At 62.4% G+C, this 57,671-nt stretch carries 51 protein-coding genes and 1 tRNA gene (2 of these 52 cut by a window edge); 18 read left to right on the forward strand and 34 right to left on the reverse strand.

Going from position 1 to position 57,671, the window contains the following annotated elements; genetic code table 11:
* Both carB and ABR989_RS08610 read left to right on the forward strand, forming a co-directional pair.
* Positions 1-2,711, forward strand: the 3' portion of a protein-coding gene (carB, locus tag ABR989_RS08605) for a carbamoyl-phosphate synthase large subunit (protein WP_428127576.1). Its footprint begins 496 nt before the window's first position; the window shows 2,711 of its 3,207 coding nt (coding positions 497-3,207); the start codon falls outside the window, past its left edge; its stop codon occupies positions 2,709-2,711.
* On the forward strand, positions 2,708-4,798 hold the full coding sequence (locus ABR989_RS08610; RefSeq protein WP_428127578.1) for an ATP-dependent DNA helicase RecG: 2,091 nt from the start codon (positions 2,708-2,710) through the stop codon (positions 4,796-4,798). Before carB ends, ABR989_RS08610 begins: the two co-directional genes overlap by 4 nt.
* Positions 4,799-4,807: 9 nt before the next feature.
* On the opposite strand, the gene ABR989_RS08615 is transcribed toward ABR989_RS08610, so the two are convergent.
* Together ABR989_RS08615 and ABR989_RS08620 are read right to left on the reverse strand one after the other, a co-directional pair.
* Positions 4,808-6,148 carry a hypothetical protein gene (locus ABR989_RS08615; protein ID WP_428127580.1) on the reverse strand — a complete coding sequence of 447 codons (1,341 nt, stop codon included), beginning with the start codon at positions 6,146-6,148 and terminating at the stop codon, positions 4,808-4,810.
* Complete coding sequence (locus tag ABR989_RS08620) at positions 6,145-6,786, reverse strand: septal ring lytic transglycosylase RlpA family protein (RefSeq protein WP_428127582.1); 642 nt, start codon at positions 6,784-6,786, stop codon at positions 6,145-6,147. Before ABR989_RS08620 ends, ABR989_RS08615 begins: the two co-directional genes overlap by 4 nt.
* 201 nt (positions 6,787-6,987) lie before the next feature.
* On the opposite strand from ABR989_RS08620, the gene ABR989_RS08625 reads away from it, so the two are divergent.
* From ABR989_RS08625 to ABR989_RS08640, 4 genes are all read left to right on the forward strand, one after another.
* Complete coding sequence (locus ABR989_RS08625) at positions 6,988-8,148, forward strand: deoxyguanosinetriphosphate triphosphohydrolase (RefSeq protein ID WP_428127583.1); 1,161 nt, start codon at positions 6,988-6,990, stop codon at positions 8,146-8,148.
* A complete protein-coding gene (locus tag ABR989_RS08630) occupies positions 8,135-8,776 on the forward strand; it encodes a tetratricopeptide repeat protein (RefSeq protein WP_428127584.1) in 642 nt (213 codons plus the stop codon). Before ABR989_RS08625 ends, ABR989_RS08630 begins: the two co-directional genes overlap by 14 nt.
* 53 nt (positions 8,777-8,829) lie before the next feature.
* A complete protein-coding gene (locus tag ABR989_RS08635) occupies positions 8,830-9,153 on the forward strand; it encodes an EthD domain-containing protein (RefSeq protein ID WP_428127723.1) in 324 nt (107 codons plus the stop codon).
* Positions 9,154-9,223: 70 nt separating this feature from the next.
* Positions 9,224-10,198 carry a DsbA family protein gene (locus tag ABR989_RS08640; RefSeq protein WP_428127586.1) on the forward strand — a complete coding sequence of 325 codons (975 nt, stop codon included), beginning with the start codon at positions 9,224-9,226 and terminating at the stop codon, positions 10,196-10,198.
* On the opposite strand, the gene ABR989_RS08645 is transcribed toward ABR989_RS08640, so the two are convergent.
* From ABR989_RS08645 to ABR989_RS08660, 4 genes are all read right to left on the reverse strand, one after another.
* Positions 10,195-10,932, reverse strand: coding sequence for a tetratricopeptide repeat protein (locus ABR989_RS08645; RefSeq protein ID WP_428127587.1), 738 nt, complete (start codon positions 10,930-10,932; stop codon positions 10,195-10,197). The genes ABR989_RS08640 and ABR989_RS08645 overlap by 4 nt on opposite strands.
* A gap of 58 nt (positions 10,933-10,990) precedes the next feature.
* On the reverse strand, positions 10,991-11,524 hold the full coding sequence (locus tag ABR989_RS08650; protein ID WP_428127589.1) for a bifunctional nuclease family protein: 534 nt from the start codon (positions 11,522-11,524) through the stop codon (positions 10,991-10,993).
* Positions 11,525-11,664: 140 nt separating this feature from the next.
* A complete protein-coding gene (locus tag ABR989_RS08655; protein WP_428127591.1) occupies positions 11,665-13,077 on the reverse strand; it encodes a vWA domain-containing protein in 1,413 nt (470 codons plus the stop codon).
* A gap of 46 nt (positions 13,078-13,123) precedes the next feature.
* A complete protein-coding gene (locus ABR989_RS08660) occupies positions 13,124-14,083 on the reverse strand; it encodes an AAA family ATPase (RefSeq protein ID WP_428127593.1) in 960 nt (319 codons plus the stop codon).
* Between the two features lie 343 nt (positions 14,084-14,426).
* On the opposite strand from ABR989_RS08660, the gene ABR989_RS08665 reads away from it, so the two are divergent.
* Both ABR989_RS08665 and ABR989_RS08670 read left to right on the forward strand, forming a co-directional pair.
* Positions 14,427-15,524 (forward strand): Gfo/Idh/MocA family protein, encoded by a 1,098-nt coding sequence (locus ABR989_RS08665; protein ID WP_428127595.1) that lies wholly within the window; start codon positions 14,427-14,429, stop codon positions 15,522-15,524.
* A gap of 14 nt (positions 15,525-15,538) precedes the next feature.
* On the forward strand, positions 15,539-16,657 hold the full coding sequence (locus ABR989_RS08670; protein WP_428127597.1) for a Gfo/Idh/MocA family protein: 1,119 nt from the start codon (positions 15,539-15,541) through the stop codon (positions 16,655-16,657).
* An 83-nt stretch (positions 16,658-16,740) separates the two neighbouring features.
* Here the strand turns inward: ABR989_RS08670 and ABR989_RS08675 are convergent, their stop codons facing one another.
* Positions 16,741-17,979 (reverse strand): acyl-CoA dehydrogenase family protein, encoded by a 1,239-nt coding sequence (locus ABR989_RS08675; RefSeq protein ID WP_428127599.1) that lies wholly within the window; start codon positions 17,977-17,979, stop codon positions 16,741-16,743.
* A 333-nt stretch (positions 17,980-18,312) separates the two neighbouring features.
* Between ABR989_RS08675 and ABR989_RS08680 the strand changes: the two genes are divergently transcribed.
* Positions 18,313-19,116 carry an NRDE family protein gene (locus tag ABR989_RS08680; protein ID WP_428127600.1) on the forward strand — a complete coding sequence of 268 codons (804 nt, stop codon included), beginning with the start codon at positions 18,313-18,315 and terminating at the stop codon, positions 19,114-19,116.
* Here ABR989_RS08680 and ABR989_RS08685 read toward each other — a convergent pair.
* Complete coding sequence (locus ABR989_RS08685) at positions 19,101-19,286, reverse strand: hypothetical protein (RefSeq protein WP_428127601.1); 186 nt, start codon at positions 19,284-19,286, stop codon at positions 19,101-19,103. The genes ABR989_RS08680 and ABR989_RS08685 overlap by 16 nt on opposite strands.
* A 137-nt stretch (positions 19,287-19,423) precedes the next feature.
* Between ABR989_RS08685 and ABR989_RS08690 the strand changes: the two genes are divergently transcribed.
* Positions 19,424-20,488: a foldase protein PrsA gene (locus tag ABR989_RS08690; protein WP_428127602.1), complete on the forward strand. Its 1,065-nt coding sequence runs from the start codon at positions 19,424-19,426 to the stop codon at positions 20,486-20,488.
* A 58-nt stretch (positions 20,489-20,546) separates the two neighbouring features.
* On the opposite strand, the gene ABR989_RS08695 is transcribed toward ABR989_RS08690, so the two are convergent.
* From ABR989_RS08695 to ABR989_RS08730, 8 genes are all read right to left on the reverse strand, one after another.
* Positions 20,547-21,281, reverse strand: a complete 735-nt coding sequence (locus ABR989_RS08695) for an SDR family NAD(P)-dependent oxidoreductase (RefSeq protein ID WP_428127604.1) — start codon at positions 21,279-21,281, stop codon at positions 20,547-20,549.
* 51 nt (positions 21,282-21,332) lie between these two features.
* Positions 21,333-22,610 (reverse strand): UDP-3-O-acyl-N-acetylglucosamine deacetylase, encoded by a 1,278-nt coding sequence (gene lpxC / locus ABR989_RS08700; RefSeq protein WP_428127605.1) that lies wholly within the window; start codon positions 22,608-22,610, stop codon positions 21,333-21,335.
* Between the two features lie 51 nt (positions 22,611-22,661).
* A complete protein-coding gene (locus ABR989_RS08705) occupies positions 22,662-24,890 on the reverse strand; it encodes a sensor histidine kinase (protein ID WP_428127607.1) in 2,229 nt (742 codons plus the stop codon).
* A gap of 4 nt (positions 24,891-24,894) precedes the next feature.
* The gene (locus ABR989_RS08710; RefSeq protein WP_428127608.1) at positions 24,895-25,107 is read right to left on the reverse strand and encodes a DUF2905 domain-containing protein; all 213 of its coding nucleotides are present in this window, start codon (positions 25,105-25,107) and stop codon (positions 24,895-24,897) included.
* A 78-nt stretch (positions 25,108-25,185) separates the two neighbouring features.
* On the reverse strand, positions 25,186-27,303 hold the full coding sequence (gene fusA / locus ABR989_RS08715) for an elongation factor G (RefSeq protein ID WP_428127610.1): 2,118 nt from the start codon (positions 27,301-27,303) through the stop codon (positions 25,186-25,188).
* A gap of 100 nt (positions 27,304-27,403) precedes the next feature.
* Entirely contained in the window at positions 27,404-28,201 is a 798-nt protein-coding gene (locus ABR989_RS08720) for a biotin--[acetyl-CoA-carboxylase] ligase (protein WP_428127612.1), read from the reverse strand.
* A 59-nt stretch (positions 28,202-28,260) separates the two neighbouring features.
* Positions 28,261-29,109 carry a carboxylating nicotinate-nucleotide diphosphorylase gene (gene nadC / locus ABR989_RS08725; RefSeq protein ID WP_428127613.1) on the reverse strand — a complete coding sequence of 283 codons (849 nt, stop codon included), beginning with the start codon at positions 29,107-29,109 and terminating at the stop codon, positions 28,261-28,263.
* Positions 29,110-29,121: 12 nt separating this feature from the next.
* Entirely contained in the window at positions 29,122-31,788 is a 2,667-nt protein-coding gene (locus tag ABR989_RS08730) for a valine--tRNA ligase (protein ID WP_428127614.1), read from the reverse strand.
* A 243-nt stretch (positions 31,789-32,031) separates the two neighbouring features.
* Between ABR989_RS08730 and ABR989_RS08735 the strand changes: the two genes are divergently transcribed.
* Positions 32,032-32,289 carry a hypothetical protein gene (locus ABR989_RS08735; protein WP_428127616.1) on the forward strand — a complete coding sequence of 86 codons (258 nt, stop codon included), beginning with the start codon at positions 32,032-32,034 and terminating at the stop codon, positions 32,287-32,289.
* A 59-nt stretch (positions 32,290-32,348) separates the two neighbouring features.
* Here ABR989_RS08735 and ABR989_RS08740 read toward each other — a convergent pair.
* Positions 32,349-32,434, reverse strand: a tRNA-Leu gene (locus ABR989_RS08740).
* 125 nt (positions 32,435-32,559) lie between these two features.
* Between ABR989_RS08740 and ABR989_RS08745 the strand changes: the two genes are divergently transcribed.
* Both ABR989_RS08745 and ABR989_RS08750 read left to right on the forward strand, forming a co-directional pair.
* Positions 32,560-33,279, forward strand: a complete 720-nt coding sequence (locus tag ABR989_RS08745) for a class I SAM-dependent methyltransferase (protein WP_428127618.1) — start codon at positions 32,560-32,562, stop codon at positions 33,277-33,279.
* A gap of 6 nt (positions 33,280-33,285) precedes the next feature.
* Positions 33,286-34,143, forward strand: coding sequence for a glycosyltransferase family 2 protein (locus tag ABR989_RS08750; RefSeq protein ID WP_428127619.1), 858 nt, complete (start codon positions 33,286-33,288; stop codon positions 34,141-34,143).
* A gap of 16 nt (positions 34,144-34,159) precedes the next feature.
* On the opposite strand, the gene ABR989_RS08755 is transcribed toward ABR989_RS08750, so the two are convergent.
* Positions 34,160-35,284, reverse strand: a complete 1,125-nt coding sequence (locus ABR989_RS08755; protein WP_428127620.1) for a glycosyltransferase family 4 protein — start codon at positions 35,282-35,284, stop codon at positions 34,160-34,162.
* A 110-nt stretch (positions 35,285-35,394) separates the two neighbouring features.
* On the opposite strand from ABR989_RS08755, the gene ABR989_RS08760 reads away from it, so the two are divergent.
* Positions 35,395-36,780, forward strand: coding sequence for a zinc-ribbon domain-containing protein (locus ABR989_RS08760; protein WP_428127622.1), 1,386 nt, complete (start codon positions 35,395-35,397; stop codon positions 36,778-36,780).
* Positions 36,781-36,795: 15 nt separating this feature from the next.
* On the opposite strand, the gene gcvH is transcribed toward ABR989_RS08760, so the two are convergent.
* The gene (gene gcvH, locus ABR989_RS08765) at positions 36,796-37,185 is read right to left on the reverse strand and encodes a glycine cleavage system protein GcvH (protein ID WP_428127623.1); all 390 of its coding nucleotides are present in this window, start codon (positions 37,183-37,185) and stop codon (positions 36,796-36,798) included.
* A gap of 279 nt (positions 37,186-37,464) precedes the next feature.
* On the opposite strand from gcvH, the gene ald reads away from it, so the two are divergent.
* Entirely contained in the window at positions 37,465-38,571 is a 1,107-nt protein-coding gene (gene ald / locus ABR989_RS08770) for an alanine dehydrogenase (RefSeq protein ID WP_428127625.1), read from the forward strand.
* Between the two features lie 120 nt (positions 38,572-38,691).
* Here the strand turns inward: ald and ABR989_RS08775 are convergent, their stop codons facing one another.
* The 7 genes from ABR989_RS08775 to ABR989_RS08805 all read right to left on the reverse strand — a co-directional run bounded on the left by ABR989_RS08775 (position 38,692) and on the right by ABR989_RS08805 (position 46,310).
* Positions 38,692-39,486: a hypothetical protein gene (locus tag ABR989_RS08775; protein WP_428127626.1), complete on the reverse strand. Its 795-nt coding sequence runs from the start codon at positions 39,484-39,486 to the stop codon at positions 38,692-38,694.
* Positions 39,483-41,276, reverse strand: coding sequence for an aspartate--tRNA ligase (aspS, locus tag ABR989_RS08780; RefSeq protein WP_428127628.1), 1,794 nt, complete (start codon positions 41,274-41,276; stop codon positions 39,483-39,485). The genes ABR989_RS08775 and aspS overlap by 4 nt, the downstream gene beginning before the upstream one ends.
* A 65-nt stretch (positions 41,277-41,341) precedes the next feature.
* Positions 41,342-42,598 carry a histidine--tRNA ligase gene (hisS, locus tag ABR989_RS08785; protein WP_428127629.1) on the reverse strand — a complete coding sequence of 419 codons (1,257 nt, stop codon included), beginning with the start codon at positions 42,596-42,598 and terminating at the stop codon, positions 41,342-41,344.
* Positions 42,599-42,621: 23 nt separating this feature from the next.
* Complete coding sequence (locus ABR989_RS08790) at positions 42,622-43,524, reverse strand: polysaccharide deacetylase family protein (protein WP_428127631.1); 903 nt, start codon at positions 43,522-43,524, stop codon at positions 42,622-42,624.
* Positions 43,525-43,643: 119 nt separating this feature from the next.
* Positions 43,644-44,807 (reverse strand): thiolase family protein, encoded by a 1,164-nt coding sequence (locus ABR989_RS08795; RefSeq protein WP_428127632.1) that lies wholly within the window; start codon positions 44,805-44,807, stop codon positions 43,644-43,646.
* A 73-nt stretch (positions 44,808-44,880) separates the two neighbouring features.
* Positions 44,881-45,321 (reverse strand): Zn-ribbon domain-containing OB-fold protein, encoded by a 441-nt coding sequence (locus ABR989_RS08800; RefSeq protein WP_428127633.1) that lies wholly within the window; start codon positions 45,319-45,321, stop codon positions 44,881-44,883.
* A 209-nt stretch (positions 45,322-45,530) separates the two neighbouring features.
* A complete protein-coding gene (locus ABR989_RS08805) occupies positions 45,531-46,310 on the reverse strand; it encodes an enoyl-CoA hydratase/isomerase family protein (protein ID WP_428127635.1) in 780 nt (259 codons plus the stop codon).
* Positions 46,311-46,467: 157 nt separating this feature from the next.
* Here ABR989_RS08805 and ABR989_RS08810 point away from each other — a divergent pair, with 157 nt between their 5' ends.
* A complete protein-coding gene (locus tag ABR989_RS08810) occupies positions 46,468-46,947 on the forward strand; it encodes a hypothetical protein (protein ID WP_428127637.1) in 480 nt (159 codons plus the stop codon).
* 10 nt (positions 46,948-46,957) lie between these two features.
* Here the strand turns inward: ABR989_RS08810 and ABR989_RS08815 are convergent, their stop codons facing one another.
* The 8 genes from ABR989_RS08815 to ABR989_RS08850 all read right to left on the reverse strand — a co-directional run bounded on the left by ABR989_RS08815 (position 46,958) and on the right by ABR989_RS08850 (position 55,255).
* The gene (locus ABR989_RS08815; protein ID WP_428127639.1) at positions 46,958-47,725 is read right to left on the reverse strand and encodes a class I SAM-dependent methyltransferase; all 768 of its coding nucleotides are present in this window, start codon (positions 47,723-47,725) and stop codon (positions 46,958-46,960) included.
* Positions 47,726-47,752: 27 nt separating this feature from the next.
* Positions 47,753-47,944 carry a hypothetical protein gene (locus ABR989_RS08820; RefSeq protein ID WP_428127640.1) on the reverse strand — a complete coding sequence of 64 codons (192 nt, stop codon included), beginning with the start codon at positions 47,942-47,944 and terminating at the stop codon, positions 47,753-47,755.
* Positions 47,945-47,970: 26 nt separating this feature from the next.
* On the reverse strand, positions 47,971-48,924 hold the full coding sequence (gene glpX, locus ABR989_RS08825; protein WP_428127642.1) for a class II fructose-bisphosphatase: 954 nt from the start codon (positions 48,922-48,924) through the stop codon (positions 47,971-47,973).
* Positions 48,925-48,937: 13 nt separating this feature from the next.
* On the reverse strand, positions 48,938-50,167 hold the full coding sequence (locus ABR989_RS08830; protein ID WP_428127644.1) for a cofactor-independent phosphoglycerate mutase: 1,230 nt from the start codon (positions 50,165-50,167) through the stop codon (positions 48,938-48,940).
* Between the two features lie 32 nt (positions 50,168-50,199).
* The gene (gene thrC / locus ABR989_RS08835; RefSeq protein WP_428127646.1) at positions 50,200-51,303 is read right to left on the reverse strand and encodes a threonine synthase; all 1,104 of its coding nucleotides are present in this window, start codon (positions 51,301-51,303) and stop codon (positions 50,200-50,202) included.
* Positions 51,304-51,306: 3 nt separating this feature from the next.
* The gene (locus ABR989_RS08840) at positions 51,307-52,629 is read right to left on the reverse strand and encodes a homoserine dehydrogenase (RefSeq protein WP_428127648.1); all 1,323 of its coding nucleotides are present in this window, start codon (positions 52,627-52,629) and stop codon (positions 51,307-51,309) included.
* Between the two features lie 14 nt (positions 52,630-52,643).
* On the reverse strand, positions 52,644-53,873 hold the full coding sequence (gene alaC / locus ABR989_RS08845) for an alanine transaminase (protein ID WP_428127725.1): 1,230 nt from the start codon (positions 53,871-53,873) through the stop codon (positions 52,644-52,646).
* A gap of 128 nt (positions 53,874-54,001) precedes the next feature.
* The gene (locus tag ABR989_RS08850; protein WP_428127649.1) at positions 54,002-55,255 is read right to left on the reverse strand and encodes an MFS transporter; all 1,254 of its coding nucleotides are present in this window, start codon (positions 55,253-55,255) and stop codon (positions 54,002-54,004) included.
* A gap of 290 nt (positions 55,256-55,545) precedes the next feature.
* Between ABR989_RS08850 and ABR989_RS08855 the strand changes: the two genes are divergently transcribed.
* Together ABR989_RS08855 and ABR989_RS08860 are read left to right on the forward strand one after the other, a co-directional pair.
* The gene (locus ABR989_RS08855) at positions 55,546-56,970 is read left to right on the forward strand and encodes an ABC1 kinase family protein (RefSeq protein ID WP_428127651.1); all 1,425 of its coding nucleotides are present in this window, start codon (positions 55,546-55,548) and stop codon (positions 56,968-56,970) included.
* A 117-nt stretch (positions 56,971-57,087) separates the two neighbouring features.
* Positions 57,088-57,671, forward strand: the 5' portion of a protein-coding gene (locus ABR989_RS08860) for an acyl-CoA dehydrogenase family protein (RefSeq protein ID WP_428127653.1). It continues 595 nt past the right edge of the window; the window shows 584 of its 1,179 coding nt (coding positions 1-584); the start codon lies at positions 57,088-57,090; its stop codon lies beyond the right edge, outside the window.

A 57,671-nucleotide genomic window follows, 5' to 3' on the forward strand; every position in this document is an offset into this window, starting at 1 on the left:
TGATCATCCGGCCGTCGCGAACGCTGGGCGGAACGGGAGGTTCGATCGCGCGCGAACTCGACGACTATCGCGCCAAGGTGGCGTACGGACTCGAACAATCGCCGAGCCACGAAGTGCTGATCGAGCAATCGGTCGAAGGGTGGAAGGAATTCGAGCTCGAAGTAATGCGCGACATGGCGGACAACGTCGTGATCATCTGCTCGATCGAGAATCTGGATCCGATGGGCGTGCACACGGGCGATTCGATAACGGTCGCACCCGCGCAGACGCTGACCGACAAGGAATACCAGATCATGCGCGACGCGGCGATTCGAATCATCCGCGAAATCGGCGTCGATACGGGCGGATCGAACATCCAGTTTGCGATCGAACCGGGCACGGGACGGATGGTCGTGATCGAGATGAACCCGCGCGTGTCGCGGAGTTCGGCGCTGGCGTCGAAGGCAACGGGATTTCCAATCGCAAAGATCGCGGCGCGGCTGGCAGTGGGCTACCGCCTTGACGAGATTCCCAACGATATCACGCGCATGACGCCGTCGTGTTTCGAGCCGACGATCGACTATGTGGTGACCAAGATTCCGCGCTTCACGTTCGAGAAGTTTCGCGGCGCGGCCGACGAGCTGGGGCCGCAAATGAAGTCGGTCGGCGAGGCGATGGCGATAGGGCGGACCTTCAAGGAGTCGCTGCAGAAGGCGCTCCGCTCGCTCGAAATCGGATCGCACGGGCTGGAGAGCGGCCTCTCAAAGCCGCCGAACGCTCTTGCGACGGCGCAAATCCGCGCTCAAGTCGCGACCGCGAGCAGCCATCGCTTGTACCATCTGGCGGACGCTTTACGGCTGGGGATAACGCGGGCGGAAGTTTACCAGTTGACCAAAATCGACCCGTGGTTTATCGACGCAGTCGCGGAACTGGTGGCGGAGGAAAAGCGCGTCGCGCGCGAGCCGCTCGGCGCATCGTACTTCCGGGAGTTCAAGCCGATGGGATTTTCCGATCGGCGGATCGCGGAACTGCGCGGGGTCGATGAGGCGGCGGTGGCGTCGGCGCGGCGCGAAGCGGGAGTGACCCCGGTTTTCAAATCGGTGGACACCTGCGGCGCGGAATTCGAGGCGTTCACGCCCTACCTCTACTCGACTTACGAAGGCGAGGACGAGGCGCCGCCCACCGCGCGCAAAAAGGTGATCATCCTGGGCGGCGGGCCGAACCGGATAGGGCAGGGCATCGAGTTCGACTACTGCTGCGTGCACGCGAGCATGGCGCTCAAAGAGGGCGGCTTCGAAACGATCATGGTGAACTGCAACCCCGAGACGGTTTCGACCGATTATGACATCTCGGATCGCCTGTACTTCGAGCCGCTGACGTTCGAGGACGTGATGGCGATTGCGGAGCGCGAGAAGCCGGTCGGCGTAATCGTGCAGTTCGGCGGGCAGACGCCGCTCAAGCTCGCCGTGCCGCTGGAGCGGGCGGGCGTGCCGATTCTCGGGACGAGTCCCGACGCGATAGACCGCGCGGAGGATCGCGAGCGATTCAACGCGATGGTCGCGCGGCTCGGGCTGCGCCAGCCCGACGGAGTGTTGGCACGCGGGCTGGAGGATGCGATCGCGGGCGCATCCAAGGTCGGATACCCGGTACTGATCCGGCCGTCGTACGTGCTGGGCGGACGCGCGATGGAGGTGATCCCGAACGAAGAGGAGTTGCGCCGATACGTGACGCAGGCTCTGCAAGCCTCCGAGCGCCATCCGCTGTTGATCGATCGCTACCTGCAAGGCGCTATCGAAGTGGATGTGGACGCGATCGCCGACGGCGAGACGGTCGTGGTCGGCGGAATAATGGAGCACGTCGAGCACGCCGGGATTCATTCGGGCGACAGCGCGTGCGCGATCCCACCGACGACGCTGAGCGCCGCAATCCAGCAGGAGCTGATCGCGCAAACCGAAATGCTGGCGCGCGAACTCGGCGTGATCGGGCTGATCAATATTCAGTACGCGATCTATTGCGGCGAAGTTTTTATCCTGGAAGTCAATCCGCGCGCGTCGCGCACGATCCCGTTCGTCAGCAAAGCGATCGGCGTGCCTCTGGCGAAGTATGCCGCGCTCGTGATGGCCGGGAAGAAGCTCAGCGAGATTGGGTTCACGACGCAACGCGTGCCGACCCACGTCGCGGTCAAGGAGTCGGTGTTTCCGTTCGGGAGATTCCCGGGCGTCGATACGATTCTGGGACCGGAGATGAAATCGACCGGCGAAGTGATGGGAATCGACACGACCTTCGCGATGGCGTTTGCCAAGGCGGAGCTGGCGGCGGGGTCGAATCTACCGGATGGCGGGTTGGTGTTCATCAGCGTCCGCGACGAAGACAAGCGACACCTCGAGCCGATAGCGCGCGGGCTGGTTGTGATGGGATTCGATCTGATCGCGACGCGCGGGACCGCGAATCATATTCGAAATCTCGGGCTCAAGTGCGAACGCGTCAACAAGGTGCTCGAAGGCAGCCCGCATATAGTGGATGTGATGAAGGATGGGCGCGTCGCGATGGTCGTCAACACGCCGGACGCGAGCGGCACGAAGGATTCGTTCTCGATTCGGCGCACCGCGCTGGAACTTCGCCTGCCGTATTTCACGACGATGGCGGGAGCGAAGGCGGCGGTCGAAGGAATCTTCGCGCTCAAGCACGAACCCTTCGAGGTGCGCGCGCTGCAGGATTACCATCACGCGTGAAACGTGCGCTTGGAATCGGGAGCCCCGTTGCGGCGATGCCGGGGATCGGCCCGAAGCGCGCGGCGGCTCTGGAAGCGCGCGGGATCGCGACCGCGGGCGACCTCATCTTTCATCTGCCGGCGCGTTACCAGGACTGGCGCGAGCGCACGCCGGCTGAAGATCTGCGCGCCGGGAGCATCGTCGTCGTCGAAGGCGACCTTGGCAAGATTTCCGAGCGGCCGATGCGCGGTTCGCGGTGGCGCCGGCTCGCGTCGGGATGGCTCAACGTGGGCGGGAGGCAGATTCGGGTCGTATGGTTCAACCTGCCCGCTTACATGCGCGGCTATCTTCCGGGCGGCGAGCGCGTGTTGGTCCGCGGGCGAGTGGCGGCGGGACTCGACGGCGGAATCGAGATAGTCCAACCGGAGTTGCATCCGCTGTCGGATGGCGAGCCGAAAGGAATCCGTCCGGTTTACCGTATCCCTTCGATTGTAGGGCAACGGCTGTTCGCGAGCCTGGTGGCGCGCGCGCTCGGCGAGACGGGCGACTCGATCCGCGGATCGATCCCCGACGAAGTGCGCGGCGAAGTGCCGACGGTTCGCGACGCGCTCAGCTACATTCACGATCCGCCGCCCGATGCCGACTTCGACGCCCTGGCGAACGGAGAATCGCGCGGCCATCTGGCGCTCGCATTCGATGAACTGTTCGCGTTCGAGTTGGCGCTTTCGATTGAACGCATCCGCAGCGCGCGCCGCGCCGGAATAGCGCTCGATGGATCGCGCGATCTCAGTCAGCGGATGACGGATGAGCTGCCGTTCAAGCTGACGGGATCGCAGTCGCGTGCGATAGAGGAAATCGGCGCCGATCTGGCGCGGCCGAATCAGATGAACCGGATGCTGATGGGCGATGTCGGCAGCGGCAAGACGATTGTTGCGTTCTGGGCAATGATCCGGGCGGTCGAATGCGGGCATCAGGCGGCGATGATGGCGCCGACGGAACTGCTCGCCGAGCAGCACTGGCGCGGCTTCGCGCGCGTGTGCGGGCGGCTGGGCATAAAGAGCGCGATCCTCACGGGGAGCGTGACGGGTGCGGCGCGTAACAAGACTTTGCGCGGGCTTTCAAGCGGCGAAATCGGCGTCGTGTTCGGAACGCATGCGCTGATACAGGAGCGGGTGCTAATGCGCAGACTCGCGCTCGGCGTGATCGACGAGCAGCATCGATTCGGCGTTTTCGATCGCGCGAAGATGAAAGCATTGGGGCCGAAGGCAAATCTGCTGATGATGACGGCGACGCCGATTCCGAGAAGCCTGGCGATGAGCCTGTTCGCGAATCTCGACGTATCGTTTCTCGACGAGCTGCCGGCGGGGCGCACGCCGATCGCGACCGAGATTTACACTGAGGACGATATCGCGCGCGTGCATGAGGAGCTGCGCGCCGAGATAGGCGGCGGCGGACGCGCGTACTACGTCGTACCGTTCATCGATGGCGACGAAGACGAAGCCAAGTCGGTATCCGCCACGGCGGCGCGCCTTAAGAAGGACGCTATCCCCGGCGCGAGAGTCGGCACGATGCACGGCAGGATGGTGACTGCGGAAAAAGATCGCGCGATGCGTGAATTTCGCGACGGCGCGATCGACGTCCTGGTCTGCACGACGGTGGTCGAAGTGGGAATCGACGTGCCCGAGGCGACCATAATCGTGGTGGTCGCGGCGGAACGTTACGGCCTTGCGCAATTGCATCAGCTGCGCGGCAGGGTGGGGCGCGGCGAGAAGCCGTCGCGATGCTGCCTGGTGGCGTCGAGCGACGCGGACGAACCGGCGCTGGAGCGCCTGGCGGTCATGCGCGAAAGCATGACCGGCGCGGAGGTCGCGGAGGCCGACTTGCGGCTGCGCGGTCCGGGCGATTTGCTCGGCGCGCGGCAGACCGGGGCGCTGCCGCTGCGCTTCGTTCATCTAATTCGCGACCATCGCACGATCGAACGCGCGCGCAAGATGGCTGACGACTGGATCCGGCGCGATCCGTCGCTGGCGAGCCGCGAATCGGAAGGCGCGCGGGCGGCGGTCAAGAAAATGCTGGCGCTCGGGTTCAGTCTCGGCGACGTAGGGTAGGGCGGCGCCCTATTGAGCGGCGGACCTAGCGGAGGGTTCGATGCGCGCGGTTACGCCGCCTGATTCGATCGCGCTGGCGTTCCAAATGGCAGGCGCGAGAGTGTCGAAATAGTTCGCGCCCTGTCCGATCACGACCAGCACCGCCTTGGAGCGGGTATCGATGCGATGCGGGGTGGAGTCGCCCAGCAAGCGATCGAGCAAGGTCTGATAGACGGCGGCGAAGTGGCGGGCAGTCTGCTGGTCGCTGAACGCGAGCATCCAGATCACGTTCACGCCGCGGCTCTCTTGCAGGATGATCATGCGGTCCGCGATCCATCGCGAGGCGAGTCCGACTTCGATGGATTGTTTGCCCAGATTGCGCTCCAGGATGACGCGCAGGAGCAGCTCGCCGTAGGTATCGTCGTCGGCTTTTTTCCAGCCGCTCATGATCCGGTCGTAGCCGGCGAGCTCGATTCGCGGCTGGGGCGCGGCGCTGTCGAAGTAGAGCGCGGGATGCAGAATCTGGTGGCTCGACTGCGGCGGGTTGCGATAGAGCGCATCAACGCCAGGCCATCCACCGCGGCGATAAGCCGCGGCGACGAAGCGGACGCCCTCGGAATACTGGAACAACAGCGGAGCGCTGAGGCCCTCGGGCGTGCCGGGCGCCTCGGCGGCGAGCGCTTGCGGGAGGTTCTTGAGATTGTCGGCGAGGGCGTCGGCGGTGCTGTTGTCCATCCGGCCCAGCGCGTAGGCGAACCCGGCAATGGTCGCATCGCCTTCTGCGACGGACTTTAGCGCGAGCGCGCGATCGTCGTCGTCCTTCACTTTGTCGAGGCTCGATTCGAGATCGAAATTCTGATCCTGGAGCGCATGCGTCAGTTCATGCGCGAGCAGCATCTCGCCAACGACGTCGCGCTGAATCATGAACTGAGCCGCGCTGTTCCAGGTGCCAATATCGGCGCCGCCTTCGACCAGAACCATTTCCTTGCCATGCGGATCGTAAAAGCCCGCCACCTGGCTCTTGAGCAGCTTGAGCGACTCGGCCTTGAGATCGATACGCGAGGGAAAGAGGCCGGTGAGCGCGCCCGCGACGGCGTCGACCTGGATCTGGTTGTCGGTGTAGTCGCGCATCAGGTCGGCCTCCATCATGGCCTCGGCCTCGTCCGGGGATTTGACGACGAGCGGAACCGGTTGCTTGAAGCGAAGCTGGCGAAGATCCTGTATGCCGGTCTCGATCTTTTCGGCCTGCTGTGAATTAATCCGGCCGCCGTTGACGAGCGAGTAGGCGCATCCCCAGAGAAAGATCAGGGTGGTGACAGCGCAGATTGGCCACCAGAGCCGTCGTGCGAAGTAGGTGGCGCGGCTGGTCATTCGGTGACGATCACGACTGGAAGTCCAAAACGGGCGGAATCGGATGCGCGCGCCTCGGCTGCGGAGCGAGTCGCGAATGCGCCCATACGTACACGGTAGTAGCGGCGATGGTCGGCATCAAGCCGATCGACATGAACGTCGGCGTAGTAGGCGGCCAATTTGCTTCGCAGCTGCTCGGCGTTCCGTTGCTCGGAAAATGAACCTACCTGGACGAAATAGCGCAGCGGCGCGCCAACTTCGCGAGAGCCGGCCGGCTTGCTGATCAGCGAAATACGAACCCGCGCGGTACCGTGGTTGAGCATACCGATAATGCGCGCCGCCTTTTCCGAGAGATCGATCTTGCGGCCCTTCAGGAACGGTCCACGGTCCGTAATCGTCACTTCGACGGAAAGGCCGTTGTCGAGATTCGTGACCATCACGCGGCTACCCAACGGAAACGCGATGGAGGCCGCGGTAAGTTCCTTCTGGTCGTAAATCGAGCCGGCCGAGGTTTTGTGACCGTGGAATCCCGGCCCGTACCATGAGGCCATCCCGACTACCTGGGGCGTCGGAGTTGGCTGCGGTACAGCAGGCGCGGGGGGAGGACTCGGGACTTGGGCGGGACGGGAAAGCGAGCAGGCGGCGAAAAGCGCGCTCATTGCGATCGTCAGAGCGATCCGGCGGATGGCGCCGTGGTTTCGAATGCCAGACACGTCAACAACCCTCGTCTGATTATAAGAACCCGGCATGCGCGGCATAAGACCGCACCATGTTGACCGATGTCGACTGAGACGCTTCGAGAGCCGTCGATAGCGTGGTAGCATCTCGGATGTTTAACGCAACCGCTGGATAAGGGCGCGATGCTGCGGACGAGGCAGGACCTGGAGGAAATAGAGTCGCACACGCTGGCGCCGTATGCGATGGCGTCGCGGGCCAGTCGCGGCCGTCGCTTTGCCGAACCCGAACATCGGATTCGCACTGTCTTTGCGCGCGACCGCGATCGCGTTATCCATTCGGCCGCGTTTCGCCGCCTCGAATATAAAACCCAGGTCTTTGTTAATCACGAGGGCGATTACTACCGCACACGGCTGACGCATACGCTCGAGGCCGCGCAAATTGCGCGCACAGTAGCGCGGGCGCTGGGTCTCAACGAGGAACTTGCGGAGGCGGTAGCTCTGGCGCACGACCTGGGGCATACGCCGTTCGGCCACGCCGGCGAGAAAGTGCTCAACGAGCTGATGACACCGTACGGCGGCTTCGATCACAACGCGCAGAGCTTGCGCACCGTGGACTGGATCGAGATCCGGTACCCGAATTTTCGCGGACTCAATCTGAGCTTCGAGGTCCGGGAGGGAATCATCAAGCATTCGCACTTCCAGGATCGTCCGGAAGCGCAAGAGTTTGACGCGAGCACATACCCATGCCTCGAAGCGCAAATCGTCGATCTGGCGGACGAAATCGCATACCTGGCGCACGACGTTGACGACGGGTTGAAGGCGCAGATGCTGACGGTCGACGAGCTTAATCAGTCGGCGCTGTTCAGAGAATCGGCGGCGGCGGCGCGCGACGCGGATCCCCGGGCCGAGATTCGCGTGATCCGCTATCAGACGGTCATCAGGATGATTGACGCGATGTCCACCGATTTGATGATCAACCTCGCCGGCGAGCTGGAGCGCAACAAGATCCGCAGCGTCGAGGACGTGCGCAACGCGGGGATGGCGCTGGCGTGTTTCGGCGCCGCGATGGGCGCGAAGGTCGGGGAAATCAAGCAGGTCATGCGCGATCGCCTGTATCGGCATTACAGGGTCAGCCGAATGACCGAGAAAGCGGGCAGGGTGGTGGCGCGGCTTTTCGAAACCTACATGACCGAGCCGTGCCAGATGCCCGAGCACGTGGTCGCGCGCGCGGAGCGCTACGGCGAGCCGATTTCGCGTGCGGTGGCGGACTACATAGCCGGCATGACGGACCGCTTCGCGCTCGACGAATATCGCAAACTCTTCGATCCCAATGAGCGCGTCTGACGGACAGAAGCCGCCGAGAAGGATGCACGCGCGGCGATCGCTCGTGATCCGGCGAAACGATCACATCGGCGACCCCGTGGGGCTGGCATTCCTCGAGTCGCCGGAAACCAACGGCGATGCGGTTCTCGAGCGGCTGCGCGAATACCTGGGCGACAAGCTGAAACTCGTCAAGGCGGAAGTATCGCACGGCGAGATCACCGTGGAAGTCGAATCGCGGGGATGGGCCGAGGAGGGCGCGCGGATGGCCACCGCCGCGCGCGACCTATATCAGAAGGGAGCGAGGCGCGCGGCGCTGTCGATGTATCGCGATGCGCTCGAACTCGACCCGCTGAACGCGGAGGCGATTTTGAGACTCGGCTTTGCGCTTGCCGAGCAGGAAAAATTTGCGGAAGCGTTCGCCGCGCTCAAGCGCGCGCGTGAGTTTGGCGCCGACGGCGTCGAGCTGCTGATCGCGATGGGGCGATGCGCGGCGGGCTTGGAGCGAGGCGCCAATGCGGTTGCGTACTACGAAGAAGCGTTGAAGATAGAACCGCGCAATTTCGTAGCGCGCAGGGCGTTGCACGCGCTGGGCCGCAAACCCGCAACGCCAGGGAAGGAATCTGGCGCTGTACGGAGCGGTCGCGATTAGCTAGAACTGTGCCAAATTCGCTTTTCACTGTTCACTAGGAGCATTCATTGGCAATGGTCAAGATCGTCTATTGCATCAGCAAGCTGCCGGGTATGAGCAACGAGGAATTTCATCGTTACTGGCGCGACATCCACGGTCCGATCGCGGGCATGATTCCAGGCTGCCGCAAGTACGTTCAGAGCCACACGATTCATCGCGCGCTCGGGGGGCGCGAGCCTTCGTTCGACGGCGTCGCGGAGTTGTGGTTCGATGATTGGAAGGCGCTGGAGACTGCGATGGCGAGCAAGGAAGTCGCAGCCGCGCTCGAAGACGAACGCAAGTTCATCGATCATTCGCGCACGGCGTTTTTCATCGCCGAAGAGCATCACGTAATCTGAGCCGGATAAATGCTCGAAACGGGGAGCGTTGGAGTACTTAATGATTTCAGGCGTTTTTCGATTTTCAGGCATGTATCGTAGTTTACATAATACTTCTTATGCGAAGCTGCGCTACGGCAGAAAGATAGTAGCCATAGCCGCGTTCGTTGGCGCCGTGCTGTTGTCCGGCGTCGGGAGCTCGGTGCTCGCACAGAACGGGCGGGCGGCCTCCCCTGCCGGCGCCGCCGCGTTCGCCACAGATCCCGCACGCGACGCCGTGTTGAAGAGCTATCTGCAGAAGCACTTCAAGATTCCCAATCCCGCACTAATCGAGCTGGGCCCTGCTTTCAGGACGCGGTTTGACGGACTGCTCGCACGGCAACTGGTCGTGAGCAATGAGCAGGGACAGAGGGTCACCACCACGCTGTTTTTCGACAAAAATGAGGACAAGGCGATCATCGGCCAGTTTATCGACGTCGGTACGGAGCCGTGGGGACGGGTTAATATGGGCGCCGTGAGCCTGGACGATCGGCCGATGCTGGGACCGGCAGACGCTCCGGTGACGATCGTTGAGTTTGCCGACTTCGAATGCCCGTTCTGCGCACACGCGTTCAGCATGCTCGAGACCCTGGTCAACACGACATACAAGGGCAAGGTGAAGGCAATTTACAAAAATTACCCGCTCAACGCGCATCTGTGGGCGATCAAGGCCGCGGAAGCGGCCGAGTGCGCGCGGCTGCAGAACCCGGCGGCGTTTTGGGACTTCGCACGCTACTTCTACACCAACCAGGGTTCGATCAACCCGGAGAATCTGCAGCAGCATGTGGACAAGCTGGTCAACTCTCAGAAGCTCGACCGGCCTTCACTGAAGGCGTGCATGGACAATCCGCAGACCGAGGCTCGCGTGAAGCAGGATCAGCTTGACGGCAACTCGGTTCAAGTCACGTCGACGCCGACCTTTTTCGTCAACGGAATACCGGTAGTGGGATTGCCCGACGGGAAAATCCTGGAATTCGTGATCGACTCGGAGCTCGGGGAGAAGCCGCCGTCGGCCAGCGCGCACTAGTGAACGGCGACAGGTTGCGGGCCAGCCGCCGCTGCTGAAGGCGGCGGCAGCTCGGCGGGTGCACCGAGCAGCGCCAGCGATTCCATTACGTCTTGGCGCTGCTGCGCGAACGGATGGGCGGCGAGGAAGCCGCGATAGGCGGCGATCGCGCCCTGCTTGTCGCCCGATTTCGCGAGCATCCGCGCCACGCCCAGCTCCGCCCTCGCCTGCTCCGGCCCCGGATCGGCCGCGGCCTGTTGATAGGCGCCTGCCGCTTTCTTCCAATCCGCCATTCGCTCGTAAACCACCGCGAGGTTCGTCAGCGCGAGACTGCGGAACAGCGGGTCACGCTCTTCGGCGAGAAATGCAACGAGCGAATCGCGCGCGTCCGCGAGGTCGCCATCGGCCAGATATGCGCTCGCCATGTAAAACCGCGCCAGGCGTCCAAGCCGGCGGCCCGGCTCTTCATCGGCGAGCTGCTTGAACTGCGTTTCGGCGGGGTTGTTCTGGCCGGCTTTGAGCGCGGTGATCGCGTCATAGAACCGGGCCGACGCAATATTGTCGCGATGGCGCTCGTAGTAGTACACGCCAACGGCGATCGCTCCGATAAGCACAACGACTGCGGTTGAGATCAGCACCTGGGTGAGATTGTTGACCAGGAAATCGCGCGCGCTATCGACCAGCGTCGTGAGCTCGTCGGGCGCCCTGAGTTCCTTTTGGGTTATTTTTTTCCGGCGATGGGTAGTCGGCGGCATCGAATGCTCCAGCGGGCGCCGCCCGGCAGAGGATCAGAGGAGTTTAGCGCGCTCGCGGCTACATCTTGTATTTGAAATCCTCGGGCGACATCCGCTCGAGAATCTCGGACCATTTGTCGCGCGACACACCGGCGAGGTTCTGATCCGAAGTCTGCTGTTCGCCCTGGGATTCGTGGAGCTCGCTGGAAGCTTCGAGCACTTTCTTGGCCACATAGATGGGCGACTTGGTGCGCAGGGCCAGGGCGATGGCGTCGCTCGGCCGCGAATCCATTTCGAGCGCCTTACCGTCGCGCGTCTTGACCCGAATCCGCGCGAAGTAGGTGTTTTCGCGCAACTCCGTGATCTCGGCCGACTCGACTGTCGCGCCGAGATCGGCCAGCAGATTGCGCAGCAGGTCGTGCGTCATCGGGCGTTGCGGCTTGATCCCTTCGAGCTCGGTGGCCATCGCGGTGGCCTCGAGCGGACCGACCCAGATATGCAGGTTGAGCTTGTTGTCGGGATCCTTCAGGACGACGATGGGCATCTTGGTCGAAGGGTCGAGCGTGATCCCGCCTACAATCATCAAAATGAAGTCTTCCCTGTGACCGGCCATAGACGGGCTCACCAACTGTTTCTCCTCAAGCGCGCGCGGCTTCAAGTCGAAATCCCGCGCATCGCCTGGAGAAAATATCTTGGCCCAAAGACGCCGTGTGGTCAACCGAACAAGCCGCGCAGCTGCGAGGATCGAGTCCCTCAGCCTGCGACCAAGCGATCGACCACCCGATAAAGCTGGTTGAGATTGCGGCACTCTTCCACCAGGTCGCAGTGCGCGGCGTAGCGATCCATTTCGCTGTCGCCGAAGCCCCAGGTATTGCGGCTTTCAGGATTAAGCCAGATCACTTTTTTGGCGCGCTGGCGGATTTCACGCAAGCACCAATCGTGCGGCAGATTGTAATTGTTGCGCGCGTCGCCGAGCACGATGACGGTGGTGCGCTTGTTGACGGCGCCCAGATGATCGGTGACGAAGTTGCGGAACGCATAGCCGAAATTCGAGTGGGCATACACGTTGATGATATCGCCCGTGAGCGCGACGTCGAGCGCCTCCTTGGCGTCATTGTTGCGAAAGCACTCGGTTACTTCTCCGATGTCGGCGACGAAGATGAAGCTGCGCACGCGCGAATAGAGATCCTGCAGCGAGTAAACGAACTGCAGCATGAAGCGCGACGCGTTGCGCACCGAATCCGAAACGTCGCACAGGATTACGACCTGCGGTTTCTCTTTCTTGCGCTTCTCGAAGCGGAGCTTGAACGGAACGCCGCCGTATTTGAGGTTCTGGCGAAGGGTGCGCTTGATGTCGAAGCGGCCCTTCTTGGAACGCTTGCGGCGCACGGTGATCACGTTTTTGAGGCGCTGCGCGAGGCGCGTCACCGCCTCGTTCATTTTCTTGAGTTCTTCTTCGGTCAGGTAATAGAAACTCTTCTCGCCGATCTGGTTGAGGCGCTGATCTTCCTTCTGCTTGATGTCGCGTTTCTCGCGCTCCATCCGGACGTAGCGGCGGATGATGTCGTCGAGCGCCTTGAGGCGGCGCTCGAGATATTCTTCCATTTTTGCCTTGAGCTCGGAGCCGATGTCCATCTTCTCGAGCTGCTCGCGCAGTTCCTTGATCTCGGCTTCGATCTTATCGAGGCCGAGCTGGCGAGCGAGCGCGCGCGCAAAGTAGTTCTCCTCGATCGTGCGCTCGATCCCATTGAGCTTGACGGCGCGCGAGGCCTCGCGGATTTTACGCTCCATCTCGCCCGAGTTGTTCTGCAGCAATTGCCTGGCAAGCTCGGAGAGATTCTTGCCTTCTTTCTGAAGCATCTTCTCGACTTGATCGAGGAATTTCTGAAATTCCTGATCCGACATCGAGAGCGCGTTCTGCACGGCCTGGCTCGCCTGCTTGATAATCTCGCCGAGGCCGGAAAAGTAGATATCGAACAGTTCTTCGAACACGGGCAATTCGCTGGCCCGCTTGACCATCGTGGCCCGTAGCGCGGCGCGAAACGCATCGCGCTCGCTCAGTCCGGTGACTTCGGAAGCGCTGAATGCGTCGAGCGTTTCCGCCAGTGAGACGCGCACGCCGTTCTCGCGCAACAGGTTGGCAAATTCTACCAGCTTCTCTTGCATCGTTGCGCCGTGCCCTACCCTGCTGCTCGTTCAAGCCGCCGCGCGTTCAGTTTAGTAGATCCTTGTCGCTGCCGGCCTCGGTGCCGCGACGCGCGCGCACGCGCCGCACGTAGTCCTTGAGTTCTTCCTGCGCTTTGCGCACATCGCCCTCGTACTTGACGATGGTATCGAGCGTCTCGGTGACGAGTTCCTGATCGAGACTGTTCACGTTGAGGAGCGTCAGGGCCTTGACCCAATCGAGCGTTTCGCTGATGCCGGGCGTTTTCTTGAGATCGAGTTTGCGCAGCGATTGCACGACGGTGACGACTTCCTCGGCGAGCTTGGTCGCCGCCTCGGGGACCTTGAGCTTGACGATCGCAAGCTCCTGCACGCGATCGGGAAAGTCGATGTACAGATGCAAGCATCGCCGCTTGAGCGCGTCGGACATTTCGCGCGCGTTGTTCGAAGTCAGCACGACCAGCGGAATGTGCTTGGCCTTGAGCGTGCCGAGTTCGGGCACGGTCACCTGAAAGTCGGAAAGCAATTCGAGCAGAAACGCTTCGAACTCGGCATCGGCCTTGTCGATCTCGTCGATCAGCAGGACCGACGGCTGCTCGCTGGAAATAGCCTTGAGCAGAGGCCGCGGCAGCACGAAGCGCTCGGAGAAAAAGACTTCGTCCTGCGCGGCGATTCGATCGACCGCCTCGGTCAAGCTCTTGGCGCCGACCAGCACTTCGCTGATTTTGTCTTTGAGAATCTGGGTATAGAGGAGCTGCTTTGCGTACTCCCATTCGTAAAGCGCCTTGCCCTCGTCGAGGCCTTCGTAACACTGAAGACGGATCATATCGAAGCCGAGCGATGCGGCCAGCACCTTGGCCAGGTCGGTCTTGCCGACGCCGGCGGGACCTTCGACCAGGACGGGCTTGCGCAGTTCAGTTGCCAGGTAGATGACGGTGGCGATTCGCCGGCTGGCGATATAATTGTTCTTGGCGAATCGCTCGATTACGTCCTCGATCGATGAAAACATCCATCCTCCTCGACGCCGGAAGCTGAAGGGGCGAACTCCGCGCGAATTAGATTAAATATCATGGCCGGTTGACGCGAGGAAACCCACTGGAGTTGGCGGGTAGCGGCGCCCTCGCCTGCCCTTGATCACTCATCGCTCCACCTCCACACCATCCACCCATCAACTTCATTCTACCCATATCGTTCGACTTGTGCAGAGGTTCCCTGGCAGGCGAACCCCCCTTGCCGGCGCCGCCGAAGCAGAGTGGATCAAAACGGCGCCTAAAACCTTGCCGAGGGAGGCCGCTTGGTTTATAAAGCGGGCTGAAACCAGATAGGCAGAACGGAGATCCGTCTTACACCTCATGATAAGCTGGGGGATCCTGGGAACCGGTTACGCGGCCGGACGGTTTGCCGATGGACTTAAGTCAGTCCGCGGTGCGCGACTGATGGCTGTAGGTTCGCGCAGGCAGAGCTCTGCCCGCCAATTTGCCGGTTTGCTTGCCGTGCCCAGAGCTTATGCTTCGTACAGTGAACTTATACGGGACAAGGACATCGACGTAGTATACATCGCGACGCCCAACAGCAGCCATCGGGACCTAAGTCTTTATTGTCTGAATGCGGGAAAGGCGGTTTTGTGCGAGAAACCCTTTACTTTGAACCACGCACAAGCTCGTGAGGTCGTAGATCTGGCGCGTCGCAAGCACTTGTTTTGCATGGAGGCGATGTGGACGCGGTTTTTGCCCGTGATGCGCGACGTCAGAAAGCTGATCGATAATCGCGACATTGGCGACGTGCAATTGCTGATCGCTGGAATAGGTCACGCCGTACACGCCGACGCGCAAAGCCGGTTCTTCAATCGCGCTCTGGGTGGCGGTGCGCTGCTCGATCTGGGCGTTTATGGTATATCTTTGGCTTGCCATTTGCTCGGCGAACCGAGCAGGGTCACGGGACGCGCGATCCTCGGACCAACGGGCGTAGACGAGCAGTGTTCAGTCATCCTTGAGTACGCGAAGGGCCAACTGGCGGCGATAACCGCCAGCTTGCGTACTCAAGGTCCTAACGAGGCGGTGGTGATGGGGACGAATGGGCGGTTGCGAATCCACGAGCCCTTGATCTGTCCATACCGGATTTCCTTGGAGAAACTCCAGGGGCAAACTGTACAGTCGCCCTCGGCGCCGCGCTGGAGGAGCATAATTAGCCGATCGGCCGTACTTAGAAGGCTTTGGCTGGCGCTCAACGCGGTCGGACGTGTGAAAACTACGGTCCGTTCGTTCCGCGGCAATGGCTACAACTACGAGGCGCAGGAGGTGGTTCGCTGCCTTGAAAGCGGAAAGACCGAAAGCGAACTCATGCCGCTGGATGGGACTATCGGGGTCATGAAGATTCTGGATGATGCTCGGCAACAATGGGGCCTTTCATACCCCGGTGAGCATTGCCAGATGAGTCCTAACGTCAATTAGGAGGCCTTCAACGCGTGACACGCATCGCACTCGTGGGTTGCGGTTACGTCGCGGATTATTACGTCGGAACGCTGCGCGCTCATCCGGAGCTTAAGATTGCGGGAGTTACCGACCGCATTCCCGAACGCGCGTCCCGGTTCGCGGCCTACTATAAGTTGCCCGTCTACCCTTCGCTTGAAGCGGTGTTGAATGACGAGTCGGTGCAGATAGTCGTTAACCTCACCAATCCGCAAAACCATTACGCGGTATCGCGGGCCTGCTTGGAAGCAGGCAAGCACGTTTATTCTGAAAAGCCGCTGTCGACGCTTTTCGGCGAAGCGGAGGATTTAGTAAAACTTGCGGAGCGGCAGCGGCTTTACCTCGCTTCGGCGCCGTGCGGCATATTGAGCGAGACTGCCCAGTCGATCGCCAAAGCGCTGCGGCAAGGAAGGATCGGACGCCCCTTGCTGGCTTACGCGGAACTCGACGATGGCTTCTTGCCCCGCAAACGCTACCGGAATTGGCGCAGCGACTCGGGCAGTCCATGGCCCTGGCAGGATGAGTTTCAGGTCGGCTGCACATTGGAACATGCCGGCTACTATCTCTCGTGGCTGGTCGCCTTTTTCGGCCCCGCGGAGACCGTCACCGCGTTTTCTACCAGCCGCTTGCCGGAGCATCAGGCCCCGGATTTTTCGGTCGCATGCATTCGTTTCGTCTCCGGAGCGGTGGCCCGTCTGACCTGTAGTATTCTAGCTCCCAAAAATCACGGCTTCACGATTATCGGCGACACGGGCATTCTCTGGACCGACGAGTGCTGGGACTATTTACGTCCGATACGTATTCAGAAGTACGGCCTTTTCTACCGCGTTACGGAAAAGTATCCCAGTCTCAGACATTTCCCACTAATTGGCGGAAGAAGGTATCCACTAACGAAAAGTGGGGTAAATAATCGCTATCGGCGGACGCATGGGATGGACTTTGCCCGCGGCATCGCGGAATTGGCGGCCGCGATCACAGAGGGCAGGACGTGCCGCCTATCGCCGCGCTTTTCGTTGCACGTTAACGAACTTGTGCTTGCGATCCAAAATTCCGACGAGGGCGGTGAAACCTATCGCGTTGCCTCAACCTTTGACCCGAGTGATTTGCTGAATTGAGTCATATCAGCGCCTTGGCATGGGTAGCGATACAGTTGCGGTTGTTAACAATACTGCAGCACTGCCAGCGCCGGCGTCCGCAGTCAGTTTCCGAAGTCCCAGCTCTCCCCAGCGTGATACCGTGCCAGCACGTTCTTCGCGATCAGGATCCTGTGGACCTCGTCCGGGCCGTCCGCGAGCCGCAGCGTCCTCGCCCCCTGGTACATGGCGGCGAGCGGCAGATCGCCCGAGACGCCCGCCGCGCCCCACACCTGGATCGCGCGGTCCACCACCCGCTCGTAGGCCGCCGGGACGAAGACCTTGATCGCCGAGATGTCCGTGCGCGGGTCGGCGCGGCTGTCCATGCGCTCGGCGCAGTGGATGGTCATCAAGCGCGCCGCCTGGATGTCGATGTAGGAGTCGGCGATGAACCCTTGAATGAACTGCTTGGTCTCGAGCTTGCCGCCGTGCACCTCGCGCATCGTGGCCCGCTCGACCATCAAGTCGAAGGCCCGCCACATCTGCCCGACCGAGTTCATGCAGTGATAGACGCGCCCCGCCCCGAGACGATCCTGTGCGGCCTGATGGCCCGAGCCTGCCTGGCCCAACTGGTTAGCGAGCGGCACGCGCACGTCGTCGTAGGTGATCTCGCAGTGGTCGCTCGGCCTGCCCCAGATCTCGATGCCGCGCACGATGCGAACGCCCGGCGTGTCCTTGGGCACGATAATCTGCGTCATGCGGCCGTTGTCGTCGCCTTTCCCTCCCGTGCGGCACATGACGATCAGGAAGTCGGCGCGAAACCCGTTTGAGGTGAACCATTTGTGCCCGTTGATCACCCACTGGTCGCCGTCGCGGCGTGCGGTGGTCTTGATCGACCGCGGATCCGAGCCGGCTGAGTCGGGCTCGGTCATGGAGAAGCCGGACTCCATCTTGCCCTCGGTGAGCGGCACCAGCCACTTGCGCTTCTGCTCCTCCGTGCCGTACTTGAGCAGGATTTGCTGGTTGCCCGAGTTGGGCGCGACCACGCCGAAGAGCGCCGCCGCTCCCATACTGTAGGCCAGCACCTCGTTCATGTACGCATGCTCGAGGAAGCCGAGACCGGCGCCACCATACTCCGGCGGAAGATGCGGCGCCCAAAGGCCCGCCTGCTTCACCTTCTCCTTGATCGACTCCCGCAGCTCCCGAGCGCCGCGCCGCTCCTCCGCCGTCGCGCCGTCCCGCCACCCCGCCCAGAGCTCCCGCTCGTTGGGCAGGATATTGCGGTTGACGATCTGCGCCGTGAGCGCGCGGATCTCGTTGATCCGGGGGTCGAGCGTCGGGATGGGTTTCACGTTCATCTGCATGGTGGCCTCCTCTGTCGGCTCAAGCGTAGCGCGGCGCCACCGCGGTCAAAACTTGTCCCGCTCCCCTTGGGGTCAAAGGCCACACTTCACAAGCCTTGTTAGCCGGAATTTCCATTCTAAAAACCTGATTTAGACTCGCACCGGCGCCAGGCGGTTTGCAAACGCGAAGTTCGAGGCGGGGTTTGAGTCCTCGTCTTACGGTCAACCCGGTGTCGTTACTGCCGACATGTGTGTGTACTGTTCTGTATACATTAGCATACAGCAGGGGGTGATCGGGTTGATCGCGAGAATGGCCCTTGTGCGGAGGGGCGGCCGGCTGCCAATTTTGTATGGATGTGCACGCTGGCGATTTATTTTCAGGCGACAACGAAACGCGAATTTCCGGTGGTGATCGCCGCGAATCGCGATGAATTCCTCGACCGCCCCGGATGCGAGCCGACTACCCTGCTCGAGAAGCCGCACGTAGTCGGCGGCAAAGATCTCAGGGCGGGAGGCACGTGGCTCGGAATCAACGAGTATGGAATTGTTGCCGGGCTGCTGAATCGGCGCGCCGACAATGGCGCCAATCCGCAGGCGCGATCGCGCGGGCTGCTATGCCTGGACGCTCTTCGGCGCCGGACCGCGGCGGAAGCGGCAGCGTTCGCCGCCCATGAGCGCGGCTCCGACTACAATCCATTCAACCTCCTGATGGTCTCGCGGACCGAGGGGTTCGTCGCATACAACCGCGGCGCCTCGATCGAAGTTGTCGCACTCAAGCCGGGCCTGCATCTGCTGACCAATCTCGATGTGGACGATTTCGAATGTCCGAAAATAAGCGCGTCGTACGGCAAGTTCGCAGAACTCGGCAATCGCGCCGATTTCCAGCGCGATCCGATCGGACAGCGTGCCGCGCTCGGAGCGTTGCTGGCCGATCACAATACGCAGCTCGATCCGCGAATCGGCGCCGCCGCGGGCGGACGGCCCAATGCGCTCTGTTTGCATCTCGATAATTACGGCACTCGGTCGTCGAGTTTGATCTTCATGCGTGGCGATACGCCTGAAATCGCGCACTACTTCGCGCCGGGGCCGCCGTGCCGAACGGCCTACGGTCCCGCAATTGTCCCGCGCGCTCCGGGTGTGGCTCAGGGGCCAAAGTAAGCGGCGATGCCCGCCAGCACGAAGCATCCGATCGCGATTAGCGCAGAGGCGAGAAAAATCGACGCAAGAAACGGCGCCTCGAACAGAAAAAACAGGATGAAGCCCGCGGCTATCGCGACGACGCTCGCGACTATCGCGAAGACCATGCTCACCGTGCGCAATTGCCCCATCGCGAATCTCCCCGCAGGCTGCCGCCGTGAATCAAAAATATTCCCTTGACGCCGAGGCGCACCCGAGTATACGCCGTGGGTTCGTCGAAGAGGTTGCCGATCCCGCAGGATGGGACCGACTTGGGGGTTCTGAATTGATGCACATTTGCCATCCATTCTCGCGCCGAAAACCGATTGCCTGTCTGATTGTCGCGATCGGCATCGCTTTCGTTGTTGCAACCGCGCGTCCAATCCACGCGCAACTGGGGCAGTCAGGGCTCGAATGGCAGCAACGCTTCCTCGGCATCATTCCGCTGGTCAAGCCCGATCCGAAAGACCCGGTGGTGGTGACAGTCAACGGCGCTCCGATTACGGCGGCGGAAATCGCCGACTACGCGAAGACCGAAGCGCGGATGATCAACGCAACCAGTACCGAGGAATCCAAGGCGGTGTTTCGCGATGCGGGCGAAAATCTAATCAACCGGCAACTGCTGCTGCAGGAGGCGGAGAAACGCAAGATCGCGATTCCCGACGCCGAAGTGGCCAATCGCGCGCGTGAGTTCCAGATTGGAGGGGCGGAAGGCCAGACCGTCCCCCAGAACGGCGCGCCGGATGCGCAGTTGATGAACGCGGTGCGGGGATCGATGCTGATCGAGAAAATGCTCGACGACGAATTCCGGGCGGGTCACGTGCAGCCCACCGACGCGCAGATCAAGCAATACTACGGAGAGCATCGCGACCTGTTCGTCAAGGAGCCCGGCGAAGTGCAGATCGCGCATATCGCCGTGAAGATCCCGCCCAACGCGACCGACGCGCAGAAGAAAGCTGCGGCCGAAAAAATAATCAAGTTGTACAAGCAAGCGCTCAAGAGCAAGGACTTCGCCGCGCTCGCAAAGCAAAACTCCGAGGACACCGAATCCGCGGCCAAGGGCGGCGAGCTGGGCTACTTTCGGCCCGGGCAGTTGCCACCGGTGGTGGACAAGATGGTGTTCGCAACGCCGGTCGGGCAGCTGACGCAAATCCTCGAGTCGAATCTCGGCTACAGCTTTATCAAAGTGACTTCGCGGCGCGGCGAAACGATTGCGCCGCTGGCCGAGGTGAAGGCGAAAATCGCGATGTTCATCCTCGACGAAAATGAGGATGCGGTGGTAAAGGCGCTCATCAAGAAGATCGCCAAAGGCGCCAGGATCGAGTTCAAGAACCCGCCCGCGCGGAGCAGCTAACGTCCCGGCAGGGTGTTCGAGTGAACTTTCATTTTTTTCCTCCCAATGCGCTATTTCTCTAGGCGAGGAGGCGGCCGCCGTCCAGTGCCAGTGTCGCGCCGGTGGCGAAGTCGGTGGCCTCGCAAAAGAAGATCACGGCGCGTGCGACGTCCTCCGGCGAGCCCATCTTTTTTGTGAGCGTCCGACTGACCAGCCGCTCTACTTCGCGCTTGCTGTATTCATCGGGCGGCGCCACCATGCCCAGCGCGATGCAGTTCACTTGAACCTCGGGCGCAAGTTCTTTGGCGAGCGCCCGCGTCAGCCCAATCAGCCCGCACTTGGACACCGAGTACGGCAGGTAGTCCTTGTACGGGCGCGTCCCGGCCCAATCGCCGATGTTGACGATTTTTCCGGCGCCCTTCCGGCGCATCGCAGCGCCCGCGAACTTCGACAGAAAGAACGGCGCCTTCAGGTTGGTATCGAGGGTTGCGTCCCAGTCGCGCTCGGTGATTTGCGTGAGCGGTTTGCGCGCGAAGACCGAGGCCGAGTTGACCAGGATGTCGATTCGGCCGAACGCGTCGAGCACGCCGGCGATCATCTTCTCGATTTCGGCGACGTTCTCGAGATTGGCGCGAAATGCCCGGGCCTTGCCGCGCATCCCCGCGATCTCAGCGACAACTGCGTCCGCCTCGGCGTGCGAGCTGCGATAGTGAACTGCGACCGAAGCGCCGTGGTCGGCAAATTTTATCGCGATCGCGCGTCCGACGCGGCGGCCCGCGCCGGTTACCAGGGCAACTTTTCCCTTGAGGTCCATGCGGGAGATTCGCGCGATCAACTCAATCCGGCGCGGCTATTCGCGCCCGGCTCAGCTCAGAAGCGACGCGTGAATCGCCTTGACCAGCGCCAGGTTGTCGGAATGCCCGGTCTTCGACGCGGTGACATGAGCATGCAATGGATGCCCGAGCAGATAGAGATCGCCAATCAGATCGAGGACCTTATGCCGCGCGAATTCGTCGGGGAAGCGGAGCGTGGTGTTCACGACTTTGTCGTCATCGACGAGGATTGCGTTGTCCAAGCGGGCGCCGCTGCCGAGGCCCAACTCCGCGAGCCTGCGAAATTCCCATACGAAGCCGAAGGTGCGCGCCGGCGCAATTTCGCGGCTGTATGCGTCGGGCGAAGTAAGTTCGAAGTGCAACTGCTGAATGCCGATCGGTTTCGGGTAATCGAGCGTGTAGTCGATTATCAGATGGTCAGCGGGCGCGGCCTTTATAAACTCGAGGCCCTCGCCTTCCTCTCCGATGATTATCTTGCGTTCGATTCCGATCGGTTCGACGGTCGCGTCCTGCTCGGTGAGTCCCGCTTCTCCAATCTGTTTGCAGAACTCGAGCGCCGAGCCGTCGAGCGCGGGTACTTCGTCGTCAGTCTTGATGAGGAGGTTGGTGATTCCAAACGCGTGCAGCGCCGACAGCAGATGTTCGACGGTACGGACCGAGCGGCCGCCGCTGGTTAGCGTGGTGTTGTAGCCGGTGTCGGTGACGTTCTCGAAGCGGACCGGAATAGCAGTCTCGTCGGCGAGCGATGTGAACACGATTCCGAATCCTGGCGGCGCGGGATGCAGTATGACGCCGGTCTTGAGCCCGGTGTGAAGCCCCTGCCCGCCCATCACGATCGATCGCGCGATGGTTCGCTGCGGGATCGCGCCGGCGCGGATTGCCTTGCGGCCGGCGGCGCGGAGCTGCGCGCTCAGGCCGCGCGGGTTGGACGGGTCCGCGCCGGCGGAGTCACCCTCCAGCGCCCGCGCGATTGAAGCGAGCAATCCGCTGACCGAGAACGGCTTCTGAATGAAATCGGCGGCGCCGAGTTTGGTCGCCGCGACCGCGCTCTGGATATTGGCGTGGCCTGAAATCATGATCACCGGCACGCGGGGCTGTTCGGATTTGATCCGCCGCAGCAACTCGATGCCGTCCATATCGGGCATCCACACGTCGAGCAGAACGATCGCAGGACTCTCTCGCGCAATCAGGTCCATCACACCCGGCGCGTGGCCGGTATCGACGACCCGAAAGCCCTCGTCGCTCAAGATTCCACGCAAGGCAGACCGAATCCGCTCCTCGTCATCGACCACCAACACGGTCTCATTCACGTCAAATTGTCTCCGGAAATCGCGTTTCGTTGTAGCGCGGTGAGGGTCGCATCAGCCGGTCGCCTTTGCGAATTGTAGGTCTTTTACAGGAAACTCGAGCACGAATCTACTTCCTCGCGGCGGGTTATCGGTCACGCGGACGAAGCCGTGATGGTCGGTCACGACTGCGGAAACAATCGCGAGGCCGAGACCGGTGCCGCCCTTTTTGCCCGAATAGTAGGGCTCGAAAATGCGCGTGCGCAGGCGTGGATCGATGCCCGGGCCGTTGTCTGCAACTTCGAGAGTTACGATTGAACTGTCGGGCCGCCGATGGCTGCGCACCTCTATCAATGGATTAGCGCCGTTATGACTGATGGCGGTCACTGCGGCGACCGCGTTGTCGAGCAGGTTGACCAGCGCGCGCTTCAACGCTTCGCGATCGATCAGGATGAGCGGAATCGCGGGGTCGAGCGCGAGCGCGAACTCGACGTTGGGATGCGCCGCGCGGAAATTCGCGACGGTCTCACCGGCGAGCGCGTTGATGTCACCGGGAACCGGGTTCAGATGCGGCATCCGCGCGAACGCCGAAAATTCATTGACCAGCCGCTTGAGATCCTCGACTTCGCCGATGATGGTTCGCGTGCATTCCTCGACCAGCGTCGATTCGATTCCCGGACGCGCGCCGAGCTGGCGCCGAAGCCGTTCGGCTGAAAGCTGGATGGGCGTCAACGGATTCTTGATTTCGTGCGCGATTCGGCGCGCGACTTCGCGCCACGCCTCCATCCGCTCGACCTTCGCTATCTGGCTGACGTCCTCGAAGAACAGCACCGTTCCGGCCGGCTCGTCGGGGGTCTCGCCCAGCGGACTGGCGGTCATCATCAGCTCCGTCTCGCCGCCTGCGACTTCGAGCTTGACCGTCGAGCGGGCCTCCCGGGGGCGCGTGGCGAAGGCGAACACGTCGTCGAGCACGCGGGCCAGCGCGGGCGGGAACGCTCCCTGGTAGTTGCGCCCGATAACGGCGGCGGCGCTCAGATCGAGCAGCCGCTCGGCGCACGGGTTGATCGTGGTGATGACGCCGTCATGGTCCAGCCCGACGACGCCCGCCGACACGTTGCGCAGCAGAGTCTCCGTGTACTGGCGCCGGCGCTCGAGTTCGGCGGCGGAAGCGCGCAGATCGGCAGTCATCTGGTTGAAGGAATCGACCAGATGCCCGATCTCGTCGTCGCCCACGGCGGGGATGCGGAAATTGAGATCGCCGCCGGCGATCGCTTGCGTCCCGCGTGCCAGCGACTTGATCGGGCCGGTGATTCCGCGCGAAAGAAATATTCCGAACCAGCTCGCCAGCGTTACCACCACCAGCCCGATCAGCGCCAGCGTCAGCATGTAGCTGTTTATGATGGGCTGGCGAAGAATTCGCAGCTGGAAGTAGTCTTCGGATACGCGCGAAATGTTGGTCGCGCGCGTCGCCAGGCTCCGCGGCAGATAGTAGTCGACCAGTACCGCGCCGAGCACGGTGTCGGTTTCGCTCGAGACGTAAATCGGCGCAGAGCCGCGGATTACGTCGGCGCCGCCGAGCCGGTCGGTGCGGGTGAGCGCCTGTCCCTTCAGCGTTTGCGAGATGATCGGAGAATCGGGCGACGCGCCGATGCCGGTGGGGGTTTTGGGACTGATGTTGATCAGCAGCAGTTTCCGATCGGCGGAGAACACCTCGATAGTGCCAAGGTTGTATTCCTGCTGGCGCTTGGCGATGAACGCTTTGAGGTTGTCGCGCTTTTGCGGAGCGAGCAGGCCCTGAGCCGAGATCTCCCCCGCCAGCACGCGGGCGAAATGCGACGCGTTGTTCGCCGAGTTCAGATAGTAGGTCTTCGCGATCTCCAGCGAGTCATTGAGAATTTGTTCGTACTCGGGATTGAACCAGCTGTTGATGTCGGCGTGCAGGAACACCCCCGACACGTAAAGCAGGAACGCGCTCGGGATCAGCGCGACTGCGATGAATCCCGCGACCAGCCGGACCTGGAATTTCGAACCAATCAATCCGCGCCGGCGCTCGAAGATGACCTTGGCGAGATTGCGTCCGACCAGGAACAGCATCAATCCGAGCAGTAAAAAGCTCAGGTTGAAGAGCGAGATAACCGCCAGATTGGACACCAGCGAGGTGTGACGCGTGAGCGGCGGCAGCTCGGTCTGCGCCAGCACGAACGCGACCAGAGTCACGCCCGCAACGCCGACCGCGATCAGCTCGCGACGGCGCCGCTTGCGCTCTGCAAGCCGATGCGGGCTTACGGATTTTTTCGCTGCCAATTCGTCAACGCCTCATCAGCCAAAACAGCAAGCTCACGGCGATGCTGATAAGAACGCAGGTGGCGAGCGGGAAATAGAAGCTGAAGTTGCCGCGACGGATGTAGATGTCGCCGGGCAGCCTGCCCATATACGGCACCGACGACAATCCCCACAGCGCCAGTCCTACGGCCACGATCGCGATACCGGCGAAGACCAGGCTTTTTCCTATCTGCGCCATCGCAGTGCTGACTCAGCACTGATTGTACTAGACGGGTGGCCCTTGCAATACCCGGCCGCCCTGCCCCGCTGCGAGGCGCTATGCGTGGGCGTGCGCGTGCGATTTGGCGCCGGCCGCCTCGCGCGCCGCGAGCGTCTCCTTGATGATTTTCTCCGCAACCGGACCCGGCGCCTCCTCGTAATGCGAGAAGTGCTGCTCGAACGAGCCGCGGCCCGACGTGATCGAGCGCAGGTCGGGCGCGTACTTCAGCACCTCCGCCATCGGCACCTGCGCCTTGATCACCTGGCCATTGCCCTTGCTGTCCATCCCGAGCACCTTGCCGCGGCGCGAGTTCAGATCGCCGATTACGTCGCCCATGCATTCATCGGGACACGCAACTTCGAGCGCGACGATCGGTTCGAGAATGATCGGTTTGGCTTTTTCCAGCGCCGCCTTGAAGCCCATCGAGGCTGCAATCTGAAACGCCATGTCCGACGAATCCACATCGTGATAGCTGCCGTCAAATACAGTGACCTTGAGGTCCACCATCGGATAGCCGGCCAGATGTCCTTCGACCAGCGTGTTGCGCACGCCCTTTTCGACCGACGGAATGAAGTTGCGCGGGATCACGCCGCCCACGATGCTGTCCACGAACTCGAAGCCCTTGCCGCGCGGCATCGGCTCGATCTTGAGCCAGCAATCGCCGTATTGCCCGCGGCCGCCGGATTGACGCTTGTACTTGCCTTGCGATTCGGCGCGTCCCTTGATGGTTTCCTTGTAAGGAACCTTGGGCGCCTGAAGCTCGACGTCCACATTGAATTTTCTGCGCAGCTTCTCGACCGTGATTTCGATATGCATCTGGCCGGTGCCCGACAAAATGATGTCGTGGGTTTGCGGATCGCGATGCATTTCCAGCGCGAGGTCCTCCTCGATCAGCTTCTGCAGCGCCGCCGACGACTTCTCCTCATCGCCTTTGCTCTTTGGACGAATTGCGAAAGACATCACGGCCGCCGGACGCGTCAGCGGCGGCATCACGAGCACCTGCGCTTTCTCGTCGCATAGAGTGTCGCCGGTGGTGGTGTCCTTCAGCTTGGCGACGGCGACGATTTCGCCCGCGATCGCGCCGGCGATCGGAGACTGCTTCTTGCCTTCCAGGCGCAGCAACTGGCCGAAGCGCTCCTTCGATTCTCTTGTCGAGTTGAACACAGCCGCGTCGGTCTGAGCGCGCCCCGAAACGATGCGGAAGATCGAGAGCTTGCCGGCGAACGGATCGATTATCGTCTTGAACACCAGCGCGGCGAACGGCGCCGCCGGATCGGCGGGACGGCTTACCGGCTCGCCGGTCGCGGGATTCTGGCATTCCACCGGCGGACGTTCGTTGGGCGCGGGCAGAAACGTCGTCACTGCGTCGAGCAGCGGCCCGATTCCGATATTCTTTGCCCCCGATCCGCAGAAGACCGGCGTGATCTTGCGCCCGACCACGGCCGCGTGCAGCGCCGCGCGAACTTCAGCGTCGTCGAGAGTCCCTTTGTCCAGATATTTTTCCAGCAGCGCGTCGTCGGTCTCGGCTACCGCCTCGAACAACGCGGTGCGCGCCGCTTCCGCGCGGGCCTTGAGCTCGGCCGACAATTCCTCTTCCTTGAATTTGCCGCTGGTGTCGGCGTAGGTGAGCGCCTTCATCGCCAGCACGTCGACCACGCCCGTGAAGCCGAGCTCTTCGCCAATCGGGATCGTCAGCGCGACGGCGCGCGCGCCGAGAACCTTTTCGAGGTCCTTCATCGCGGCGTCGAAGCTGGTGCGCTCGCGATCGAGCCGTGACACGAACGCGATCCGCGGCAGTTTCAGCTCCTCGGTCGCGGCCCAGATTTTTTCCGATTCAACCTTGGTGTCGACGCCCGGACTTATCAGCATCACCACCCCGTCCACCGCGCGCAAAGTCGTGATCGTTTCGGGCAGGAAAGCGGCGTAGCCGGGCGTGTCGGCGAGAATTACTTCGGTTTTTTTCCAGTTGAGATGATTAAACGCGGAACTGATCGAAATGTGATGCTTGGTTTCTTCGGGTTCGAAGTCCATCGCCGCCGAGCCGTCGTCGGGCCGCCCCAATCGCGGCGTCGCGCCGGCCGTGAACAGCATCGCATCGGCCGCCTGCGTCTTGCCGGTCCCGCCCTGCCCCACGATTGCGATAGTTCTAAGCCGTCCGATTTCCTCAACAGCCATAGAGAGCACCTCTCAGCCTGCCCGGCGGGACCAGCGCCAATTCCAAGGCGCCGCGCCCCCGCTCGATGCAGTTTTTTATTTTGCGTTAATCACATACGGCCTACTCGTAGGCCCCCTCCACGCTCACCTCACCCGCGACGATTCTCTCGACCCGGTCTCCGATGTCTAGCAGCAGTGCACCTCTCCCGTCGATTCCCTTTACCACTCCCGACTGGCGCCGCCCGCCGTCCACGATTGCGACGCGCTTGCCGGTCAGCGCCGAGTAGCGTTCCCACGCGGGACGAACCGACTCGAAGCCGCGGGTCAGGGTTTCCATATAGCGGGAGTCGAGCAGATTAAAAAGCGAATCGGCGATCGCAATCCGGTCGCATGGATGCCCGGTCGCGATACGCATCGAGGTCGCCTTGTCGCGCAGCTCCGGCGGGAGGTCGTCTGCCGCGAGATTGATATTGATTCCGATGCCCAGCAGCACGCAGTCGAGGTTCTGGAGCGCGTCGGTCACAGCCTCCGCGATTATGCCGCCCGCCTTGCGCCCGCCGAGCCATACGTCGTTGGGCCATTTGAGCGCAACGATCCCCGGCGCCTCGCGCTCGAGCGCCTCCGCCGCCGCGACTCCGGCCACCAGGCTCAGGCGTGGCACGTCGGCCAGTGGAATCGGCGGCCGAATGATTATCGTCGTGTACAGATTGACGCCGGCCGGCGAATGCCATGTGCGGCCCATCCGGCCCCGCCCCGCGCTCTGACGCTCCGCGATCACCGCGGTGCCCTGCTCGGCGCCACCCGCGGCCAGCTCCCGCGCAGCTTCCTGGGTGGAGTCGATTTCGTCGAAATAATGTATTCGCCAGCCGATCCGGCCGGGCGCGCCGCGTTCGATTGCAAGATATGGATTCTGAGGCATTACTTTAAGTTTTTTCAGCGAATCCGCAGCCGCGTAGCGTCGGACGGGGAGCCCGCCAATCAGATCGCATCGATTCTCATGCTGATATCCGGAAATCGGGCCGAATGAGTCAGCGCACCGACGGAGATTAAGTCGGCGCCCGCTTCCGCAATCGCGCGAACAGTCGCGAGTGTCACGCCGCCGGAGACTTCGAGCTGGACTTTCGGTCCCGCGAGCGCGCGCGCTTTGCGGACGTTGTCGAGCGTCATGTTGTCGAGCAGGATCGCATCTGCGCCGGCCTTAAGTGCTTCTTCAACTTGCGCGAGCGTCTCGCATTCGATCTCGATCTTGAGCGTGTGCGGCGCCATCCGGCGAGCACCCTCAATAGCTTTCGTCACTGTGCCCGCCGCCGCGATATGGTTTTCCTTGATCAGCACGCCGCTGTCCAGGCCAATGCGATGGTTATGCCCGCCGCCGACGCGGACCGCGTACTTCTCGACGACGCGCAGGCCCGGATGAGTCTTGCGCGTGTCGATGATCTTCGCGTGCGTGCCCGCGATCGCATCGACGAACGCCCGCGTCGTGGTCGCAATTCCCGAGAGCAGCTGCACGAAGTTGAGCGCAGTGCGCTCGCCGATCAGCAGTCCCGCGAGCTTGCCCTCGATTTCCGCGAGAATACCACCCGCTTTCAGTTCGGCGCCTTCGGGCGCAAGCGCAACCATTCGCGGCTCGGCGCCTGCAAGCCGCATCACGGGCTCAATCAGGATACCGCCGGCGAGAATCATCCGCGGTTCTTTGACCGTGATTCGTGCGCGGCCCATCTTGCCCGGCGCGACGGTCGCAGCCGTTGTGATATCGCCCTGCCCCACGTCCTCGGCAAGCGCCCGCTTGATGAGTTCGGTCAGGTCGAGTTGGCGCAGGAGTTCCATGCCATTTAATTCTCAGTCGCCGGCGCCGAGTTCCTGAAGTTGGATGTCAAGAAGGTTTTTCTGACTATTCAATTCCTCGATTTTTAGCAGGGTTTCGGCTTTAGCTTCGTCCTTCGCGTGCAGCCAGAAGTTCCGATCTTCCCTCCGAATAATATGGCGATCCAAGTGGTGGACCACCTCGTTGCGCTTCTTCAGCAAGGTTTCCCGTAACACCTGTAGATCGAAGTTTGCTGGATGTGAGACCCATACTCGCGCGCGTGGCAATTGCTTTGGGAAAAACCCGGGGATCATTTGCGTCGACTCATCGGCCGCTTCGAGTTCGTTCAACTTTGCGAGTGTTTTTGCAAAACCCTTCCATGATACGAACAGGATCTGGTCTTGTAAGCCAATCGCCTTCCACTTCGCTTGAGCCCGCTGCCCCGGTTGCCATCCGAGCAGCGAGCGCAGCGAGTTGATGGCCTCGGTCGCCTCGATGCAGTGATTCATCGCGGTTTCTTCCGCCGCCGAAAGCGGATTCGTCACCGACGCCTCCGGATACTTCGCGATCGGCAGATGCGCTGCGAGATTCGGCTCGTCCAGATATGGCCGAATCACCTGCCAGATTTCCTCCGACACGAACGGCATGAACGGATGGATCAAGCGCAGCATCTTGTCGAATACGTTGACCAGCACCCATCGCGCGGCCGCCTGCCGTTCGCCGCCGGCCTTGAGCGGCTCCTTGGACAGCTCGATGTACCAATCGCAGAACTCGTGCCAGATGAACTGGTACAGCTTCATCGCAGCGACGTTGAATTCGTAAACGTCGATCGACCGGGTGACTTCGCGAATCGTGTCGTCGAGTCGCGACAGAATCCATCGCTCGGCCAATCCCAGCTTTGCGGTTTCGATGCGCGGGAGCGGTTGCGGCGCGCCATCGAGATTCATCATCACAAAGCGCGCCGCGTTCCAAATCTTGTTCGCGAACGCCCGCGACGCCGCGAATCTGTCGTGCGACAGGATTACATCGCGTCCTTGCGCGGCCAACTGCGCCAGCGTGAAGCGGACCGCGTCCGCCCCGTACTGTTCCATCAAATCGAGCGGGTCAACCACGTTGCCCTTCGACTTGGTCATCTTCTTGCCAAGTTCGTCGCGCACCAGCGGCGTGATGTACACGTCCTTGAACGGCGCCTTGTCCGTCAGCTCCAGTCCGAACATCATCATGCGCGCGACCCAGAAAAAAATGATGTCGAATCCCGTCAACAGCAGGCTGGTCGGGTAGTACTTCTCAAAGTCGGGCGTGTCGTCCGGCCATCCGAGCGTGGACATCGGCCACAGGCCCGAGCTGAACCAGGTGTCGAGCACGTCGTCGTCCTGGATGATGTCGGAGCCGTCGCACTCGGGGCATCGCGACGGCCGCTCGGCCGCGACAACCAGATGGTCGCATCGCGCGCATCGATAGGCGGGAATCCGATGGCCCCACCATAGCTGGCGCGAGATACACCAGTCGTGGATGTTCTCCAGCCAGTTGAAAAACGTGTTCTCCCAGAACTTCGGATGAAAGGTCGTGTCGCCCTTGCGCACCGCTTCGATCGCGCGATCGGCCATCTCCCGCATCCGCATGAACCATTGCTCGGAAAGCATCGGCTCGACGATCGTGTCGCATCGCGAGCACACGCCGACTGCGTGCGAATGCGGCTCGATCTTTTCGAGCAGCCCGGCGTGCTCGAGGTCCTTGACGATTTGCTTGCGCGCATCCTCGCGCGCGAGGCCGCGATATGCGCCCGCGTTTTCATTCATCCGCGCCATCCCGTCGAGCACCGCAATCTGGTCGAGGTCGTGACGCTTGCCCAGTTCGAAGTCGATCGGGTCGTGGGCGGGTGTAACTTTCAAGGCGCCGGTGCCGAATTCGCGATCGATCGCGGCGTCGGCAATGATCTTTATCTCGCGGCCCATCAGCGGCAGACGAATTGTCTTGCCGACGTAAGATCGGTAGCGCTCGTCGCCGGGATTCACGGCGACCGCGGTGTCACCAAGCATCGTTTCGGGCCGCGTCGTTGCGATCGTAATCGCACCCGTGCCGTCGGCAAGCGGGTAGCGAATGTACCAAAGGCTGCCCTGAACGTCTTTGTGATCGACTTCGAGATCGGACAGCGCCGTTTCGCATCGCGGGCACCAGTTGATGAGCCGCTTGGCGCGGTAGATGAGACCCTTGTTGTAAAGATCGACGAAGACTTTCGTCACGGCGCGCGAAAGACCCGGGTCCAGCGTGAAGCGCTCGCGGCTCCAGTCGCATGACGCGCCCAGCCTGCGCAACTGGTTCAGGATTCGATCGCCGTAAGTCGCGCGCCATTGCCAGACGCGATCGACGAACGCATCCCGGCCGAGCAGATGACGGTTTTGGCCATCCTTCGCAAGGTCCTTCTCGACCGCGTTTTGCGTCGCGATTCCGGCGTGATCGGTGCCGGGCAGCCACAGCGTGTTGTAACCCTGCATCCGGCGCGCGCGCACGATGATGTCCTGCAGCGAGACGTTGAGCGCGTGGCCGAGATGGAGCTGACCCGTGATGTTCGGCGGTGGAATCACGACCGAGAAGACTTTGCCCTCGCGCGCGGGATCGGCCTTGAAGTAGCCCAGCTCGATCCACTTCTGAAACCATCTTTCTTCAGCAGACTTCGAATCAAATGTCTTGGGCAAATCCACCGTGAGTATCCTGATGCCGCCGATCCTCCGATATTTTCCGCGATCCCGGAATCGCTCCGTCGAAAAAAGGGCGCGGCGCGCCCTTCGCTCAAATCATATTGTCCTCGCTGTCACCTCTCAAGCGCGCTGCTTTGAGGGCAAGGCGTCCCGTTCGATCAAATGGCTTGTAAAAGCGAGGGGGTTAATAATATCGTGCGCATGCCCGTGGGGATGGGTGAATTCGACTCCGGAGGGGAAATTTCTATGGCTGACGCGTTTCGCAAACTGGCTATGGCAGCCGCGCTTGGAACATTGCTTCTTGCGGGCGGAATGTCGGGTTGCAGCTCGATCTCCACTGACCGCGCCGATTGCAACGTCGTGAAGTTGCAGACGGAATCGGGCCGTTCCGATGCTGAGATCGCGTCGGCCATCGGCGCCAGCGTCAAAGATGTCGCAAAATGCCACGGACCTGAAAAGTCGGGCAACAAGACCTCGAATGACGCGATCCCTTCGGCCTATTGAGCCGCACCGCGACCGAGAGGCGCCAGTGAAAAGTGAAAAGTGAAAAGTGAAAAGCGGATTGGTGCGAGAGAGGGGACTTGAACCCCTACGAGCTTGCGCTCACAAGGTCCTGAGCCTTGCGCGTCTGCCATTCCGCCACTCTCGCGAGCGAGACCAAGAGTATAGCGTTTAACCGGCTGATGATTCCAATTCAAGACGGGATTCCAATATTCGCGCGGCGTCTTGAGCGCGCAGCCCCAGTGAAAAAGTGAAACACAATCTGCGGTTGCGATGAGTGACCGGGTGCGCGGCGCGATCGCGCTTGCCCCGGCGCCGGCGCCGTCATCGCTCGCGCTGGACTTGAGTGCGGGCGACGGCCTTTCGAGCCGTCTCCTTGCGGAGCGCGGATGGCGGGTAGTATCGACCGAGTATCGAACCCGCAAACCCGGCTGGGTGGCGGTCAACCTCAATCACGATCTCCCGTTTCGCCCGGCGCGCTTCGACCTGGTGATGATGCTCGAAGTGATCGAGCATCTCGCCGACATCCCGCACGCGCTCGGTGAAATAGCGCGCGTGATGCGGCCCGGCGCGGTCGCGATCGTCACCACGCCCAATCGCCTGAACGTCAGCTCGCGAATACATTACTTGCTGAGCGGCTATTACAAGGGACGGCGTGCGCCGTTGGCGTACCGCTATCGCGTCGCGGACGGCCGCAACTGGCACGTGATGGGCCTCAACGACCTGCATTGGATCGCATGGGGGGCGGGACTTCGGATGGAGGCGCTCGGGCGCAGCCGGCGCAAGTTGCGATCGCGAATCTTTGCGCCGATTCTGTGGCCGTTGATCGCGGGCTTCTCGTGGATGCTCTATGGGCGGGGCGCAAAAGAACCGGCACAGCGCAGAATCAATCGTGAGCTGCTGGGGTTCATGACCAGCGCGAGTCTGCTGATGGACGAAAATATCATCATGCGATTTCGCAAGGTGGATGGCTCCGATTCGCGTCAAGATTGAAGAGCATTGAAGACGTCTGTCATCGTCGCGACTCACGGCAGGCCCGCATCGATTCGGCGGCTGCTCGCAAGCCTCGCGCCCGAACTCGCGACTGGTTCGCGCGAGATAATCGTCGCCGAAAATGGCACGCCGGCGCCGATCGAGCTGTCGCTCGAAGGCGTGGCGCTCAAGCATCTGCACGAGCCTCGCGCCGGAAAATGCCGCATTCAGAATCGCGCAATCGCGCAGGCGGCCAGCGAAAGCGAAAGCGAAATCCTCGTCTTCCTCGACGACGATCTGATCGTCGCGCCGGGCTATCTCGAAGCGGTCGAGCAGTTCTTTGACACCCATCGCGAGTTCGCCGCGATGAAGGGGCGGATCCTCCCGGCCGAAGATCCCGAAAAAAAGGTCGGGCCGGTGGCGGTGTACCTCGACCTGCCGATCGCCGATCATGGCGAAGAAATAATCGAAGTGCGCGGAGTGCTCGGCGCGAATATGGCTTTTCGTGCAGAGGTGCTTAAACAAGTGGGATCGTTCGACGAGCGCCTCGGTCCGGGCGCGGGCGGGCACGAGGAGGAAACCGAGATGTCGCAGCGAATCCGGCGCGCGGGCTTTCGAATCGGATACGCGCCAAAGGCGCTTGTCTATCACGAAGTTGACGCCGCACGCGCCAATCGCGAACGATTCATCAGAATTGCGCGCGAGCGCGGCCGGTGCCGGATGCTGCATGAGAAGCATTCCAGCCTGGACGTGATCCTGAAGAATGTGATCGCGCTGACGCGGCTGCGGATTGCGCAGTTGACGGGCGCCGCCATCCCGAGAATCGCGCGCGAGGAACGCAGACTCGCAATCGCGCGCGGAATGTTCGACGGTCTCGGCGGCTAGAAACGCGCCGCGCGCCCTACCCTGTCGATTCAATCAGCGCGTTCAATTCGTTTGCGTAGCGCGTCCAGGTAAAGTTTTCGGCCGTCTCGCGGGCCTCACCGCCAAGACTTGCGGGCGCGTCAAACAAGGCGCCGAGACGAAGCGCGACCTCGCCCACATCGTCGGGATTGTCGACTCGAAACCCGCGCATCGAGGGCGGGATCAACTCCGCAACGCCCGAGAACACGCTGGTCATCACGGGCAATCCACTGGCCATCGCTTCCATTACGACGTTGCCGAACGGTTCGAACAGCGACGGCATCGCAAACGCGTCCGCCGCGTGAAAGATCGCCTCGACGTTGGGTTGTGGACCCGCGAAGACTACTCGAGCGCCGACGTTGAGGGCGCGAGCGCGGTGCGCGAATTTGTCGGCCGCTCGATCGGCGCCGACCACCAACAGAAACGCGCCGCCCGCGACCAGCGGCCATGCTTCGATGAGGAATCCCAATCCCTTGCGCGCGAAGCCGTTGCCGACAAAGACGACCATCCGGGCACTGGCCGGAACTGCAAACTTCCGGCGGATAGCCGCGCGCTCGGACGGATCGGCGCCGGGCCGGAAGCGATCGAGGTCGACGCCATTGTAGATCGTGACCGTTTTTTCAGGCGCGAGGCGGAATTCCCGAATCAGATCGTCGCGAACGAAATTCGACACCGCAATCGCGCGCCTCAGCCCGGGACTTCGGAAGGCCTGGCGCTCGACGAGCATCTGGACCTGATGATACGGACTGATACGCATCGCAGACGCGCCGAGCGCGCCGCGCCATCTTCGCGCCGCGCGGATGTAACTGGCGTGCGCGCCGCCGCCGGAGCGCATCACGTCGGCGCCGACGCATCGCGCGAAGCTCAGCACCAGATCGGTCCCTGCGCGGCGGGCCGCAGGCGCAGCAGTCCACGCGAATCGCATCAGGGACAGGGCGCGTCCGAGCCTTGGGCCTACGCCGACGCGATGAACATCCCGGTCGCCGGCCGCGCCACGGATCTGGTCTGCGAAAATCGTAATTTGATGGCCCGCTGCGCGCAGGTAATCCGCCGTAACGATCAAATCGCGCTCGGTCCCGCCGCCCGCGCTATCGAAACGGCGCGTCAGAAGCGCTATCCGCATTGAACGACGCTCCGCGGTATTGCCGCCGAACAGGTTTTGCGCGGTGCGCACAAAAGATGCGGGGCCCCTTGCCGTGTGATAATTTCATCGGCGGGATGTGAGGTGGGGGAATGATCGAAATTCAATGCACCAGTTGCCACACCCGCTATCGGATTGATGAACGGGTCCTGCCCGACGATACACCGACCTTCAAGTGCTCGCGATGCGGCCACGTGTTCAACGCGGACGCGGCGCCTGCAAGAGTGCGCAAAGCGGCTCCACCAGCGGCCGAGAGTGAATCGCAGCCGGCGCGCACGATCCGCCCCGCGCGGCCGCGCGCAGGCGAGCTCAAGTCTCCAGTCGAAAGCGACGTAGTCAAACGCGAGCATAGCGCGGGGCTGCGGCCGACGAATCCGCCCGAACCGCAAGTTCGCGTTCAACAATCGGATTCGGACCAGCGCGAGCCTTTCGAGCACAGGATGCCCGAGGCGCCGGCAAATGCGCCGACCGACGAGCCCGCTGATCGACGCGAGAAAGACCGGCACGAACCGCAATCCAATGATCCGCTCAATCGCCCCTTCGGCGACCGCGAGCAGAAAGCCGACACCGGCGAAAATCTGAAATTCGATTTCAGCGACGAGCGCAATGAAATCGGCGACGCGCCGCCGGAGCACGAGCTCGAGCGTCCCGAGCCCGCCGACGGCGGATGGCAGGTGGGCGATGTGCTCGATGAGTTCGAATCCCCGCCGGTTCGCCAGGCCCCGACCCTGATGGCCGAGCCGCAACCGGCCCCGCGCCCGGCGCCCAATCCGGTGCTTCGCGAGGCCGCGCCTCTGCATGCGCCGGCGCCTCGATTCGCACAGCCCCCGGCGCCGGCGAAAGCCGCGGGATTCCAACTGGGCGAGGTCGGCGACGAAGGCGCCGATGCGGCGGCGGCCGGCGGAACTCATGCGTCGGGATTTTTTCTTGCGATGTTTTTCTTCGTAGCGATCGTTTTCCTCGGTGCCAGCGCGCTCATCTGCAACGAGCCCGACGCCAGCGCGCGCATTCTCAGCCAGGCTCCGCGAATCGGCGGTTACTTCGCGCGCCCAATCGTACCGGCGATGCTGGTGGCGCTGCATGACGTCCGCTCGGAGTATTACACGCTCAAGGGCGGCCATGTCGCGCTGGTGATAAGCGGCAACGCGCAGAACGTCGGAGCGCATCCGTTGCATCTGGTCGAGATCGACGCCGATCTGATTGGCGGCGGCGCGCATCCGATCGCCAGCCGGAGCGTCGATTGCGGCAACGAGCTCTCGGCCAAGATGCTTGGCGAGATGACGCCGCGCGAAATCGAATTCTCTCAGGGGTTGAGTCCGCAGAAGGCGTTCGCGATGGAGCCATCGGCGTCGGCTCCGTTCCTGATGGTGTTCATAAATCCTCCTGCGGGCGCCGCCAAGGTTAGAATTTCGGTGTCAAAAGCCGTTGCGACGGCGACCGCTCCCGATTCCGGCGCGAGCTCCCGGCCGCCGGCCTGAATCGAGTCGCCGCGGCTATTCCTTCTCGCGTGCGAGCAGCTCCGCGTATTCATCGGCGTCCATCAGGTCTTCGAGATCGCTCAGGTCCGTGATCTTCACCTTGATCAGCCAGCCGTCACCGTACGGGTCTTCGTTGACGGTTTCGGGGCTCTCGGGCAGGTCTTCGTTGATCTCGATGACGGTTCCGGTGACGGGCGCGTAAATATCCGAGACGGCTTTGACCGACTCGACGACGCCGAACGGATCGTCCTTGCTGACCTTGTCGCCGACCGCGGGCAATTCGATATACACAATCTCGCCCAACTGGTCTTGCGCGTGATCGGTGATACCAACGGTCGCAACGATATCTTCAGTCGCGACCCATTCGTGCTCCTTCGAATATTTGAGCCCCTGCGGGATCTCCATGACTCCTCCCGAAATCGTGAGCGGTGCGCGTTTTGCAGCTGCTTCGCGCCAGGCCGATCGCGATCACATCAATGCTCATCAAGCGCAGTGGAGTCAGTCTTGTCAAGTTCCGCTTCACCCCGCCATGGGGATCGATCATGCGCGCGACTCTTGACTGTTGCGCGTCGATCGCACTAGCCGGCGCACCCGCCGCGATTGCCAGCCGCTCGCCACCCGCCGTATCGTCGAAGCCAGGCGCAAGAGATCGACCGATCGCGCGCAAGCGGAGGACCTATCTGCATGAATGTCGGAATTCCCACCGAAATCAAATCCGACGAGCGGCGCGTATCGCTGACTCCGGCGGGAGTGGCCGCGTTGCGCGCGCACGGTCATCGCGTGATGGTCCAGGCGGGGGCCGGGACCGGCAGCGGATTTGCCGACAGCGACTATCGCAAAGCGGGCGCATCGATCGTAACCGGCGCGCCCGGCGTGTGGCGCCGCGCCGACCTGATCCTGAAGGTCAAGGAACCGCAGCCGCCGGAATATCCGCTGATGCGTCCGGGGTTGATTCTTTTCACCTATCTTCATCTCGCCGCGGACCGGCGTCTTTCACGCGAGTTGATTCGCCGCCGCGTGACGGCGGTCGGCTACGAAACGATCCAGCTCGAAGACTCGAGCTTGCCGCTGCTCGCACCGATGAGCGAAGTCGCGGGCCGGCTCGCGATTCAGGCCGGCTCCTGGTGCCTGCAGGCGCGCAGCGGCGGCCGCGGCGTGCTGCTCAGCGGAGCGTCAGGGGTGCGGCCCGGCAAGGTGGTCGTTGTCGGCGGAGGAATCGCCGGACTGAACGCATGCCGAGTCGCCGCCGGCGTCGGCGCTGAAGTGACGATCATGGATATCAATCCAACGAGGCTGCGCTATTTGAGCGACCTGCTCGGCGGGCGCGTGACCACCGTGATGTCGAATCGGGCGACCGTCGACGAGGAAGTGACCAACTGCGATCTCGTGATTGGCGCGGTGCTGGTCCCGGGCGCCCGCGCGCCGCGGCTTCTAAGCGCAAAGATGGTGGCGCGGATGCGCCAAGGTGCGGCGATCGTGGATTTATCGATCGATCAAGGTGGAATCGCGGAGACCTCCGCGCCGACGACGCACGCACGGCCGACGTTCATTCGCAACGGCGTCGTGCACTACTGCGTGACCAACATGCCCGCGATGGTGCCGCACACGTCAACCTACGCGCTCACCAACGCGACCCTGACCTATGCGCTGGAGATCGCGGATCACGGGATTCTCGGGGCCGGACTGCACAACCCCGCCATTCGCCACGGACTCAACACCTTCGACGGCCATGTCGTGCATCCCGCGGTCGCGCAGGCGCTCAAGATGAAGCCGCACTCGCCGTGGGAATAGCGACAGCAGCGCAGTATTAAGCCGTTGGCACGGGCCGCGCCCCCCAACGGCGGGCGGCCTTAATACTGGGTGCAGGGGCCGCAGCCCCTGCCGCCCACCGCGCAGGTGATTCTTCCTTTGCTAATAGATGCCCTGCGGGCCGGTGTTGTAGCGCTGCTGTCCGGACTTGAGCTCGCCGTAGGTGCCGGTTTCGAAGCGCTGGACGTTTTGATTCAGGTTGAGATCGCCGTGAAGATCGGCGACCGCTTCCTTCACGCCCTCGAGCGCGATCTCATGGGCGCGCACCCAACGCCCGGAACGCTGCACGAAATTGGCGAGGTCAAACAGGTTTTGACTCAAAGCCGCCTGCGACTTGGCAAACTTCGCCGTCCATACGATTTGCCTGCTCTTGAGATCGACGAACTTGAGCGAGAACGCCACCGCAGCCGGACTTGCCGCCGAGTAATCCATCCCGACGCGTTCCTTGTAGCGTTCGATGGTGCCGTAGATCACGCCGTCGGCCGACACGTCATGGCCCAGCTTGAGCGCATTCTCATCGAGGTTCGCGATCGTGGTCGGCGCCATCTTCTGCATCACCGCCGCGACATCCTGCTCCGGGATCGGGTCCCATCCACCTGCCACCGCGACCTGGCTGTAGAGCTCGGCGCTAATCGCCTCTGCGGCTCCTGGAGCCAGCGGCTCGCCACCACCCGGGGCGGCTTCTATCATCGGCATCACCGCGATGCGATTGATGGCGAGCGTCTTGATCGAGCTCACTGCATGCGACTTCACGTCGCGGCGATTGATCGCGTCGCTGACCGCGGTGGTGGTGGAGTTAACCGCGTCCGCCGCGATCGTGGTGCATCCTGCCGCCATCCACAACGCTGCTGCCACAAGCGCCAACCGCGCGGCTCCCGCCGTCCAACCGGCTTTCATGACGTCACCTTGATCCACAGTTCCTTCAGTTGGCGCGGATCGACTTCCGACGGCGCTCCGCTCATCGGGTCAACCGCCTTTTGGGTCTTGGGGAACGCGATCACGTCGCGCAGCGACTCGGTGCCGCAAAGCATCATGCAAATCCGATCGACTCCAAAAGCGATTCCGCCATGGGGCGGCGCTCCGTATTTCAGTGCGTCCAGCAGGAAGCCGAAGCGATCGGTGGCTTCCTCGCGCGTCAGCCCCAACAATTCAAATACCTTCAATTGAAGCTCGCGGCTATGGATACGAATCGAGCCGCCGCCGAGTTCCTGGCCGTTGAGAACCATGTCGTACGCGAGTGCGCGCGCCTTGAGCGGTGCGGAATCGAGCATCGCAAGATCGTCGGGATTCGGCGCCGTGAAAGGATGGTTCACGGAAACCAGGCGCTTGTCGTCGGCGCTGAAATCGAAGAGCGGGAAATCGGTCACCCACAAAAATTTGAGATCGTCAGACTTGTCGAGACCGAATTTCGCGGCGAACTGCAAACGGATGTCACCGAGAACCGGCCGCACTTTGTCCGGCGGTCCCGCGACCATCAACAACGTATCGCCGGCCTTCAATCCGGAGGCTGCAGTCGCCGCGGCTCTCTCGCCGTCGCTCAAATACTTTGCGATCGGTCCCTGCCATCCGCCCTCGCCCGCTTTTATCCACGCCAATCCCATCGCATGGCGCGATTTCACCGACTCGGTAAGCTCGTCGAGTTCACGGCGGCTCAGCGCATGATCGCCCGGGACGTTTATTCCATATACGGATTCGGCGCGCGCGAGAATTTCCGCGAACACCTTGAACGAAGTCCCCGCAAATGCGGCCGTAAGATTTTTCAGCTCGAGCCCAAAGCGCGTGTCGGGCTTGTCGATGCCGAAGCGTTCCATCGCAACGGCATACGGCATCCGCGGGAAAGGCGGCTTCACGTCAACGTCGAGCACGTTGCGATAAACCGACGCGATCATTCCCTCCGCGATCGATTGGATATCCTGGGGCCGCGGGCACGTCATCTCGATATCGATCTGGCTGAATTCGGGCTGGCGATTCGCGCGCAAATCCTCGTCGCGGAAACATCGGGCTATCTGATAATAGCGATCGAATCCGCCGATCATCAGAATCTGCTTCAACAACTGCGGCGATTGCGGCAGCGCGTAGAATCTTCCGGGGTTCACGCGGCTCGGCACGAGGTAGTCGCGCGCACCCTCAGGCGTCGATTTGAAAAGTATCGGCGTCTCGACGTCGATGAACCCGTTTTGATCGAGATGGCTGCGAACCGCCTGCAATGCCTGATGGCGCCAGCGCAGGTTGCGCTGCATCTCGGGGCGGCGCAGATCGAGATACCGGTATTTCAGGCGGATTTCCTCGGCGGTCGCGGCGCCGTCGGTAATTTGAAACGGCAGCGGCGCCGACGCGCTCAGAGTCTCGAATGCGCTGACCAGCACCTCGATTTCGCCGGTCGGAAGCTCCGCGTTGACGGTGCCCTCGGCGCGGCGCACGACCTTGCCCTTGACCGCAACGTAAAACTCGGAGCGCGTCTCGCCGGCGGCCTCGTGGGCGGCGGCATCGTGCTTGGGATTCAGCACCAGCTGGACGATTCCGTCGCGGTCGCGAAGATCGATGAAGATAAGCCCGCCATGATCGCGCCGGGTCTGGACCCATCCCCACAGCGCAACCTCGCGGCCAACGTCGGTGGCGCGAATCGCGCCGCAGTAATCGGTTCGAGGCCAGGGCGGCAGCGGGGAATATTGGTCAGTTTTGGACATTTCCCATCACAGTTAAAAATTAGTTGTCGTCGAAGAATACCTGTGCCCGGCGGCGCAAGAAACAGTCACTCTCCGCGAGCCTCCGCAATCGCGCGGGCCGCCTCTGCCACCGCGACCTCGCGCTGCGTGCTCTGCTTCAGGTCGCGCACCTGCACGACGCCACGCGTCAGTTCGTCGTCGCCGATTATCACCGCGAAGCGCGCGCCAATCTTCGACGCGCGCGCAAGCAACGTCTTCATCTTACGCTCGGACGAGAGCATCTCGACGTTCAGATTCGCCTCGCGCAGATTGCGCGCCACGACGATCGCATGGCGCGTCGCCGCCGGCCCCATCGCAATTATCGCAGCGTCCGGCGCGGCAGTCGGCGCCAATCCGGCCGCTTGTATAGCCAGTGCCATCCGATCGACGCCGATCGCGAAACCGATTCCCGCAACCGCCGCGCCACCCATCGTCTCGACGAGCCCGTCGTATCGTCCTCCCGCCACGACCGTGCTCTGCGCACCGAGACCGCCCGCCATCACCTCAAACGCGGTGCGCGTGTAGTAGTCCAGGCCGCGCACCATGCGCGGATTGACGACGAACTGGACCTTGCCGGCGGAGGCCAGCTCTTTAACGGTATCGAAGTGTGTCCGGCATTCATCGCATAGGTAATCGAGGCTTTTAGGCGCCGACTCGGTGAGCTTCGCATCAATTTTGCAGTCGAGCAGACGCAGCGGATTGCGATCGATGCGATTGTGGCAGTCGTCGCAGAGTTCGTTCCAATGCGCGCGACCCCATTGCACGAGCGCCTCGCGAAAGGCAGGCCGGCACTTTTGGCATCCGATCGAATTAATCTCAACGGTGAACGGCACTCCGAGGTCGCGGCAGATCTCATCGATCATTATCAGGATCTCGGCGTCGCAGGCTGCGTCGGGCCGGCCGAATATCTCGACGCCGAACTGATAGAACTGCCGGTAGCGGCCCTTCTGCGGGCGTTCGCGACGGAACATCGCACCCGAATAGAACAGCCGCTGCTCGGGCTCGGTGCGATCGAACCCGGCCTCGATGTATGCGCGCACCACGCCGGGCGTGCCTTCGGGCCGAAGCGCGACGACAGTTTCGCCCTCGTCGCGATCCGTGAACGTGTACATCTGTTTTTCGACGATGTCCGAGGTTTCGCCGGTCGAGCGCAGGTAGAGTTGCGTGCGCTCGAGCACGGGAATTCGAACCTCTCTCATCGAATAGCGCTCGGCGAGCGCGCGCGCCCGCTCCTCGACGAGACTCATCGCGCGCGCGTCGGCGCCGATTAGATCTCGAAATCCTCTGAGTCGTGTCAGTTCCAAGTGGTCACACTGCTTTCAATTCATCACGCGCGAGCCGAGTTACCGCGCATCAAGTCGCGCAGTTTGCGAAAGCCGACGCGCTCGACGCCTTCATCCGCGATCAGCCGGCGCGCTTTTTCGGAAGTGAAGTACCGGAAGTCAGCCTCGCGCTGGAAAGCGTCGCGCGCACAGCTCTTGAGTTCGTCGCGAGCGAGCGCGGGGTGACACAGAATCTCACTGACGCCCGGCTGCAGAGTGCGAATAAGATTCGTCCAGTAGGATTCGGTCTCACCCACCGACGGCGGCCCGTTGAATACGAGATGATTGGGCGTAACGATTCCAAACGCGTCGAGCTGATCGAGAATCGCGCCCATCCCTCCCTCGCGCATCACGCGGCGCGACACCAGCCTGATCGGCACGCGATACTCATTGGCCAGCCTCACGTAAATCTCGTGATAGTCGAAGCGCAATTGCAATGTCCCCATGTGCGAATCGAGGTGAGTCGCATCGATTCCCGCCGCGAGCGCCTTTTCGATTTGCGCGCGCAGTTCCGCCTCCGCCTCGTCGAGGCGGGCATGCTCGTAAACCTGCGCGACGGTCTGCCATAGATACCCGCGCTCATCGACCAGCGACGGCACAGCTCGCCGCCCCAGCACCGGTCCCCACTTGTAGCGATCCCACTCCGCAGTAAGCGTGAGATGTACGCCCAGGTCGGCGGCAGGATTAGTCCGCGCGAAGTCTGCCGCCTCCTCGAACCACGGGCACGTCACAAGAATCGTTGACGACGTAAACAGGCCATCCGTCAGGCCTCGGATGACGCCCTCGTTCTGGTCATGGCACATGCCAAAATCATCCGCATTGACGATGAGCACGCGCGCGTCCGCCGCGTAGCCGAGTCGTTCAGCGGTTGTTTGCGGGCGATTGCGAATTTTTCCCTTCGGTTCCATCGAATATCTCAACCGGTCGAGTTCGAGCTTCCAAATTTATCGGCCCAATCGGGAAAGAAAAAGGGCCGCCTTTTTGGGCGGCCCTCTCTCGAAGTGCCGATTAGGCGTTGCTTCCTGAATTATACCGTAAGGATATGGATCGTGCAGGCGGAACCCAGCCCGATCACGTGGGCCTGGCCCGCCTTGGCGTTCGGCACCTGGCGCTCTTTGGCGCGATCGTCCTGCGTCAGGTGCCAAACCACCTCGCAGATATTCGCGACGCCGGTCGCACCGAGCGGATGCCCCTTCGAGAGCAAGCCGCCCGAAACGTTGACCGGAGATTTGCCGCCGAGGCTTGGATGCACGCCACCCTTCTCGTCGATGAACTTGCCGGCTTCGCCATCGCCGCACAGTCCGAGGTTTTCGTAGTGCACCAGCTCTGCCGTGGCGAAGCAGTCATGCAATTCGGTAAGCGCGATGTCCTTGGGTCCGATGCCGGCCTTCTCGTAGGCCTGCTTCGACGCGCGCCGCGTGAGCGTGCTGACGTCGGGAAGCGTGAGGTCGCGATCAGTCCACGGGTCCGAGGTGAGCACGGAAGCCGCCACTTTCGCGCGCTTGCGTCCGCCGGCGAGCTGTTTCAGCTTGTCCTCGCTGACCAAAATCGCCGCCGCCGCGCCGTCTCCGGTCGGGCAACACATATAAAGAGTGTTGGGATAGGCGACCATGCGCGCATTCATCACGTCTTCGAGCGAGACTTCGTTGCGATACTGCGAGAACGGATTCTTGGTCGCATGCTTGTGCGACTTCACCGAGATTTTTGCGAAGTGCTCCATCTTGGTGCCGTACTTGCGCATGTGCTCGATGCCCGCCTGGCCGAAGACCGCGGGCATCGTGCCGGAGCCGACCTTGCCCTCGGTCAAGTACGCGGGATCGCCGCCGCCGCCTGCCCCGCCGAGCAATCCCGCCTTGCCCATCTGCTCGACGCCAACCGCCATCGCGATGTCATACATCCCGGCCGCGACGGACATGTACGCCTCGCGAAACGCCGTTGAGCCGGTGGCGCATGCGTTCGCGACGTTGATTACCGGGATTCCGGTCTGGCCAATCTGCTGCAGGATTCTCTGTCCGACCATCGCGTTGGACTGCTGGAGATTTCCGCAGGCGAACATCTCGACGTCCTTGATTAAAATTCCGGCGTCCTTAAGCGCAAGCAGCGCCGCCGCGCCGCCGAGTTGGGGAACGGTCTTGTCGGGATAGCGTCCGAATTTGATCATCCCGGTTCCCAGAACATAAACATTTCGCATCTTGATTCCTCCTGGCGGCCCGGCCCGAAGCTCAGGTCCGTCGTAATATTGCTTGCCGCGCTTGCTGGGCGCCCTAATTCTTGCTCGGCCGGTACGAAAAGGCTATTACGTCGTGCCCTTCGCGATCCTTGGCCGCAACGCCGGTCACCAACTCAACCGGCAGGTTGAAAATCTTGTTAGGTTCCTTCTGAGCCTGCTCGGGATCGACGTCCGTCAGATTCGCGCGGACGCTGATGCCCTCGGGCAGATCGACAATCGCCGTCACATACGGCGTCTTGATTCCCGGATATGACTGATGCACGACCGAGAACACGTACACCTTGCCCTTGTCGGACAAGGTCAGCGGACTGAACTTGTCGGCCTCGCCGCACTTCGAGCATGCGACGCGCTTGGGATCGAGATAGATTGCGCCGCACGCGCACTTGATACCTTCGAGATGGGGCTTGGGCGCCAATTTCAGCCATGGAACAATTGGGCGAGGTCCCGTGTCAGTAGCTTGAGCCTGCTCAGCCATACAGATCCTCCGCACGTTACGATGATTGGTTCTATCAGAATGACTAACGCCGCCCGTGCGGCGGCGCGGTCCTTCTCTCTGGCCGGAGTTTCCCACAGGGGCTGGAAGTCGTCAACCCTCGCGCCCGCGCCGCTAATCGAGCCGTAGGGCCGCTGTGCGAGGCTGGCGAAAATCGAGAGCCGGGACGATCGCGCGCCGCCCCGCGAAGGCTACTTGTGCTGCCAGTTGGGCGGGCGTTTCTCGACGAATGCGCTCGTCCCCTCGACTCGATCCGCGCTGCCGAACACTACCCCGAACGCCTCCTGCTCGAAGCGCAGTCCGGCATCCTCTTCCATCGTGAAAGCGGCCCGCAGCGCGGCCTTCGCCTGGCGTAGCGCGACGGCGGATTTGCCCGCGAGTTTCTCTGCCAGCTTGCGCGCGCTTTCGATCAGGTCGCCAGGCGCCACGACCTGGTTTGCGAGGCCCAGTTCAAGCGCCGTCTTCGCGTCAAACATGTCGCCCGTCATGATCAGCTCGCGCGCCTTGTTATGGCCGATTCGATGCGGCAGGCGCTGCGTGCCGCCGAAGCCCGGAATGAGTCCGAGATTTATCTCGGGCTGGCCGAAACGCGCCTTTTCGCTTGCGACGATCAGGTCGCACGCGAGCGCAAGCTCCAGACCGCCGCCGAGCGCGAAGCCGTTGACCGCCGCAATGACCGGTATCGGCAGGTCCTCGAAACTTTCCATCACGCGATGGCCCAGGCGCGAAAAATCGAGTCCGTCAACAGCCGACATTTTCGACATCGCTGCGATATCCGCGCCTGCGACGAACGCCCGATCGCCCGCGCCTGTGACGATTAGCACGCGCACCGACGAGTCGTGGCGGACCTCGCGAATCACGCGCGCCATTTCCTCCAATACCTCGCGATTCAACGCGTTCAGCGCCCCCGGACGGTTGACGGTCAGGGTCGCAATCGCGGCTTTTTCGAAAATGATATTTTTGAGGTCCACCTGCCCACTCCTTGGAAAATCGCGACGCCCGCGCCGTGCCGCGAGTCCCGCACTTGTAGTTCCGCCCTGCGCGCTTTGACTGTCAACCCCCGCTGGAGCGCGAAGTTTGCCGGGCCGGCGCTTGCGTGAAACTCATCGCGCGCGAAACAATGCGCACGTGCCAGTCAAATCCAGAGATTATGCCGCCGCGAGCGTCGGCGAGATTGCCGGCTTGCTCGCTCTCGCAATCGTGCTCGTCGTTGCTTGCGGATGCACTCCGCAGGCGCAGCAATTTGTCGACAAGATTCGCGTTGAATCAACCGAGAAATGCAATGAAGGCAACCAGGCCGCCTGTCATACGATCGTGCAGGCGCTCAGCGACACCAAGGTTGCCATCGAATCCACCGCGCCGCTCGAGACGCAAACACCCGCCTGCAACGCCGGCAAACAGGACGCATGCCAACAGCTCGCGGTGCTGCACGGTGAGTTGAGCTCATGGTGCTCGATGGGCAACGGCCAGGCGTGCGCTGCCGTCAACACCGGTCCGTGGCCGGCGAAATGGGACGAGCCCGCGCTGATCGACGCGGCCAAGCTGACGTGTCTCAGCGGTCACTTCAAGCCGGATTCAAGCACCTGCCAGGCCTTGCAAATGATGTAGCGGCATCCGCTCAGGACGCGACGCGCTCGGCGACGATCACCATCCGCTTGCCGTACAGCAGCGCCGGCGACAGCACGTGGCCGATGATCTCGCGCGTGACCTCGTCGCGCGGTGGCCGATGGCCGGGCCGGCGCGCGTTGCGGGCGGATGCAGCCGCCGAAAATTTCATCGCCATCCACAGAATCGGGACGATCGGCGACATCGCCACCGAGGTGGGACTCCACCGGTCCGTGTAAACTTCGAGATGGTCAAAGCCCGCCAGACGCATCATGTATCGCGCGCGATAGTAATCGAGCATGAACGCGTGGCCGTGATAAACCCGCCCCGGATTTAGGCTGCGTGGCGTCTGAATCTCGTTCATCAAGCCGCGGCGCAGATTGCGCTGCCCGGTGAGAAAAGCGCTCGCCCGGGCCGACAGATGCATGAGGTTGGGCGTCGTCAGCACGATCTTCCCGCCCGGCCGGATCACGCGCGCACAATCGCGGATAAATCCCATCTGATCCTCAAGATGCTCGATCCCTTCGCGCGACAGCACGTAGTCGAAGGACTCGTCGCGAAACGGCAGCGCCTCGTTGGCATCCGCGCAGATCCATGCTGCCGCCGGTTGGCGCCGCGCCGCCGGAAAAAGATCGACCGAGACGACGCGGTAGCCCAAAGCCGACAGCGCGCGCGACTGGATCGCTCCGCCCGCCGGGATGTCGAGCACGATCCCCGGCTTCATCGCGCCGAACAGTCCGTGGCTTCGCCCGCGCCGGCGAACGACTACGTCACCCTCCATCGGCCGCGATTGCGAACCTGGCAAGGACTACTGCCGCTCTTCGAAGCCGAGTGAAATCATCATCTCGCGCAGCGATTGATCGACGACCAGGTACTCGGTGAGCGAGAAATACACGTGGCATCCGCGATGCGTTTCCCCGCCCGGGCGCTCCACGATTTTCAGCACCAGATCGCCGTTAATCATCACCGGCTTGTCATTCATCGTCACGCGCAGCCACATTTCCAGCTACCTTCCCGCAAGCCGGCTTAGTACTCGGGCTTGAAATCGAAACGATGAATCGCCTCGATGAAGCGGATCGTGCGCGTCTTCGAGCGCATCACGACACTATTGGTCATCGCGCCGCCGGAGAAGAATCGCACGCCGCGCAGGTAGTCGCCGGTGGTCACTCCCGTCGCCGCGAACATCACGTTATCTCCCGCCAGTTCCTCCAGCGTGTAGCGATGCTTCAAATCCATGATGCCCATCGCAAGGCACGCCTCCGCTTCCTCCGGGTTGCGCGGCACGAACCGGCACTGCATCTCGCCACCGGCGGAACGAATCGCGGCGCCGGCCAGCACGCCCTGATGCGCTCCGCCGATTCCGATCAGCATATCGATTTCGCTTTCCGGCCGCGTGGTGGCGATGGCGGCGGACAGGTCACCGGCCGAGATTATCTTGATCCCGGCGCCGGCGCGGCGCACTTCATTGATCAACTTCTCATGGCGCGGGCGATCGAGGATCGCGACCCGCAAATCCTCGACGTACACTTTTTTTGCTTCGGCCAGTGCTTTGAGATTGTCGGTCGGCGACCTGTCGATGTCGATCACGCCGCGCCCCGCTGACCCGCACGCGACCTTGTCCATGTAAGTATCGGGGCAGCGCAGGATTCGCCCGCGCTCCGCCAGCGCAACGCACGACAGCGCGTTGGGGCCGCCGGTCGCGCAGATCAGCGAGCCTTCGATGGCGTCGAGCGCGACGTCAATTTCGGTTCCCGCGCCGGTGCCGACGATTTCGCCCTCGTACAAAAACTCGGCGTCACCCTCTTTGCCTTCGCCGATCACTATTTTGCCGTCCATCGCGACCGAGTTCAGCGTCTTGCGCATCGCGTCGCACGCTGCTCGATCCGCCAGCCGCTCGTCGCCCTTGCCGATGAAACGCGCGGCCGCCAGCGCCGCAGCTTCCGTCGCACGTACCACTTCGAGGGCAAGATTCCGTTCCATCCGGGCCTCCAGGTCAGTTCGATGCGGTCTTCAACGGGTGTCCGAACAAAAATTCTATCAGGTGATAGCCGTCGCCGACGAGCAGGCCCGTCGCCGTGCCGTCGCTTTCGGTGTAGCGGCGCGGCACGCCGCCGCCCGATTTCGACTGCGCCGACGTCATCAGCGCGAACGGGACTGGTTCCGGCGAATGAGTCTTGAGCTGGCTCGGCGTCGCGTGATCCGGCATCAGCAGAATCGCAAAATCGCCCAAGCCGCCCAGCCCCGCGAGCATCGGGCCGATAATCAACTCGTCGATGCGCTCGATCGCTTCCTTCTTCAGATCGGCGCGGCCCATGTGACCGGCCTCGTCGGGCGCCTCGATATGCAGCAGCAGAAAGTCGCGCGATTTGAGCGATTCGAGACCGTAACGCGCCTTTGCGGCATAATCGGTATCGAGAAATCCGGTCGCTCCCGGAACTTTGATCAGGCTCAGTCCGGCCAGCCGGCCGAGCCCGTTGACCAGATCGACGGCCGATATCACCGAGCCCTCGACGCCGAAGCGTTCCTTCAGCGTCGGCACCTCGGGCCGCGTGCCCTGCCCCCAAAACCACGCCGAAGTCGCCTCGGTTTTGCCGGCAGCGCGGCGCGCCTTGTTCACCGGATGCTCGCGCAAAATCTCCGCCGAACGCCGCATCAGATCGCGGAGCAAATCTGCCCCCGCGCCCTTGGGCAGATACGCTTCGACGGGCTTGCCCGTGATGTCGTGCGGGGGCGTGAGATTCGTCGTCGCGATTCCGCCGCGCCACATCATCAGATGCCGGTAGCTGACGCCGTTGAAAAACTCGATTCCGCCGCCGGCCAGTTCTCTTTGCAGGTCGGCGACGATCTGCGCGGCCTCTTCGCTCGTAATATGGCCCGACGTGAAATCGTTCATTATCATCGCGCCGCCGTCACCCGGCTTCAGCGACACGAGATTCATTCGAAACACCACGTCACGCGGCCCCATCTCGATTCCCTGGCTCGCCGCTTCGATTGGCGCGCGCCCGGTATGATAGTGCGCCGGGTCGTAACCAAGCATCGTCATCGTACCGACGTCGCTGCCCGGGGGCATTCCCTTGGGAATCGTCGCGACCATCCCGAGCGTCCCGCGCGTCGCCATCAGGTCCATGTTGGGCTTGTGCGCTGCCGCAAGCGGCGTCTTGCCGCCAAGTTCCTCGCACGGCCAATCGGCCATCCCGTCGCCGTGTATGATGACGTACTTCATCGCATCGATCGGTCCGCTCCGAGTCGCGCCGCTTATTCGCGCTCGAGAACTTTCATCACTTTCGCGAGGTCCGGTTCGACGACGATCGTGTTGCTCAAGTTCTTGAGCGCCGTGTCGGGATCCTTCAAGCCGTGTCCCGTCAGCGTGCACACGACGACCGCGCCCGGCTTGAGCATCCCGGCGCCCGCGTATTTGAGCAGCCCCGCGACCGCCGCGGCCGACGCCGGCTCCGCGAACACGCCGCCGCTGGCGATCAAGCGATACGCCGCGAGGATCTCCGAATCGGTGACGATGTCGATAATCCCGCCCGACTCGTCGCGTGCGTTGGTCGCGCCCTTCCAGCTCGCGGGATTGCCGATTTTGATCGCCGTCGCAATGGTATGCGGATCGTCAATCGGATGGCCGACCACAATCGGCGCCGACTCGGCCGCCTGGTAGCCCATCATCTTCGGCAGCCGCCCGCTCAATCCTAACGATTTATATTCCTGGTAGCCGGCCCAGTAGGCCGTAATATTGCCAGCGTTGCCGACCGGCAGGAAATGATGCGTCGGCGCGTCGCCCAATTGATCGCAAATCTCGAACGCCGCCGTTTTCTGCCCCGCGATTCGATCGGGATTGATACTGTTGACCAGCCGAATCCTGACCGGATCCCGCTCCGCGAGGTCGCGCACCAACTTCAGGCAGATGTCGAAGTTGCCGATCACCTCGAGCACCCGCGCGCCATGCATCACGCTTTGCGACAGCTTGCCAAGCGCCACCGCACCCTTGGGAATCAGCACATACGCCTTCAGCCCCGCGCGGCCCGCGTATGCCGCCGCGGACGCCGCCGTGTTCCCGGTCGAGGCGCAGATTACCGCGCGGGCGCCCTCGCCCAACGCCTTCGAAATCGCCAGCGTCATGCCCCGGTCTTTGAACGAGCCGGTCGGGTTGGCCCCTTCGAACTTAAAGTAAACCTTGATGTTTAGCCCGAGCCGCTCTGCAAGCGCGGGCACCTCAATAAGCGGCGTGTTGCCTTCGTTCAGCGTGACGACCGGCGTCGAATCCGTCACCGGCAGGAAGCGGCGGTAATGCTCGATCAGTCCGGGCCAGTAAGACAACCGCTGCTGTTTGGATCCGCGCTTGGAGTCCGACGCCATCGCCTAGAGCTTCTCCTCGATTCGGATAAACGCGGGCGCCGACTGCACGATTTTCTTCCTTCGAATCTCCGCCAGCGCGCGTTTCAGGCCGCGCTCGGGCGCGTCATGGGTCCGCATGATAACCGGCACCGTCTGCGCCGTTCCGCGACCCTTCTGGATCACCGACGCGATCGAAAGCCCGTGACTGCCGAGCACCGACGCGATGGCGCCGAGCACCCCCGGCTTATCGCGCGCCATGAACCGCAGATAATACTCGCATACCACGTCGTCCATCGGCTTGACACTGGCGCCCTTCATCAGGTGGATCGGAAATCCAAACGCGTGCGCTCGCGCCGAGCCTTCGGCCAGACGATGGCGCGCGATTTCCAGTATGTCGGCCATTACCGCCGTCGCCGTAGGCATCTCGCCCGCGCCGAGCCCGGAATACATTGTCGCGCCGAGCGCGTCGCCGTGGATATAGATCGCATTGTACGCGCCGCCGACGCCGGCCAGCAGATGGCGTTGCGGGATCATCGTGGGATGCACCCGCGCCTCGATGGCGCCGTCGTCATCCTTGCCTATGGCGAGCAGTTTGATCGCGTAGCCAAGCTCGCGCGCGTACGCGATGTCCGCCTGCGTAATCCGCGTGATCCCTTCGGTATAAATCTGCGCCGGTTTCACCATCACGCCAAAGGCAAGCGCCACCAGCAGGCAAAGTTTGTGGGCCGAATCATGCCCCTCGACATCGAGCGCGGGGTTCTTCTCGGCCAGGCCCTTACACTGCGCGTCGGCGAGTGCGGCGCCAAACTCGACGCCCTCCTCCGTCATCGTGGTGAGTATCGAATTGCAGGTGCCGTTGACGATTCCATAAGCCGCGCGTTGGCGATCGCCCGCCAGTGCCTCGCGCAGGGTGCGGACGATCGGTATACCGCCGCCGACGCTTGCCTCGAAACCGACTGCCAGGCCGCGCCTGCCGGCCTCGCGAAAAATCTCGCCGCCATGCTCTGCGAGCAAAGCTTTGTTCGCGGTAACGACGTCCTTGCCCGCCGCCAGAGCCTTCATGATCAGTGCGCGGGCTGGTTCGTGGCCGCCAAACAGCTCGACCACGATATCGATATCGGGACGCGTGACAACCGCCGCGGCGTCGCGCGTAATCAATTTCGCCGGCACCCCAAGCGCGGCGACGAGCTTGACCCTCAGATCCGCCACCGCAGCCAACTGAACCGGTGCGCCGAGCATGCGTTCGTATTTGTCGCGGTTGCGCAGGATCAGCTTCACCACGCCGCCGCCCACAGTACCGCATCCGAGCAGAGCAATCCGTATCGGTCTCAATTTGTTCCCGCTCATTTTTGCGATTGCCCTTATGAGGCGCTGGCCGTGCGCACCCCAATATCGGCGTGGCCGGCCCTCAGTGCGTGACGAATTCCGCGGAGCGCCTGGCGGGTGCGATGCTCGTTCTCGATGAGCGCGAAGCGCACGAATCCGTCGCCGTCCTGTCCGAAGCCGATCCCCGGCGAAACCGCGACCTTGGCCTCAGCCAGCAGAAACTTCGCGAACTCCAGCGAACCCATCGCGCGGAACGGCTCCGGGATCGGCGCCCACACGAACATCGTCGCCTTGGGTTTCTCCACCGGCCAGCCGGCCCGGTTGAGTCCGTCCACCAGCACGTCGCGCCGCCGCTTGTACCTCGCGACGATCTCGGCGACGCACTCCTGCGGTCCATTGAGCGCCGCGATCGCGGCGACCTGCACCGGCGCGAACATCCCGTAGTCAAAGTACGATTTCAGCCGCGCCAGCGCCGCGATCATCTCGCGATTGCCGACCGCGAAGCCCACCCGCCAGCCCGGCATGTTGTAGCTCTTCGACAGGGTGAAGAACTCGACGCCGACATCCTTGGCGCCCGCCACCTGCATCATCGACGGCGCCTTGTAACCGTCGAAGCACAGGTCCGCGTACGCGAAGTCCTGCGCGACCATGATGTTGTTTTCGCGGGCGAACTCGACCACCCGCTGCATGAAGTGCAAATCGACGGTCGCAGTGGTCGGGTTGTGCGGGAAGTTCATGATCAGGAACTTGGGCCGCGGCCAGCATCGATTCACCGCCGCCATCAACTCGTCGAAAAATTCCTCTCCGCGCCGGATCGGGACGCCCTGCACCTGCGCGCCGGCAATGATGCATCCGTATTGATGAATCGGATACGTCGGCGTCGGCGCAAGCACCACGTCGCCCTGGTCGAGAATCGCCAGCGTCAGGTGCGCGATCCCTTCCTTCGATCCGATCGTAACGATCGCTTCCGAATCGGGATCGAGTTCGACGCCGTAGCGCCGCTTGTACCAATCGCAGATCGCAAGCCGCAGCTTGTACACACCGCGCGAGACCGAGTAGCGATGGTTGGCGTTCTTGGAGGCCGCCTCGATCAGCTTCGCCACGATATGCGGGGGAGTCGGCTCGTCGGGATTTCCCATCCCGAAATCGATAATGTCCTCGCCGGCTCGCCGCGCCTTGAGGCACAATTCTCCGATCGCGTTGAAGACGTAGGGTGGCAGCCGTTTTATTCGTGGAAAATCCATTTTACTCTTGCGGTTGGCGATTATGCGCGGACTCCGCGTCCGCTAAATGCGCGAGCTATAAGTTTTAACGGACGCCCGGCTGCGCCGCTAGTAGGCGCGTAACGCGGTGGCGCAGGCGGCGCGTCAGTGCGACACCCCCGTGACTCGGATCACTTCGCCGGGCGCGCCAGCGCGGCCTCTTCGCTCGCGCGCCGGCGCGTCGCCCAATACACGGGCGCCGCGCACACTGATATCAGCCCCGCGATCTGCCATTCGAACGGTATCCCCGCCGTATCCGCGATTCGCCCGGCAAACAGCAATCCCATCGCGCCACCCATCGTCTGGAACGTGGAGTTGAATGACAACAGCGTCGCGCGATTGCCCGCTTCGATCTGCTCGTTGAACCAGCCCTGAACCACCGGCATCATCGCCCCCGTGAACAGATTCATCACGAACAGCATCGCGAGCGAAACCAACGGACGTCCGCCGAACAGCCCCGCCAGGAACAGCATCGCGCTCGCTCCGATAACCAGCATGCTCACGCGGGCGGCGCGCTTCGATTCGTCGCCCCGGATCCGCGCGCTTACCTCCGCGCCGACCAGTCGCGCCGCAGACAGACCGCAATAGATCCAGCCGACGATCCACACGCCAACCGCCAGCCTCTCGTTGAACATCACCGGCCATTCGATCCAATACGGCGCCCACGCCGCAAATGTAACTGCGCCCGCCACACTCAGCATGAGGACCGTATGCGCGCCCAGTCCGGCGCGGATGCCGTCGCCCACGTTCGCGGCGACCTGCCGCGGGATCGCCGCGATTCTGACTGTCCTGGCGCGTGGACGCTCGTCGTGCATCAGGAATGCGCCGACCGCACCGCTGACCAGATAGCCGGCTGCGCCGAGCAGCCACGGCCATGCGATATCGATGTCGGCCACGTACGCGCCGATCATCGCCGATCCCATGAAGCCCAGCGTCGTCAGTTGCGAGATTCGCGAGAACAGCCGGTCCTTGAGCCCGTCGTACCCTGCCTCATCGAGCGCATCGACCCCCCAAGCGTCAATCGCGCCGTTGCCGAATGTCGTGCCGATACCGTCGATGCTCTCGGCGATCAGGAACACGTAGTAATGATGCGCCAGGAAGTACAGGAGAAACGCGCAGACCCGCAGCGATGCGCCGAGCACGTACGAGCGGCGCCTGCCGAGCAGATCGGCGAACGCACCGGTGGGCACGTCGGTCAGAAACAGGACGACGAAGTACGTCGCCAGTACGCTGTTTATCTGGAACTGGTTGAGCCCGCGCGAACGCAGAAAGATCGGATAGACGCCGAACAGAAACCCGCCGGCGAACGAGTACAGACCCCATACCGTGTAGTAGCGGCGGATGATGTCACGAATAGTCGGAGCATGCGGTCGTGCGATTTCCACGGAAATTTCCCCGCCCAGTATCCCGCGCCGAAAGAAAAAGCCCCGGGGCTCTCAAGCGCCCGAGGCTTTTTAGAGCCAAGTATCGATGTCCGTCTCAATTCACGAGGAACCTCACTGAATCGGGGAGGACGCGACGTACATCACCACTCGGCTTCATGGCGCCAGAGTAATTGAGCGGCTAATCATCAGTCAAGCCGCTTCTCACGGAGCAAAACGGGCGCGCTGTTCTCAGAATCGCACGCATAACATAGGATTTAACCTTCACTTGACGAGACTGAACCCTGGTCCGCATGAGCAACCCGAGCATCGACCGCAGCTTCGATTTTCCCGCCGACGTGCCCGAACCCGGACTCGCGACGCGAGCGTGGCGCTTTTCCAACGTGGTATCGCTCGCGGCGCGCGTGTACGCGGGCTACAAAGGCACCCAGCTCTGGACGCGCTTTGTCAGCGATCGCAACAAGGCCGAACTCTATCGCCGCCAGGATCTTCGCGCGGCGCAAGCTCTCAACCGCACTTCAATCCGCCTGGAAGGTTTGCTCATCAAGGCATGCCAGTTCATCGCAACTCGCGCCGACGTGCTTCCCGACGAGTGGGTATCCACGCTCTCCGGCCTGCACGATCGCGTCCCGCCGCGGCCGTTTGCCATGATCCGCGAACAGATCGAGCGCGAACTCCGCCGGCCGCTCGAGGGCGTTTACGCCGAGTTCGATCCCGCGCCGCTGGCGTCGGCATCGCTCGCGCAGGTGCATCAGGCACGCCTTCACGACGGCCGTCGATGCGCGGTCAAGGTGCAGTATCCGGGAATCGACGGGATCGTCCGCGCCGATCTCCGCAACATGACGCTGGTGCTGCGATGGCTCGCGAAGCTCGAGCACGACTTCGACTATCGGATCCTGATGCGCGAGGCGCTCAAGTACATCCCGATGGAGCTGGACTTCGATCACGAGGCCGACAACTCCGCAACGATGCGCCGCAACTTCGCCGCGGATTCCGGCGTGATGGTCCCCGAGGTCTATCGCGAGTTCACCACGCGACGCGTGCTCACGATGGAACTGGTCGAAGGAATCAAGGTCACCGATGTCGACGCGCTCGAGCGGGCGGGCATCGACAAGCACGCGGTCGCGCAGAAACTGATCGAGATTTTCTGCGACCAGGTCCTGCGCGACGGCTTTTTCCACGCCGATCCGCATCCCGGCAACATCCTTGTTCAGCCCGGCCCCCGGATCGTGCTGCTCGACTTCGGCCTGGCCAAGGATTTTCCGCCCGCGTTCCGCGACGGCATCGTGCGGCTGACGTTTTCGATCCTTACTTCGAATCGCGATGGAATCGTCGCCGCATTCACAGAGCTGGGCTTTCGCACGCGCACCGGCTCGCCCGACACGCTGCTGGCATTTTCCGATTTGTTTCTCGGCAACACCATCAAGGCGAGGAAGGCTTACGCGGACAAGGACCTGGTCGAAGAGTTCTCGGAAGAGCTTCCGCGTGCGATTCGCGCCAATCCCGTGGTCGAAGTCCCCGCCGACGTTTTGCTTGTCGGCCGCATGATGGGTCTGCTGAGCGGACTGGGCAAAACACTCGACTCGCAAGTCGATCTGTTCGCGACGATCATGCCGTATGCGCAACGCCTCATGAGGGCGCAGGCGGCCCCCGCGCCTGTCGGCGGTATTTTCGACCCCGCTGCCGACGCTCCCGCGGACACTCCGGCCGGCAAGTAGGCCGGTTTCGCCGCGCTCCGCTTTCATGGCACTGTTTTGCCGAGCTGATTTTTTTGTTTCGCGGATGCGGCCCAAATGCTGCCGCCCTACCGACTTTGACGATGCGGAGTCCAACTGATGTCTGATCGACGCAATAAACTTGTGCCACTCGCAGCGGAGCTCGCGGCCGACTTTGCCATTCGCGCCGGCGAACACGACCGCGCCAATTCATTCCCGGTCGAAAACGTCGATAAAATGAAAGCGGCCGGATACACCGCGCTCGTCATTCCCGAAAAATACGGCGGACTCGGCGCTGACCTCGAGGATTTTGCGCTCTGCCAGGAACAGCTCGCGCAGGGATGCGCCGCGACCACGATCGCAATCAATATGCATCTGTTCGGCATCGGCAGCATGGTCGAACGCGCCACCGGCCGCCCGCAGGAGGAATTGTTCTTCGACGTTATCGGGCGCGGCCGGCAAATCCTCGGCGGCGGTATCAGCGAACCCGAGACCGGCGGCGATTGGGGCTACTTCGCCACCCGCGCGCAGCGCGACGGCGCGACTTATGTTCTCAACGGCCGCAAAACCTTCACCAGCCTCTCACCCGTGATCGATCTGTTCATGGTTATGGCGACGATCGAGGACTCGAATCCCCCCGCCGCCGCCACCTTCGTCGTGCCGCGCGGCACTCCCGGCTTCGAGCTGGTCGAAACCTGGGACGC

This window comes from Binatus soli (SeqCode) (assembly GCF_050015535.1).
GTDB classification, from domain to species: Bacteria; Desulfobacterota; Binatia; order Binatales; family Binataceae; genus Binatus; species Binatus soli.

Coding starts and splice junctions, on each gene's coding strand:
- ABR989_RS08735 (WP_428127616.1), top strand. CDS start 32,032: ATGGCTGACGCGTTTCGCAAACTGGCTATGGCAGCCGCGCTTGGAACA.
- ABR989_RS08755 (WP_428127620.1), bottom strand. CDS start 35,284: ATGCGGATAGCGCTTCTGACGCGCCGTTTCGATAGCGCGGGCGGCGGG.
- fusA (WP_428127610.1), bottom strand. CDS start 27,303: ATGGCTGTTGAGGAAATCGGACGGCTTAGAACTATCGCAATCGTGGGG.
- ABR989_RS08710 (WP_428127608.1), bottom strand. CDS start 25,107: ATGGCGCAGATAGGAAAAAGCCTGGTCTTCGCCGGTATCGCGATCGTG.
- ABR989_RS08675 (WP_428127599.1), bottom strand. CDS start 17,979: ATGCAGATGAACGTGAAACCCATCCCGACGCTCGACCCCCGGATCAAC.
- ABR989_RS08800 (WP_428127633.1), bottom strand. CDS start 45,321: ATGGCTGAGCAGGCTCAAGCTACTGACACGGGACCTCGCCCAATTGTT.
- ABR989_RS08680 (WP_428127600.1), top strand. CDS start 18,313: ATGTGCACGCTGGCGATTTATTTTCAGGCGACAACGAAACGCGAATTT.
- aspS (WP_428127628.1), bottom strand. CDS start 41,276: ATGTCCAAAACTGACCAATATTCCCCGCTGCCGCCCTGGCCTCGAACC.
- ABR989_RS08855 (WP_428127651.1), top strand. CDS start 55,546: ATGAGCAACCCGAGCATCGACCGCAGCTTCGATTTTCCCGCCGACGTG.
- ABR989_RS08645 (WP_428127587.1), bottom strand. CDS start 10,932: ATGCCGCCGACTACCCATCGCCGGAAAAAAATAACCCAAAAGGAACTC.
- ABR989_RS08840 (WP_428127648.1), bottom strand. CDS start 52,629: ATGAGCGGGAACAAATTGAGACCGATACGGATTGCTCTGCTCGGATGC.
- ABR989_RS08655 (WP_428127591.1), bottom strand. CDS start 13,077: ATGCAAGAGAAGCTGGTAGAATTTGCCAACCTGTTGCGCGAGAACGGC.
- ABR989_RS08685 (WP_428127601.1), bottom strand. CDS start 19,286: ATGGGGCAATTGCGCACGGTGAGCATGGTCTTCGCGATAGTCGCGAGC.
- gcvH (WP_428127623.1), bottom strand. CDS start 37,185: ATGGAGATCCCGCAGGGGCTCAAATATTCGAAGGAGCACGAATGGGTC.
- ABR989_RS08650 (WP_428127589.1), bottom strand. CDS start 11,524: ATGGCCGGTCACAGGGAAGACTTCATTTTGATGATTGTAGGCGGGATC.
- ABR989_RS08615 (WP_428127580.1), bottom strand. CDS start 6,148: ATGACCAGCCGCGCCACCTACTTCGCACGACGGCTCTGGTGGCCAATC.
- ABR989_RS08775 (WP_428127626.1), bottom strand. CDS start 39,486: ATGAAAGCCGGTTGGACGGCGGGAGCCGCGCGGTTGGCGCTTGTGGCA.
- thrC (WP_428127646.1), bottom strand. CDS start 51,303: ATGGCGTCGGACTCCAAGCGCGGATCCAAACAGCAGCGGTTGTCTTAC.
- ABR989_RS08640 (WP_428127586.1), top strand. CDS start 9,224: ATGTATCGTAGTTTACATAATACTTCTTATGCGAAGCTGCGCTACGGC.
- ald (WP_428127625.1), top strand. CDS start 37,465: ATGAATGTCGGAATTCCCACCGAAATCAAATCCGACGAGCGGCGCGTA.
- ABR989_RS08820 (WP_428127640.1), bottom strand. CDS start 47,944: ATGTGGCTGCGCGTGACGATGAATGACAAGCCGGTGATGATTAACGGC.
- nadC (WP_428127613.1), bottom strand. CDS start 29,109: ATGGAACTCCTGCGCCAACTCGACCTGACCGAACTCATCAAGCGGGCG.
- ABR989_RS08660 (WP_428127593.1), bottom strand. CDS start 14,083: ATGTTTTCATCGATCGAGGACGTAATCGAGCGATTCGCCAAGAACAAT.
- ABR989_RS08790 (WP_428127631.1), bottom strand. CDS start 43,524: ATGGAACCGAAGGGAAAAATTCGCAATCGCCCGCAAACAACCGCTGAA.
- ABR989_RS08760 (WP_428127622.1), top strand. CDS start 35,395: ATGATCGAAATTCAATGCACCAGTTGCCACACCCGCTATCGGATTGAT.
- ABR989_RS08695 (WP_428127604.1), bottom strand. CDS start 21,281: ATGGACCTCAAGGGAAAAGTTGCCCTGGTAACCGGCGCGGGCCGCCGC.
- ABR989_RS08795 (WP_428127632.1), bottom strand. CDS start 44,807: ATGCGAAATGTTTATGTTCTGGGAACCGGGATGATCAAATTCGGACGC.
- ABR989_RS08815 (WP_428127639.1), bottom strand. CDS start 47,725: ATGGAGGGTGACGTAGTCGTTCGCCGGCGCGGGCGAAGCCACGGACTG.
- ABR989_RS08690 (WP_428127602.1), top strand. CDS start 19,424: ATGCACATTTGCCATCCATTCTCGCGCCGAAAACCGATTGCCTGTCTG.
- ABR989_RS08720 (WP_428127612.1), bottom strand. CDS start 28,201: ATGCCTCAGAATCCATATCTTGCAATCGAACGCGGCGCGCCCGGCCGG.
- ABR989_RS08630 (WP_428127584.1), top strand. CDS start 8,135: ATGAGCGCGTCTGACGGACAGAAGCCGCCGAGAAGGATGCACGCGCGG.
- ABR989_RS08665 (WP_428127595.1), top strand. CDS start 14,427: ATGATAAGCTGGGGGATCCTGGGAACCGGTTACGCGGCCGGACGGTTT.
- ABR989_RS08625 (WP_428127583.1), top strand. CDS start 6,988: ATGCTGCGGACGAGGCAGGACCTGGAGGAAATAGAGTCGCACACGCTG.
- ABR989_RS08620 (WP_428127582.1), bottom strand. CDS start 6,786: ATGAGCGCGCTTTTCGCCGCCTGCTCGCTTTCCCGTCCCGCCCAAGTC.
- ABR989_RS08635 (WP_428127723.1), top strand. CDS start 8,830: ATGGTCAAGATCGTCTATTGCATCAGCAAGCTGCCGGGTATGAGCAAC.
- ABR989_RS08745 (WP_428127618.1), top strand. CDS start 32,560: ATGAGTGACCGGGTGCGCGGCGCGATCGCGCTTGCCCCGGCGCCGGCG.
- ABR989_RS08830 (WP_428127644.1), bottom strand. CDS start 50,167: ATGAAGTACGTCATCATACACGGCGACGGGATGGCCGATTGGCCGTGC.
- glpX (WP_428127642.1), bottom strand. CDS start 48,924: ATGGAACGGAATCTTGCCCTCGAAGTGGTACGTGCGACGGAAGCTGCG.